The following is a 44,384-nucleotide window of genomic DNA, read 5'->3' on the forward strand; positions in this document are numbered from 1 at the left end:
GCCCAGCCCGGCCAGCCGCGCTCGGCGCGCATCGCGGGGTCGAGCCAGTCGGGCAGCTCGGGCAGTTTCGTCAGCGCCCCGGCGACGGCACGCGAGACCCTGCGCTGGGTCAGCCCCTCGGTCAGCGGATAGACCGGCTCGAAGGGCGCCAGACCCTCGGCCTCGGCCTCGGTGAGGATCAGGTCGGGATGGGCCATCTGCAGCCGCCCGTCATAGAACTCGACGCGGCCCGAGATCACGCGGCGGGCGCCCGAGGGCAGCGCGCGCGCCAGCCAGTCGGCCCTGGCGTGGAAGAACACCAGCTCGAACCAGGTGCCGCCCCCCTGCACCTGCACGCGGTAGGGCGCGGACTTGCGCCGCGGCGGGACGTGCTGGCCGACGGTGGCCAGCACCGTGACGGTCTCGCCGGAATCGACGCCGATCAGGCTGTCGCGCAGACGCCGGTCGACCACGCCGTTGGGCAGGTGAAAGATCAGGTCGACGATCCGCGTGATGCCCAGCCGCGCGAAGGTCTCGGCGGTGCGGGCGCCGACGCCCGGCAGGCCGGTCAGGTCGGCGAAGAGCGGGAACAGGATCTCGGGGCGCGGCATCGGCGGAGGATGCGCGGGGCCGTCCGGCCGATCAAGCGCCGATCAGCTTGAGCCAGGCCTCCTCGTCGATCACCTCGACGCCGTGCTTCTCGGCCTCGCGCAGCTTCGAGCCGGCGCCGGGGCCGGCAATCACCAGATCGGTGTTGCCCGAGACCGAGCCCGAGACCCTGGCGCCGAGCGATTCGGCCCGCGCCTTGGCCTCGGCGCGCGTCATGCGCTCGAGCGTGCCGGTGAACACCACGGTCTTGCCGGCGACCGGGCTGGAGGTGGCGGCTGGCGCCTCGGCCGCGTCAGGCGTGACATGGGCCGTGAGGTGGTCGAGCGCACGGCGGTTGTGCGCATCGGCGAAGAACGCGATCACCGCCTCGGCCATGACCTCGCCCACCCCGTCGATGGAGAGCAGGTGCTCGCGCGCGGCCTCGTCCTCGGCCGCCTTCATCATGGTCTCGGCGAAGCTCTCCCAGGTGCCGAAGGTGCGCGCGAGCATGCGCGCGGTGGTGTCGCCCACATGGCGGATGCCGAGCGCGAAGATGAAGCGCGCGAGCGGCACCCGGCGGCGTTGGCGGATGGCCCGGAACAGGTTCTCGACGGACTTCCCGTTCGTCGGCCGGCCCTTGTCGTCGCGCCGGTAGAGGTCGATCTCGCCCTTCTCCTGGCGGGCCTCCAGCGTGAAGATGTCGGCGGGCTCGTTGATCAGCCCGTCGGCGTGGAAGGCCTCGATCTGCTTGGTGCCCAGCCCGTCGATGTCCAAGGCCCCGCGCGAGACGAAATGCTTGAGCCGCTCGACCACCTGCGCCGGGCAGGTCAGCCCGCCGGTGCAGCGGCGCACCGCCTCGCCCGCCTCGCGCACCGCCGGGCTGCCGCAGGCGGGGCACGTGATCGGGAACGCGTAAGGTTTTGCGTGTCGCGGCCGCTTGTCGAGGTCGACGTCGAGCACCTTGGGGATCACGTCGCCGGCGCGGTAGACGATCACGGTGTCGCCGATGCGCAGGTCCCTGCCCTCGCGGATCGGGTTGCCCTGTGCGTCGCGGCCGGCGATGTAGTCCTCGTTGTGCAGCGTGGCGTTGGAGACGACGACGCCGCCGACGGTCACGGGCCTGAGCCGCGCGATCGGCGACAGCGCGCCGGTGCGCCCGACATTGATCTGGATGTCCTCGAGCACCGTCCAGGCGCGCTCGGCGGGGAACTTGTGCGCGATGGCCCAGCGCGGCGCGCGGCTGACATAGCCCAGGCGCTCCTGCAGGTCGAGCCGGTCGACCTTGTAGACCATGCCGTCGATGTCGTAGCCGAGCTCGGCGCGGCCCTTCTCGACCTCGCGGTAATGCGCGACCAGCGCCGCGCCCGAGTCGCAGCGGCGCGTGAGCGGGTTGACCGGTACGCCCCAGCCCTCGATGGCGGCGAGCACCCCCGACTGCGTCTCGGCCGGCATCGCAGAGACCTCGCCCCAGCCCCAGGCGAAGAACCTGAGCGGCCGCCTGGCCGTGACCTGCGGATCGAGCTGGCGCAACGAGCCGGCGGCGGCGTTGCGCGGGTTGGCGAAGACCTTGTCGCCGCGCGCCTCCTGCCGGGCGTTGAGATCGGCGAAATCGTCATGGCGCAGGTAGACCTCGCCACGGACCTCGAAGACCTCCGGCGCCGCGCCCTTCAGCCGGTTGGGGATTTCCTCGATGGTGATGGCGTTTGCGATGACATTCTCACCCTCGTAGCCGTCGCCACGCGTGGCCGCCTCGACCAGCACCCCGTTCTCGTAGCGCAGCGAGAGGGAAAGCCCGTCCATCTTCGGTTCCGACGTGAATTCAATGACTTCTTCCTTCAAATTAAGAAATCGCCTTATCCTTTGGATGAAATCCTCGATTTCCTCTTCCGAAAATGCGTTTCCCAGCGTCAGCATCGGCACCCGGTGGCGCACCTTGCGGAATCCCTCCGACGGGGGCGCGCCGACCCGCCGGGTCGGGCTGTCGGCGTGCGCGAGCTCGGGGAAGGCGGCCTCGAGCGCGGCGAGCCGGCGCTTCAGCGCGTCGTACTCGGCGTCGGAGACCAGCGGCGCGTCCTCGGTGAAATAGGCGCTGTTGTGCTTGTCGAGCTCGGCGCTCAGCCGGGCGATCTCGGCGGTCGCCTCCTCGCTCGAGAGGTCCCGCGGCGGCTGGTCCGCCATGTCATGCCTCGTCCTGGAGCGCCTCGGCGCGCGTCTTGCCGGTGACCTCGAGCGCCAGCGCCGCGCTCATGAAGCGGTCGAGCGCGCCATCCAGCACGCCTTGCGTGTCCGAGGTCTCGACGCCGGTGCGCAGGTCCTTCACCATCTGGTAGGGCTGCAGCACATAGGAGCGGATCTGGTGGCCCCAGCCGATGTCGGCCTTGCCGGCCTCGAGCTCCTCCTGCTTCTCCCGCCGCTTCTTCATCTCCAGGTCGTAGAGCCGCGCACGCAGGGCGGCCATGGCGTTGGCGCGGTTCTGGTGCTGCGACTTCTCCGACGAGGTCACCACGATGCCGGTCGGGATATGCGTCATGCGCACGGCCGAATCGGTCTTGTTGACGTGCTGGCCGCCGGCGCCCGACGAGCGGTAGGTGTCGACCCGGATGTCGCCCGGATTGATGTCGATCTCGATGGTGTCGTCGATCACCGGATAGACCCAGACCGAGGAGAACGAGGTGTGCCGCCGCGCCTGGCTGTCGAAGGGCGAGATGCGCACCAGCCGGTGCACGCCGGACTCGGTCTTCAGCCAGCCATAGGCGCTGTCGCCCCTGACCTGGTAGGTCACCGACTTGATGCCGGCCTCCTCGCCCGGGGTCTCGGCCATCAGCTCGACCTTGTAGCCGCGCTGCTCGGCCCAGCGCACATACATGCGCGCCAGCATCGCCGCCCAGTCGCAGCTCTCCGTGCCCCCTGCCCCGGCGTGGATTTCGAGATAGGCGTCGTTGCCGTCGACCTCGCCTGAGAGCAGCGCCTCGATCTCCCTCTGCGCCGCCTCGTCGCGCAGGCGGGCCAGCGCCTGCTCGGCCTCGGCGACGATCTCCTCGTCGCCCTCGGCCTCGCCCAGCTCGATCAGCTCGACGTTGTCCTTGAGCGCGCCGGCGAGCGCCTTGTAGCCGGCGATGGCGTCGTCGAGCTTCTGGCGCTCGCGCATGATCTTCTGGGCGTGCGCCGGGTCGTCCCACAGCCTGGGGTCCTCGGCGCGGGCGTTCAGCTCCTCCAGCCGGTGCTCGGCCGTGTCCCAGCCCAGCCGCTGGCGCAGAAGCTCCAGCGACTTCTCGGTCTCCTCGACGACGGCTTGCGCTTCGGCCTTCATGCCCGCTCCGCGATCGCTCCCGCACGCCGCCTAGATATAGGCGGCGCGGGGCGAGGTAAAGCGGCGCCGGGGCCGGTGCTAGCGCACCTCGAGCGGCCTGTCGGAATAGACGCGTCCGGTGCGCGTGTTGAGGAAGCGCACGCGGTAGGTCCCGCGCCGGTCGGGGGCGCGCAGCACGGCCGAGCGGGTGTCTCCACCGGCCGAGGGCGCCGCCGAGGCCAGCACCGCGCCGGTCTTGGGATCGACGACCTCGAAGGCCTGCCCCGGCTCCAGCGTGCCGTACCACATGGCCTTGAATGTCTGGCCCGGCGGCACGCGCATCGGCAGGCCCATCCAGCTGCTCGACGGCCCGACCATGACGCTCAGCGCGCGCAGCACCGCGCCGCGGCCGTCCACATAGCGCAGCAGGTATCTCCCGGGCTGGGCCGGGGCGTGGATCACCGTGGCGTTCCAGCCCGAGGGCTTGCCCTTGAGCGCGGCCTGCGACACTACCTTGCCGCTCGACGGATCGACGATCTGCAGCCTATCGCCCCGGCCTGCCGGGCCCTGCCAGCGCACCTTGCCGGGAACCCCGGCGCTGAAACGCTCGGGCACCGACAGCACGATCGGCACCGCCGCCACGTCCAGGCTCCTGCGCGCCAGAATCGCGCCCGAGGCCGACATGTAGCGCAGCTCGTAGCTGCCCGGGACCCTGGGCGCCGTGATCGGCACGCTGGTGCCGCGCACCTCGCCGCCGGCCAGCATGCTGCCGCGGCCGCCCTGCGTGACCGGTCCCCAGATCTCGAGCCGTCCGCCGGGCGCGGCCCCGGCGATGACTACGTTCACATGCGCCCCCGGATCGACGGTCGACGGCGCCTCGATGGTTGCCGCGGCGGCCTCGACGATCGGGGCCTGGGCACGCGGCACCTGCATGGCCCCCCCGAGCGCCGGCACGAACGCGGCGCCCGCGAGGCAGGCGACAAAGACGGCTGAGCGGTACATGGCGAACTCCCTTTTGCGGGCGAATGCGCAACGGCATTGTAGCTCAACGGCTGCTGAAACGCATGATGGCGCGATCGGGTTCCGGCCCCGCGGGCCGCTCCCGAGGACTCCCCCCCCCGGGGATTGCAGCCGGGAGCCGGCACAGGAAACCGCCCGCCGGCTCCAGGCCGGGGAGAAGAGACCGCTGACCGTAGATGGGCCGCCGGCCCGCTCAGTAAATGCCGCCGGTGGTCACGCCGACGCTGCCCTGGCTCGGGGGCGTCGGCGCGCGAATGTCGCCCTGGCCCGAGGACGGGGGCTGCTGGATCACCGGCTGGCTGCCGGGCGGCTGGCTGCTGGCGTTGATGTCGGTGATGTCATTGCTGCTCACGCCCGCGAACAGCGATTCGTCGCCGGTCAGGGCCACCACGGTGTCATAGACGGCGGGCTCGGTGCCGGCGCGGAAGATCTCGTCGATCACGTTGGGGCCGGAGGCATCGTCGGGCAGGCGCTCGCCGGTCTTCTCGTCGATCTTGGCCATGACGATCGAGCCGTCGGGTGGCTTGCGGAACTGGCCCGGGCTGCGGTCCTTCATGGCTGCGACGATGAACTCCTTGAACACCGGTCCGCACAGCGTTCCGCCATAGGCGTGCCGGCCCATCGGGGTGGGGGTGTCATAGCCGATGAAGCAGCCGGCCACCATGTCCGGCGTATAGCCGATGAACCAGGCGTCGCGGGCATCGTTGGTGGTGCCGGTCTTGCCCGCGACGGGGAAGCCCAGATCGCCGACTGTCTGCGCCGCGGTGCCGCGCTTGACCACCCCCTCCATCATCGAGACGATCTGGTAGGCGGTCACCGGGTCCATGATCTGCACCCGCTTGTCATAGAGCTGCGGCAGGTCGCCCGGCACGTACTGGGCCGCCTTGCAGCCCACGCATTTGCGCGGATCGTGCGAATAGAGCGTGTGGCCATAGCGGTCCTGCACGCGGTCCACCACGGTGGGGCGCACCTTCTTGCCGCCATTGGCGAACGTGGCGTAGGCGCCGACCAGGTCGTAGAGCGTGGTCTCGCCCGCGCCCAGCGCATAGGACAGGTGATAGGGCATGTTCTTGTAGACGCCGAAGCGCTCGGCATAGTTCGCCACCCGGTCCATGCCGATCGCCTGCGCGATGCGCACGGTCATCAGGTTGCGCGACAGCTCGAGCCCGCGCCGCATCGGCGTGGGGCCGAGGTAGTGGTGCTCGGCGTTCTGCGGCCGCCACGGCTGCTGGCCCGGCTGGCGCACCACCACGGGGGCGTCGAGCACGATGGTCGCCGGCGTGTAGCCGGCATCCAGGGCCGCCGCATAGACGAACGGCTTGAAGGCCGAGCCGGGCTGGCGCTTGGCCTGGGTGGCGCGGTTGAACACGCTGGCGTCATAGGAGAAGCCGCCCTGCATGGCGAGCACGCGGCCCGAAAACGGGTCCATCGCCATGAAGGCGCCCTGCACCTTGGGGATCTGCTCCAGCCGCCAGGACTTGCCGTCCTGGCCATGCGCGACATAGACCACGTCGCCCGGCTGCCACAGGTCCGAGGCGCCGTGCGGCGTCGACTTGGTGCCGCCATGCTCGACCGCCTTGATCCAGCCCCGCTCGGCCGCGTAGCTCAGCCGCCCCGTGGTGTCGCCGCCGGCCTGCTCGATGCCGACCTTGGCCCCCTTGCCGTCGACGCTGAGCACCACGGCGGGGTGCCAGCCGTTGATGTCGCGCGGCACGTCCGTGCCCGCGAGCAGCTTCTGCCAGTCCGGCGCGCCGCCTTGCGCGATCTTCTCGATCCGCGCCTGGGGGCCGTGGTAGACGCCCCTGCCGCGGTCGTAGTGCTCGAGTCCGTGGCGCAGCGCCTGCCGGGCCAGCTTCTGCAGCTCCGGGTCGAGGGTCGAGCGGATGGTCAGCCCGCCCTCGTAGAGCTTCTTCTCGCCCAGCTCGTCGATCATCTGGCGCCGCACCTCGCCGCTGAAGTAGCTGGGCTTGGCCTCGGCCAGCATCGGCGGCGGCGCCTTGCCGATGATGGTGTCGAGCGGACTGGCCTCGGCGGCCTTGGCCTGGGCGCGCGTCAGATAGCCGTTCTCGGCCATCTGCTCCAGCACGTAGTTGCGCCGCGCCACGGCCGCATCGTGGTCGCGGATGGGATTGAGGTACGAGGGCTCCTTCGGCAGGGCCGCCAGATAGGCCGCCTCGGCCGGCGTCAGCGCCTGAAGCGACTTGCCGAAATAGGTCTGCGCCGCCGCGGCGACGCCATAGGTGTTCTGCCCCAGGAAGATCTCGTTGAGATAAAGCTCGAGCACCTTGCTCTTCGGCATGGCCTTGGAGATGCGCACCGCGAGGATCGCCTCCTTGACCTTGCGCTCGACGCTGCGCTCGTTGCCGACCAGGAAGTTCTTCATCACCTGCTGGGTGATGGTCGAGGCCCCCGACAGCCGCACGTTGTGGCCCTCGAGATGCCCGATCGCATAACGCCCCACCGCCTTGAGGATGCCGACCGCGTCGATGCCCGGATGGGTGTAGAAGTGCTTGTCCTCGGCCGAGATGAAGGCATCCTTGACCAGCTTCGGCACTTCCTCGATCGGCACGAAGATCCGCTTCTGGTGGTAGTACTGGGCGATCACCGTGCCGGTATCGTCATAGACCCGGCTGATCAGCGGCGGGCTGTAGTCGGCCAGTTCGGCCGTGTTCGGCAGGTTGCGGTCGTAGACATAGACCACCGCCGCGATGCCGCCGATGGCGAACATGAAGCTGTTGGCGGCAAAGCTGAAGAGGGTGCCGAGGAATTTGAGCATGTCGTCGAGTCTGTCTTCCTTGCGCCGCCCCGCCGGGCGTCCCGCTTGCCAACGCGGCCGGCCGCTGCTCGGTTCCGTTGCGCGCCGCCTCGCTGCCGGCGCATGGCCTTGCGGCGGGCTCGTGACCGGGCGGTTTAGTCGATTCCCGGGCGGGGCGCCACCACTACGCGCGGGCGCGGGCGGTCAAAACAGGTGGGCAAATCCGCGCAGGCGGAAAGTTACCAAATCCGCGCAGGCGGAAAGTTACCACGTGCGGCCCGCAGGCGAAATTCCGTTTGTCACGATGCCGCCGTTTCATTATATGCTCGCGGTGGGCCAAGCGGCCCGGACCTTCTCAGGACGGCCCTGAGGATACACCCAAAGCCGGGTTCGGTGCGTCTCACCGGCTCCGGCGCGGCATGAATTGCGCGCAGGTCGTTGCGCGGGCGGCCGGAGAGGGCGAAGATCGGACCAGGATCCGTGCCGCGCGCACGGATGAGAAATTCACCGCGCCAGCGAGCTGGCGCCCGGACGAACGGAGCGATGCTGGACCCGCGCGCCGAGACCCCAGGCCAAGACAGGCCAGGCCAACACAGGCCAGGCCATAAAAGGCCAGGCCAAGACAGGCACGACGACGGTGACGCCGTCGCCGTCCCGGCCGGGATCGCGCGCCCGCGTCCGCTAGCCCAACAGGAAAGAAGCCAGCCCCCGGCGCCCAGGGCCCAGGCCCCGCGCACCGCAGGCTGGCGCAGGGATTCATGGCAAAGAAAATGCTCATCGACGCCACCCACCCCGAGGAGACCCGGGTGGTCGTGGTCGACGGAAACAAGGTTGACGACTTCGACTTCGAATCGGTTGCCAAGCGCCAGCTCTCGGGCAACATCTATCTCGCCAAGGTAACGCGGGTCGAGCCGTCGCTGCAGGCGGCGTTCGTCGACTATGGCGGCAACCGCCACGGCTTCCTGGCCTTCGCCGAAATCCACCCCGATTACTACCAGATCCCGGTCGCCGACCGCGAGGCGCTGATCGCCGAGGAGGCCGCCGAGCAGGAGCGCTCGGAGGCCGGCGAGGCGCGCCGCGACGCCGACGCGTCCAAAGGCAAGGAAAAGCCGCGCCGCGGCCGGCGCCGCAAGGGCGCCAAGTCCGGGCCGGAGGAGGATGCGGCCGCCGGCGGCAGCGAGGACGGATTCGGGACCGACGCGGTGCCGGAGGCCTCCGCGCCCGCCGATGCGTCCCAGACCGCCGATGCGTCCCAGACCGGCGATGCGTCCCAGACCGCCGACCCGGCCGAGACGCCCGCCTCGGGTCGCGGCCGCAGGCGGCGCGGGCGCAAGGCCGACAAGCACAAGTCGAGCGGGCTCGAGGTGATCGAGCTGGGCGAGGAGTCCGGCGGCGCCTCCGAGGTCCACGGGCTCGAGATCGCCGACGTCCCCGAGGACGGCGGCGAGACCGGCTCGGGCGGGTCGGGCTCGGGCGGGTCGGGCTCGGGCGGGTCGGGCGGCTCGCGCACGCCGCCCAGGTCGATGGCCGAGAAGACCGGGCTGGACGATGCCGAGACCGTCTCGGAGGACGTGGGCGCCGCTGCCGGCCAGGAGACCGGCGACGCCGGCGAGGGCGACTCGGGCAAGGGCGACTCGGGCACCGGCGACTCGGGCAGCGGCGACTCAGGCACCGGCGGCTCGGGCAAGCGTCGGACTCGGGCCTCCGCCAAGGGCTCGGGCCGCGGCCGCAAGCGCGGGCGACAGTCGCGCCGCGAGGCCGGCGAGGCCGAGACCGGCGACGGCTCCGACGCCGGCCAGGGCCTGGAGACCATCGAGGCGCTGGAGCCCGACGAGCCGCACGAGGACGCCGCCCGCGCCCGCGCCCAGCTGCGCCGGCGCTACCGCATCCAGGACGTGATCAAGGTGCGCCAGATCATGCTGGTGCAGGTGGTCAAGGAGGAGCGCGGCACCAAGGGCGCGGCGCTGACCACCTACCTGTCTCTGCCCGGCCGCTACTGCGTCTTGATGCCCAACACCGCGCGCGGCGGCGGCATCAGCCGCAAGATCACCAACGCCGCCGACCGCAAGCGGCTGCGCGGCATCGTCGACTCGATGGACGTGCCCGCCGGCATGGGCCTGATCGTGCGCACCGCCGGGGCCGAGCGAACCAAGGCCGAGGTCAAGCGCGACTTCGAATTCCTGCTCAGGCAGTGGGAGCAGATCCGCGAGCTGACGCTGCAGTCCATCGCGCCGACGCTGATCTACGAGGAAGGCTCGCTGATCAAGCGCTCGATCCGCGACCTCTACTCGAAGGACATCGACGCCATCCTGGTCGAGGGCGAGGGCGGCTACCGCGAGGCCAAGGACTACATGAAGATGCTGATGCCGAGCCACGCCCGGCACGTGCAGCAGTACGCCGACCGCATCCCGCTGTTCATCCGCTACCAGGTCGAGAGCTATCTCTCGGGCATGTTCAACCCGGTCGTGCAGCTGCGCTCGGGCGGCTACATCGTGATCGGCCAGACCGAGGCGCTGGTGGCCATCGACGTGAACTCGGGGCGATCCACGCGCGAGAGCTCGATCGAGGACACGGCGCTCAAGACCAATCTCGAGGCGGCCGACGAGGTCGCCCGGCAGCTTAGGCTGCGCGACCTCGCCGGGCTGATCGTGATCGACTTCATCGACATGGACGAATCGCGCAACAACCGCGCGGTCGAGAAGCGGCTCAAGGACAAGCTCAAGGTCGACCGGGCGCGCCTGCAGATCGGCCGCATCTCGCCCTTCGGGCTGCTCGAGATGTCGCGCCAGCGGCTCCGGCCGGGCATGGTGGAGATCTCCACCCAGCCCTGCCCGCACTGCCACGGCCAGGGCTCGATCCGCTCCGACGAGAGCCTGGCGCTGACCATCCTGCGCGAGGTCGAGGAGGAGGGCGTGCGCGGGCGCGCCGCCGAGGTGCACGTCGCGGCCCCGGTCGAGATCGCCAACTTCATCATCAACGCCAAGCGGCACCACCTCGCCCAGATCGAGGAGCGCTACGGTCTGGGCGTCACGGTGGCCGCCGACCCGATGCTGCGCAGCCCCGAATACAAGATCGAGCTGTCCAAGCACCGCACGCGCGAGCCCGAGGGCGCAGGGCAGGTCGTCACCGCCGAGTCCGCCGTCGCCTCCGGCACGGTCGAGACGCCGCGGGCCGAGGCGAGCCCGCCCGAGGAGCGCGAGGGCGAGGGTCGCTCGCGCCGTCGCCGCGGCAAGCGCGGCGGACGGCCCCGCCGCGGCGGCCGCGACGGCGAGCGGGCAGACGACCACGACAGGGACGAGCACGCCGCCAGCGCCGAGGCGGGCAAGCCGGCGGAGCCGCCCCCCGCCACTGAGGCGGCCGCACCCGAGAGCGCACCCGACACGGCACCCGACCCCCCGCCCGAGGGCGAGCGCCGCGGGCGCAGGCGCCGCCGCGGACGCGGACGGCGCGACGAGGAGTCCGGCGCCGAAGCCGGCGCGGGCGAGTCCGGCGCGCCGAATGCCGAGAGGCCGACCGAGACGCCGACCGAGGGGCCGGTCGAACACGCCGCCCAACAGCCCGTCGCGGAGCAAAGCGGCACGGAGGCATCCGTGCAGCCCGAGCCAGTGCCCGAGAGCCCTGCCCCGCCCGCCGAGCCCCGACCCGCGGCGGCGCAGGCGCCCGCTGAAGGCGCGACGGCGACGAGCGCGGAGCCCCCCGAAAGCGCCCCCGAAGCCGCTGCGGAGCCCGCTGCCGAGGCGGCACCGACTCCGGCGGAGTCAGAGCCCGAGAAGGATCGGCCGAAGCGGCGCGGCTGGTGGCAGTGGCGCTGAGGCGCCGACGACCACATTAGCCGCGCCCTTCGGGCAGGGTTCGTTTTCCATGGTCTGAACTCCGCGCCCGGTGACGCGCCCGGTCGCGGCCCCGGTCACGCGCCCGGTCGCCTGCCCGGTCGCCTGCCCGGTCGCCTGCCCGGAACGTCGGCGCCGGCGCCGCGCGGATCATGCGCCCGCACGGCGCCGGAAGAGGCTCAGGCGCCGCCGCCGAGGAACGCCTCGAGCCGGCGCACCCCTTCGGCGATTCGTGCCGGCGGCTGGGCGAAGGAGAAGCGCAGCGTGGCATGGCCGCGCTCGGGGTCGAAGTCGAGCCCCGGCGTCGCCGCCACGCCGCCCTCGGCCAGCAGGCGCGCGCAGAACTCGCGGCTGTCATTGGCCAGCCGGCCGACGCCCGCATAGGCATAGAAGGCCCCGTCCGCCGGGGCGATGTCGGTGAAGCCCAGCCGCGGCAGCGCCTCTATGAGCAGCGCCCGGTTCTGGCGATAGCCGGCCAGGTGCCCCGCGACCTCGGCCTCGCCGTCCTCCGACAGCGCGGCCAGCGCCGCCAGCTGGCTGACATGGGCGGGGCAGATGAACAGGTTCTGCGCCAGGTTCTGGATCGGCCGCACCAGCCGCCCGGGTACCACCATCCAGCCGATGCGCCAGCCGGTCATGGCGTAGTATTTCGAGAAGCTGTTGATCACGATCACGTCATCCGTCAGCTCCAGCGCCGAGACCGCCGGGGCGTCGTAGGTCAGCCCGTGATAGATCTCGTCCGAGATCAGCGCCGTGCCCCGCGCCGCGCAATACTCGGCGAGCGCCACGAGCGCGGCGCGGTCGAGCATGGCGCCGGTCGGGTTGGCCGGGCTCGCCACCAGGAGCCCGTCGAGCCGCCCCGCGACCCGCTCCAGACCCTCGGGCGTCGGCTGGTAGCGGGTGGCCAGCTCGGCCGCCAGCCGCACGGGCTCCAGCCCCAGCGCGCCCAGGATATTGCGATAGCACGGATAGCCGGGGTCGGCGATCGCCACCCGCCCGCCGGCGTCGAACAGCGTCAGGAAGGCCAGCACGAAGCCGGCCGAGGAGCCGGCGGTGACCACCACGCGCCCGGGATCGAACTCGAGGCCATAGCGGCGCCGGTAGAGCGCCGCGATCGCCCGCCTCAACGGCGGGATCCCCAGCCCGCTAGTGTAGCCCAGCGTCGCGCCCCGGGCCAGCGCCGCCGCGACCGCCTCGCGCGCGGCGCCGGGCGCACCGTGGGCCGGCTCGCCGACCTCCATGTGCACGAGGTCGCGCCCCGCCGCCTCGATCTCCTGCGCCTCGCTCAGCACATCCATGGCGATGAAGGGCGCGGTGTGGCTGCGGCTTGAAATCTTCACGGCGAGTTTCCTTATCTGCCTCTCGCGCGGGCGGATGGGTTCTGTTATGCCTGCCGCGTCTGCCAGCGGCAACCGCGCCGGCGCCAGACGGGAGTGACACTCTTGAAACGATTGCCGGGATACCTCGCGGCAGGCTTCATGGCCCTGCTCGTCGGGCTCCTGCCGGGGCCGGCGGCAGCGTTCAACCTGATCCGCGATGCCGAGATCGAGCGCACGCTAAGCCGCATGACGCGCCCGATCTTCCAGGCCGCGGGCCTGGACCCGAAAAGCATCCACATCTACATCGTGGACAATCCCGAGCTGAACGCCTTCGTCGCCGGCGGCAACAACATCTTCGTCAATTCCGGGCTGCTGATGACGCTCAAGACGCCCGAGGAGCTTCTCGGCGTCCTCGCTCACGAGACCGGCCACATCGCCAACGGGGACGAGGCGCAGCGCGCCCTCGCGATGCGCGGCGCGCGCGGCCCGGCGCTGCTGGGAATCCTGGCCGGCATCGCCGCTGCGGTTGCGGGCGGACCGGCCGCGGGGATGGCTCTGTCCGCGGGCAGCCAGTCGGTGCTGATACGCAACATGCTGGCGCATACCCGCGCCCAGGAGGCCACCGCCGACCAGGCGGCGGTCAAGTACCTGGTGCGCGCCGGCATCGACCCCGCGGGGCTGCGCAAGGTGATGCAGCGCTTCCGCGGCGAGGAAGTGCTCAGCATCGGCCAGGTCGACCCCTACATCCAGACCCACCCGCTCTCGACCGAGCGCATGGAGCTGATCGACCGCGAGGTCACCCAGGCGGACGCCACGCACACCTTCAAGCCCGACCCCGAGCGCGAATACTGGCACGGCCGCATGCGCGCCAAGCTGCGCGGCTTTCTCCAGAACCCCGAGCGTGTGCTCCGGAGCCTCGCCGACAAGCCCCCGACCGAGGACACGCTCTATGCCAAGGCCGTGGCGCTCTACCGCAAGCCCGACCTCAAGGCGGCGCTTGCCACGATCGACAAGCTGATCGCCATGCGCCCGCACGACCCGTTCTACAACGAGCTCAAGGGCCAGATCCTGTTCGAGACCGGCCACGCCGCCGAGGCCGTGCCGCTCTACCGCAAGGCGGTCAGCTACGCCCCCAAGCAGCCGCTGATCCAGGACGGGCTGGGCCGGGCCCTGCTGGCGCTGAACCAGCCCGCCGCCGACGCCGAGGCGCTGAAGGTGCTCAAGCAGGCGCGGGCCAGCGACCTGGGCGACCCCGCGGCCCTGCGCGACCTGGCCACCGCCTACTCGCGCGCCGGGCAGGACGGCATGGCCGCCCTGGCCACGGCCGAGCGTTACGCCATGACCGGCCACAAGAAGGATGCCGTGGTGATCGCCAAGCGCGCCGCGGCGGTGCTGCCCCGGGGCTCGCCCGGCTGGCTCCGGGCACAGGATATCCTGGCGCTCGACCCCGGCAAGGACAAGAGCGACTGAGCCGCGCCCGCAAGCATTTGAAAAGGAGAGCTTTTGCCATGTCACGTCTGATCGCCGTCCTCGCGCTCGGCCTCGCGCTGGCCGCGCCAGTGCTTCCCGCCGCGGCGCAGCAACAGTCGCAGCCCGCCCCCGCCAATGTGAGCCCGGCCGAGCGCGAGGCGATCAGGGCCGAGGTGCGCGCCTATCTGGTCCAGCACCCGGAGGTGATCGTCCAGGCGATCCACATCCTCGAGGCCCGCCGCCAGGCCGACCGGCAGAAGGCCGACGCCAGGCTGGTGGCCCGGCACAGCCAGGCCCTGTTCCACGACCCGGGCGACTGGGTCGGCGGCAACCCGAAGGGCGACGTCACCCTGGTCGAGTTCTTCGATTACCGCTGCGCCTACTGCAAGAAGGCGCACCCGGAGGTGCAGGCCCTGCTCAAGAAGGATCCCGACGTCCGCTACGTGGCCAAGGAATTCCCGATCCTGGGGCCCGACTCGGTGGCCGCCTCGCGCATGGCGCTGGCAGCGCTCGAGATCGACCGCTCGAAATACGGCGCGCTGAACGACGCGCTGCTCAGCTTCGGCGGCCAGCTGACCGAGGCGGCCGCCTACAGGATCGCGGGCAACCTCGGCTACGACACCGCGGCGCTGAGGAAGCGCGCCGCCAGCGCCGAGATCAAGGCCAGGATCGAGGCCAACTACAAGCTCGCGGACGCCCTCGACATCAACGGCACGCCCGGCTTCGTGCTCGGCGACCGGATCATCCGCGGCTACATCCCGCTTGACCGGATGGCCTCCGAGATCGCGAAGCTCCGCCAGGCGAAGCACTGACCCCCCGACAGGCTCTTTGCGCCCGTCGCACGATTCACCTATAAACCGTGTCAAGCATCCGGCGCGGGCTGGCCGCCCGCCCGACGCCGGTGGTAACGAGAGGGTCGGGCGCCGCCGGACGGGGAAGACATGAACAAGAACGTCGAGCAGGATGTCGCCTTCATTCGGGCGCTCGCCGAGCTACTGCGCGAGTCCGAGCTGAGCGAGATCGAGGTCACGCGCGAATACGGCTCGGACGACGAGCTGAAGGTGCGCCTGTCGCGCAGCACGGCGGCCGCGCCGGTCGCGTTTCACCCGCCCCCTCCCGCGCCACACCCCGCCCCGCCGCCCGCCGCCGCGCCGGCCCCCGCGCGCGAGCCCGAGGCAGCGCCGGAACCGGCGGGTCCGGACCTGTCCAAGGCGGTCACCTCGCCGATGGTCGGCACCGTCTACCTGTCCTCCGAGCCCGGCGCCGAGGCCTTCGTGAAGGTCGGCGACACGGTGGCCGAGGGCCAGACGCTGCTGATCATCGAGGCGATGAAGACGATGAACCAGATCCCCAGCCCGCGCGCCGGAACGGTGCGGCAGATCCTGGTCGCCAATGCCGAGCCGGTCGAGTTCGGCCATCCCCTGCTGATCCTAGACTGAGCCGCGGAGCCCGACGTGTTCCAGAAGATCCTGATCGCCAACCGCGGCGAGATCGCGCTGCGAATCCACCGCGCCGCCAAGGACATGGGCATCTCCACGGTGGCGGTGCACTCCACCGCCGATTCCCAGGCCATGCATGTGCGCCTCGCCGACGAGAGCGTGTGCATCGGCCCGCCCGCGAGCGCCCAGAGCTACCTGAACCAGCCGGCGATCCTGACCGCCTGCGAGATCAGCGGCGCCGAGGCGGTGCATCCGGGCTACGGCTTCCTGGCCGAGAACTCGGGCTTTGCCCGCATCGTCGAGGAGCACGGGCTCACCTTCATCGGCCCGACCTCCGAGCACATCCGCCTGATGGGCGACAAGGTGGTGGCCAAGGACACCATCAAGCGGCTGGGCGTGCCCTGCGTGCCCGGCTCGGACGGCGAGGTGCCCAGCGTCGACGAGGCGCTGAAGGTGGCGCGCGACATCGGCTACCCGGTGCTGGTCAAGGCCGCGGCCGGGGGCGGCGGGCGCGGCATGAAGGTGGCCAAGACCGAGCGCGACCTGCCGCATGCCTTCTCGCAGGCCCGCGCCGAGTCCAAGGCCGCCTTCGGCAACGACGCGGTCTATCTCGAGAAGTACCTCACGCTGCCGCGCCACATCGAGGTGCAGGTGATCGGCGACACCCACGGCAACGCCGTGCATCTGGGCGAACGCGACTGCTCGCTGCAGCGCCGCCACCAGAAGGTGCTCGAGGAGTGCCCCTCGCCGGTGATCGACGAGGAGACCCGCCAGCGCATCGGCGGCATCTGCGCCACGGCGATCCGCGACATGGGCTATCGCGGGCTGGGCACCATCGAGTTCCTCTACGAGAACGGCGAGTTCTACTTCATCGAGATGAACACCCGCATCCAGGTCGAGCACCCGGTGACCGAGATGGTCTACGCCGTCGACCTGGTGCGCGAACAGATCCGCATCGCCGCGGGCGAGAAGCTCTCCTTCCGCCAGGAGGACCTCAAGCCCATCGGCCACGCCATCGAATGCCGCATCAACGCCGAGCGCGTGCCCTCCTTCGCGCCCTGCCCCGGCATGGTGAAGGCCTACCACGCGCCCGGCGGCTTCGGCATTCGCATGGAGTCGGCGCTCTATTCCGGCTACGCCGTGCCACCCTACTACGACAGCCTGATCGGCAAGCTAGTCTCGTTCGGCGAAAGCCGCGCCGCCTGCATCACCCGGCTCAAGCGCGCGCTGGGCGAACTGGTGGTGGACGGCATCGACACCACCACGCCGCTGTTCCACGCGCTGCTCGACGACCCCGACGTGCAGGCGGGCCGCTACAACATCCACTGGCTGGAGGGCTGGCTGTCGAGGGAGCTGGAATAGCCCGCCCATAGCCCGCCCCCGGCGGCCGGGCATCGCCGCGGCGGTCAGAAAAAGTTCACGAATTAAACCGAGCCTGAAGCCATCCCGTCGACGACGGTGCCCCGCCCCTCTGCTATCCTGAGGCCATGAAGGATTCAGAATCACCCCGCCTGGTCCTGACCCCCAGCCTGGTGCTGCGCGCCTACGCCGCCGGGGTCTTTCCGATGGCCGAGAGCGCCGGCAGCGACGAGGTGTTCTGGGTCGATCCGCGGCGGCGCGGCATCATCCCGCTCGACGGCTTTCACCTCACGCGCTCGTTCCGCCGCCGGCTGAAGCGCCGCGACTACGAGGTGCGCGTCGACACCGCCTTCGAGCAGGTGCTCGAGGGCTGCGCCGACCGGCCCGAGACCTGGATCAACGGTCTCATCCGCGATCTCTACACCGGCCTACACCGCATGGGCTGCGGCCACTCGATCGAGGTCTGGATGGGCGGCCGGCTGGCCGGCGGGCTCTACGGCGTGCGGCTGGGTGCCGCCTTCTTCGGCGAGAGCATGTACAGCCGCGTCCCCGACGCCTCGAAGATCGCGCTGGCCTATCTGGTCGCGCGGCTCAATGCGGGCGGCTTCGCGCTGCTCGACACCCAGTTCACCACCGCCCATCTCGAGCGTCTGGGCGCGCGCACGGTGCCGCGGGCGCGCTATCACCGGCTGCTCGACGATGCCGTCTCGCGCCCGGCCGACTTCTACCGGCTGGCCGAGGACGCCTCGGTCGACGCGGTGGTGCAGCTGATCACCCAGACGTCGTAGCGCGGGTCGTCCATGGCCGAGAGCGAAGGGCTCTCGGCGAACATCCAGCCCGAGAACTCCGGGCCCGTGCCGACCTTTCGCGTGTCCCAGATCTGCAGGAAGGCGATGGTGCCGTGCTCGGAGTTGTCCTGCGGCGCGCGGCAGGCATCGAGCCGGATGCGCAGGCGCTCGACCTTGATCTCCTGGCCGGCGGCAACCTCGACGGTGCGGGTCTCGCCGGTCATCTTGTCCAGCTCGCGCAGCTTCGCGCCCGGCATCAGCACCGTGTCGACGCGAGGGATCGGCTGCGGCTGGGCCGGCGCCTCGGGCGTGGTGAAGGGGGCGGGCTTGAACCGGCTGCCCTGCGCGGCGGTGCCCTGCCCCGGCTGCGCGCCCGCACCGGGCCCCGTCGCCGGCTGCGTGCTCGCCTCGGTGCCCGGCCCGGTCGCCGGCTGGGCGCCGGTGTCGGCGCCCTGCGCACCGTTGCCCTGGCCCTGCTGCGGCGCCGCGCCGCCCGGCGAGGCCGGCGTCAGGGGCGCCAGCGGCTTGATCTCGATCGAGGCCCCCGGCGCGGTCTGGAACTCGGGCTGCTGCGCCCCGGCCGAGGGGGCACAGGCCAGCGCCAGCGCCACCAGCGCCAGGGCCGCACCGCCCCCGGTCCGGCGCGCCGCGCCACGGCGGGCCAGGCCCGGCGCAGGCAGGCCCGGCGCAGGCAGGCCCGGCGCAGGCAGACCCGGCGCAGGCAGACCCGGCGCAGGCAGACCCGGCGCAGGCAGACCCGGCACACGCGTCATTTCGTGCCCGCCTGGGCGCCGCCGTGGATGAACTTGCCGATCAGGTCGCCCACGTTCACCGAGCCCTGCGTGTAGGTGATCTCGCCGCCGGGTTTCAACATCTTATCCGACCCGCCCGGCTCGATCGCCACATAGGGCTCGCCCAAGAGGCTGGCCGAGGTGATCTTCGCCGCCGAGTCCTCGGGCAGCTTCACGCGGTGCTGGATCGTCATGGTGAGCTTGGCGTAATAGGTCTTGGGATCCAGCCCCATCTGCGCGACGCTGCCCACCTTGACCCCGGCGATGCGCACGTCGCTGCCCACGTTGATGCCCTCGGCCTTCTGGAACTTGGCCAGCACGGGATAGCCGCCGCCGCCGACACCCACATCCGTGGTGTTCGACGCATAGACGAGGAAGCCCCCCGCCGCCGCCAGCACCAGGGCGCCGATCAGCGTCTCGGCCGCGCTGCCCGCCATCAATGCTGCTCCGGTTGCCAGGCTTCGTAGTCGCCGGCGACGCGCGGGCGCTCGGTCCCGGTCACCACGCTGCCGGGCGGGTGAAAGGCCGCCGCCGTGCCGGTCAGGTTTTGCAGATGCCCCTTCTCCCAGGGCTTGCGCGGCAGGGGCGCCTGGCTCGGCGCCTCCTCGAAGGTGCGGTGCAGCCAGCCGTGCCAGTCGGCCGAGATGCGGCTGGCCTCGGCCTCACCGTTGTAGATCACCCAGCGGTGCTTGCCGTCGGCGGTCTGGTAGAACTGGTTGCCCTGGTCGTCCTCGCCCACCTTCTGGCCCTTGCGCGCAGTCCAGACGCTGGTGCCGACGGTGGTGCCGTTCCACCAGGTGAAGATGTGCTTCAGCACCCTGACGAGATCTGCCATTCGACTCACTCCCTTCGCGCCGCGCGGGACTATGGCGGACACGGCGCCCCGCGTCCAGACCGGGCGCCTTATGGCGGCGGCAGGTCGCCCCCGGCGCGCGCCGCGTGGAAGGCCCGCGCGAAGGCCTCCAGCCGGCCTCCGGCGATCGCCGCGCGCAGGCCCGCCATCAGCTCCTGGAAATAGTGCAGGTTGTGCCAGGTCATGAGCATCGACGAGATGATCTCGCCGGCGCGGCAGACATGGTGCAGATAGGCGCGGGAATATGCGCGGCAGGCCGGGCAGGCGCAGTCGGGGTCGAGCGGGCGCGGGTCCGCCGCATGCCGGGCGTTGCGGATGTTGACCACGCCGCGCCGCGTGAAGGCCTGCCCGGTGCGGCCCGAGCGCGTCGGCAGCACGCAGTCGAACATGTCCACCCCGCGCATCACCGCGCCGACGATGTCGTCGGGCTTGCCCACGCCCATGAGATAGCGCGGGCGGTCCTGTGGCAGCAGGTCGGCCGCGTAGTCCAGCACCTCGAACATCAGCGCCTGCCCCTCGCCCACGGCCAGCCCGCCGATGGCATAGCCGTCGAAGCCGATCTCTTCAAGTGCCGCGGAAGACTCCTCGCGCAAATCCCTGAAAACACTTCCCTGCTGGATGCCGAACAGCATGTGCCCCGGCCGCGCGCCGAAGGCCTCGCGTGAGCGCCGCGCCCAGCGCATCGACAGGCGCATGGACTGCGCCGCCTCCGCCTCCTCGACCGGCCAGCGGGTGCATTCGTCGAAGGCCACGACGATGTCCGAGCCCAGCAGGCGCTGGATCTCCATCGAGGACTCGGGCGTCAGCATGTGCTCGGAGCCGTCGATATGGCTGCGAAAGCGCACGCCCTCCTCGGTCATGCGCCTCAGATCCGCCAGCGACATCACCTGGAAGCCGCCCGAATCCGTCAGGATCGGCCGCGGCCAGTTCATGAAGCGGTGCAGCCCGCCCAGGGCCGCGATGCGCTCGGCGCCCGGGCGCAGCATCAGGTGGTAGGTATTGCCCAGCACAATCTCGGCCCCGGTCGCCGCCACGCTGTCGGGCAGCATGGCCTTGACCGAGGCCGCGGTGCCCACCGGCATGAAGGCCGGCGTGCGGATCTCGCCCCTGGGCAGCACGATCCGCCCGGTGCGCGCCGCCCCGTCGCGGGCATCGATATGAAACAGGCCGCTCATCAGCTTTCTCTGGACGAAATTGCCGAGCGTTTCTATATGGTATTTGCGAGAAGCCAAGGCATCTAGTCGGGATCCAGCGCATGAACTACCAGAGCGGCCCCACGACCGCGGAGCCGAGCGACGAGCCCGCCGCGACAGGCGAGCCGATCATCCGGCCCTCCAGCACCGACCACGCGCTCTACGAGCCGGTGGTCGAGGCGCTGCGCACGGTCTACGACCCCGAGATCCCGGTCAACATCTACGACCTCGGCCTGGTCTACTATATCGGCATCGACGCCGAGGGCGCGATCGAGATCGACATGACGCTGACCGCCCCGGGCTGCCCGGTCGCCGGCGAGATGCCCGGCTGGGTGGCCGATGCGGTCGAGGCCCTTCCCGGCGTCAAGCAGGTGGACGTGCGCCTGGTGTGGGACCCGCCCTGGGGCATGGAGATGCTGTCCGAGGAGGCGCGGCTCGAGCTCGGGCTCATCTGACGCGCCCTTGAGAAATCGCCGTCGCCATCTTATTTTTCGCGTCCAAGGATAACGCGAGGCAACATCCATGTTCGGCATTCCGGGCAAGCCCCCTGTCACCCTGACCCCCGCCGCCCAGCGCCAGGTCGAGCGGCTGATGGCCGACGGCTCGGTCAAGGGCCTGCGCCTGGGCGTGAAGAAGGGCGGCTGCGCCGGCATGGAATACACCATGGAGAAGGCCACCGAGGTCGGCGAGCACGACGAGGTGGTCGAGCAGGGCGAGGCCCGCGTGCTGATCGCGCCGATGGCGCAGATGTTCCTGTTCGGCACCGAGATCGACTATCGCAGCTCGCTGATCGAGTCGGGTTTCGTGTTCAACAACCCCAACGTCTCCGAATCCTGCGGCTGCGGCGAGTCGATCAAGTTCAAGGACGCCGTGTAAGTGGGCGTAAGCCCTGAGTTTTCCGCACATCTCCACGACCTGTTCGGCGGCCTCGGCCCGATCCGCACGCAACGCATGTTCGGCGGCGCCGGCGTCTGGCTGGGCGAGGCCATGTTCGCCATCGTGGTCGACGACACGCTCTACATGAAGGCCGATCCCGACCTCGCCCGCGCCTATGCCGAGGCCGGCTCCGAGCCCTTCAGCTACGCCACCCGCGACGGCGCGCGCACGCTCACGGGCTTCATGCGCCTGCCCGACTCGGCGCTTGACGACGCCGACGAGGCGCTCGCCTGGGCGCACCGCTCGCTCGAGCCCGCCCGGGCCGCCGCGGCCGCGAAGGCCGCCAGACGGGGCCGGAAATCCGCGCGAAAGCCGAAGCTTTAGGGCGACCGCATGCGCGCCGAGGGGCGTCCAAAAACACCTGTTTCCATTTATACCGCGTTTTCAATGGCTTATATTGCGTCCAAATTTGGACGCCTGAATCGCGCCCGCTTGCGTTGTACGTCGGTCAGGGCGAAGCTGGACGCCAGTCCGACCCAAGGGAGCCACCAAGGGAGCCACCAAGGGAGCCGCCATAGGAGCCGCCATGGGAACCGCCATGACCCGCCGCAAGATCGCCGCCGGAAACTGGAAGATGCACGGGGCCCGGGCCGACCTCGCCGAGCTCGAGGCCCTGATCGCGGCCACCAAGGGCGCCGCCGCCGAGGTCATCGTCTGCCCCCCCGCCACCCTGCTCGCCCGCTTCGCCGAGCGCGCCAGGGGAAGCCATGTCGCGATCGGCGGGCAGGACTGCCACCCCGAGCCCAAGGGCGCCCACACCGGCGACATCGCCGCCGAGATGCTGGCCGACGCCGGCGCCGCCTGCGTCATCGTCGGCCATTCCGAGCGCCGCGCCGACCACCACGAGCCCGACGCGCTGATCTGCGCCAAGGCCGAGGCCGCCTGGCGCGCCGGGCTTATCGCCATCGTTTGCGTCGGCGAGACCGAGACCGAGCGCGACGCCGGCCGCGCCCGCGACATCGTCGGGCTCCAGCTCGAGCACTCGGTGCCGCACCTCGCCGAGGCATCCAGCCTGATCGTCGCCTACGAGCCGGTCTGGGCCATCGGCACCGGCCGCACGCCCACGCCCGACGACATCGCCACCATGCATGGATTCATCCGCGACGCGCTCAGGACCCGCTTCGGCCCGCCCATGGCCGAGGCCACACGCGTCCTCTACGGCGGCTCGGTCAAGCCGGGCAACGCGGCCGAGATCTTCTCCATCACCGATGTCGACGGCGGCCTGGTAGGCGGCGCCAGCCTCAAGGCGACCGATTTCGCCCAGATCGTCGCCGCGGCGAACTGAGCGCCCGCACCGCCCCGCCGGGGCCTGAGGGGCTACGCGCCCGCGGCGCGCTCCGGCTCGGCGAAGCCCCTGCCTTCCGCCGCCAGCCGCTCGATCAGCGGCGCCGGCGTCAGAACCGCGCCGTGCCCGGCCTCGGCGTGCCGGCCCAGCTTCTCCAGCACCCTGCCAAGCCCGCTCTGCTCGGCCCAGAACATCGGGCCGCCGCGCCAGGCCGGGAAGCCATAGCCGTGCACGTAGACCACGTCGATGTCCGAGGCCCTGAGCGCGATCCCCTCCTCGAGCACGCGCGCGCCCTCGTTCACCAGCGCCAGCAGGCAGCGCTCGACGATCTCCGCGGAGTCGATCTTGCGCCGCTCGCCGTGCCGCTTCAGCCTCTCCTCGTTGACGATGCCCGTCACCACCGCATCGGGGACCGGCGCACGGCTGCCGTTGCGATAGCGATAGTAGCCGGCCCCGGTCTTCTGGCCGAAGCGCCCCAGCTCGCACAGCCGGTCGGCGATGGGCTGGCTCTCGCCGGTGGCCTGCCGGATGCGCCAGCTCACGTCCAGCCCGGCCAGGTCGCTCATCTGGAACGGCCCCATGGCCAGCCCGAAATCGTAGAGCGCCTTGTCCACCTGCTGCGGCAGCGCACCCTCGTAGAGCAGCGCGAAGGCCTGGTCGAAATAGGCGTGCAGCATGCGGTTGCCGATGAAGCCGCGGCAGACCCCGGCCAGCACCGGCACCTTGCCGATCCGGCGCGCCAGCGCGAAGCAGGTCGCCAGCACGTCCTTGCTGGTCTTCTTGCCGCGCACCACTTCGAGCAGCCGCATGACGTTGGCCGGGCTGAAGAAGTGCAGCCCCACCACGTCGCCCGCCCGCCCCTTGGCGGCGGCGGCGATGGCGTTGACGTCCAGCGTCGAGGTGTTGGTGGCCAGGATCGCGCCCTTCCGCGCCGCCGTGCCCAGCCCGGCGAACACCTGCTTCTTCAGCTCCATGTCCTCGAACACGGCCTCGATCGCCAGGTCGGCCTCGCCGAGGGCGTCGAAGTCCAGCGTCGGCGTCACCAGGCCGATCCGCGCCGCCGCCTCGTCGGGCGCCAGCCGCCCCTTGGTCGCGGCCTTGTCGTAGACCTTGCGGATGCCGGCCATGCCGCGCTCGAGCGCAGCCTCGTCCGCCTCGATCAGCGTTACCGGCAGGCCGGCATTGGCGAAAGTCATGGCGATGCCACGGCCCATGGTGCCGGCGCCGATCACCGCGACCCGGCCGATCCCGCGGCGCGGCGTGTCCCCGGGCACGTCGGGGATCTTCGCCGCCTCGCGCTCGGCGAAGAACAGGTGGCGCAGCGCCTTTGACTGGTCCGAGGCCATCAGCTCCTCGAACAGCTCGCGCTCGCGGCGCATACCGGCGGCGAAATCCATCTCGGTCGCCGCCTGGATCGCGGCGATGCAGTGTTGCGGCGCCATCATGCCCCGGCGCGCGTGCGCATAGTGCTCGCGTGCCGCCTGGAACACCTCCGGCCGGCGCGCCGCCTCCAGCACCAGATGGTCGCGGTCGCGCGTGCGCACCAGCGCGCGGCCCTCGGCGACGATCTGCGCGGCGAAGCGCAGCGCCGCATCCTTGAGGTCTCCCTCGACCACGGCGCTCAGAATGCCCAGCTCACGCGCCTGGCGCGCCCCGATCGGCTCGCCGGTGCAGATCATCTCGATCGCCTTCTCGATGCCGACCAGCCGCGGCAGCCGCTGCGTGCCGCCGGCGCCGGGCAGGATGCCCAGCTTCACCTCGGGCAGGCCGAGCCGGGCATCCGAGGTCGCGATCCGGAAGTGGCACGCCAGTGCCGTCTCCAGCCCCCCGCCCAGCGCCGTGCCGTGGATCGCGGCGACGATCGGCTTGTCGCTGGCCATCATCACCTCGTGCACGTCGCGCAATGATGGCGATTTGGGCGGCTTGCCGAACTCGGTGATGTCGGCCCCGGCGAAGAAGGTCCGTCCGGCGCACAGGATCACGATGGCGGTCACGTCGTTGTCGGCCAGGGCGCGCTCGACGCCTTCCTTCAGACCGGCCCGCACCACCTGGCCGAGGGCGTTGACGGGCGGATTGTCCGCGGTCAGCACCGCCACGCCGTCCTCGCGCGCATAGCGCACGGCCTCGGTCATCTGGATTCTCCCCCATTGGCGTCCGGTCCGCGACCGGCTGCCCTCGAGTTGAAGTCTCGACTCATCGACCACCCTGCGCAACCGCTTTGGTATGCCAAACGCCAGTCCGCGCCCGTTTGCACGACGGAATTCGGAACTCTGGCCCCATGCTCGGCACCGGTATCGGCACCGGTCGCCAGGGTCGGGTGCGACGCCGCGCATCGGCACCGCGCCCGGCGCCGGCCCTGACTGCGGTGTCTCACCGTGGCAGGTATGCGCACGCCGTGGCGGGCTCAAGCCCAACGGGGCCGGCCCGCCCGCGCCCGGACCCCGGCCTCACGCAAGCGTGACCTTCGCACCGCAGCGGCCGCCGCCGCACCCGCCGGCGGCGCCATTCGGGCCCCGGCCGGCGGCCGCCTCCTCGGCAGCTCGCCGTACACGCCCTCCGTCGCGGTGCGCGCGGGCAAATAGCGGCGCTCGCCGAGGCGGAGATCCTCGAAACAGCGCGGCTCGCGCAAACGCACCCGCCGGCGGGTCGATCTCGGCCGCGGTCACGCCCGCCTGCGGGGGGCGCGGCGATTTTTCTCACTCTGCCCATTCTAGAATCCCCTCGTCTCGGATAGACTGCCCCTGTCGCGATGGCCACGGCAACGGTCGCGATCGGTCGAGTAAAGCCGCACCTTCGAGCCTTATGTGCGCCAGCCGGAACGGCGCCGCGGCGACGTGGCCGAACGGTCATCGCAATTCCGGGTCCTCGACTCGGACTGCTTCGCGGAGGACACGCCAATGATGATCTACCCCTACATCGCGCTCCAGAAAGGACGCTGCGTCAACCTGCTGCGCGGGCGCATCGACGAGCCCGTGGTCTATGACGTGGACCCGCTCGAGACCGCGGTGGGCTTTGCCCGCGACGGCGCCGAATGGATCCACGTGGTCGACCTCGACGCCGTGGCCGGCAAGGGCTCGAACGAGGAGCTGATTCGCGACATCATCCGCAAATCCGGCGCCTCGGTGCAGGTCGCCGGCGGCGTGCGCAGCCCCGAGCAGGCACGCGCCTGGGCCGATGCCGGCGCGGGCCGCGTCGTCGTCTCGACCCTGGCGGTGACCTCGCCGCAGTTCGTGCGCGAGATCTCCTACGCGCTGCCCGACCAGATCGTCATCTCGGTCGATGTCTGGCAGGGCCGCGTCATGATCCGGGGCTGGCGCGAGCAGACCGCCTACTCCGCGCTCGACTTCGTGCACTGGTTCGACGGCTGGCCGCTGTCGCAGATCATCGTCACCGACATCGACCGCGATCTGCAGCTGCCCGAGTCCAGCCTGGCGCTGGTCACCAAGGTAGCGGCGGAGACCACGACCCCGGTGATCGCTTCGGGGCTGGCGCGCACGCTCGACGACATCGCCGAGCTCAAGTACCTCTACAACATCTCCGGCGCCATCGTCGGGCGCGCGCTCTACGAGGGCAGCTTCACGCTGAGCGAGGCGATCGAGGTCGCCAAGCCGACGCCCGAGCCGATCGCCGAGTTCGTCTGAGCCGTGCCGGCGCGCCCGACCGGGGCGCGCCGCACCGATCCGCCCGGACCGGCCCGCTCGATTCATCGCACTGAGGATATCCACGCCCGCCCGCGGGCCGCAAAGGCCCCGGCGTCTTGCCCTGGCAGCAGCGCGCCCGCACCCTCGCCTGCGTGAGGGCACTGGACGCATGACGGACTTTCGCGACTCGCCGCTGCGCGCGCTCGTGCGCGCCTGGCACGCGGCGCCCGCGGTGCTGCGCGGCATCGTGCTGATGTGCACGGCCAGCCTGTTCTTCGCAATCATGCAGGTGCTGGTGCGCTATGTCTCGCGCCGGCTGCCGCCGTTCGAGATCGCCTTCTTCCGCAACGTCTTCGGCTTCATCATCTTCGTGCCGCTGCTGGTCTCGGGCGGGCCCGGCTTCCTGCGCACCCGGCGGCTCGGGCTGCACGTCGTGCGCGGGCTCTTGAATGTCGGCGCCATGCTGATGGTGTTCACCGCGCTGTCGCTCACCCCGGTGGCGCGGGTGATGGCGCTGTCGTTCACCGCGCCGCTGTTCGCCGCGCTGCTGAGCGTGCTGTTCCTGGGCGAGCGTTTCCGGGCGCGGCGCTGGATGGCGCTCATGCTCGGCTTCGCGGGCATGCTGATCATCCTGCGCCCGGGCGTGGTGCCGGTCGACCCGGGCTCGCTCATGGTGGTCTGTGCCGCCTCGCTGTGGGCGGTGGCGATGATCGTGATCAAGATCCTCTCGCGCACCGAGTCGAGCTTCGCCATCACCGCCTACATGAACATCTTCCTCAGCATCTTCTCGCTGGCGCCGGCGCTGTGGGTGTGGCAAACGCCGGCGGGGCAGGTCTGGATCTGGCTGGTCACCATCGGGGTGAGCGGCACCGTGGCGCAGCTCCTGCTCAGCCAGGCGCTGAAGGAGGCCGAGCCCACGGCCGTGCTGCCGTTCGATTTCCTCAAGCTGGTCTGGGCCACGCTGCTCGGCCTGTGGGTGTTCGGCGAGCTGCCCGACCTGTGGACCTATGTCGGCGCCGCGGTGATCTTCGCCAGCGGCTTCTACATCGTGCTGCGCGAGCATCATGAGCGCCGCCAGGTCGCCGCCATGGCCGGGCAGCCCCGCGGCACCGGCCTCGCCGGGGCCCTGCCCGCCGCCGGATCCGCGCGGGGCCGCGAGCCGCATCGCGAGGCGGGCGACCGTCGCGCACCGGCCCTGCACGGCGACGAAAGGGGCGACGGGGTGTCGGCGCGCGGGCGCCAGGGCCCTCAATAGGATTTCGGCAGTCCCGGCGCCCGCTCGGCGATGTGGCACAGGATAAGCTGCTGGCTCACCGGCGCGAGCCGGTTGATCCAGACCTCGCGTGACAGCCGCTCGACATGGTACTCGCGGGCATAGCCCGTGCCGCCATGGGTCAGCACGGCGCGCTCGCAGGCATGGTAGCCGGCCTCGGCGCCCATATACTCGGCGGCGTTGGCCTCGGCGCCGCAAGGCGCGCCGGCCTCGCGGATCGCCTGCCGGTCGTCCGTCAGCCTGCCTGGGATCGCGCCCGGGATCGTGCCTGGGATCGCGCCCCGGATCGTGCCCGAACTCATGCCCGCTCCTCCCGCCAGCGGCCGGTCTTGAGCTCCTCGATCAGCCAGAACTGTGCCATGCCCATCAGCATGGCGACAATCGCCACGCCGAACCCGGTCATGTAGCCGCCGGTGGTCTCATAGAGCCACCCCGCCAGCCAGGCCCCGAACGCGCCCCCCAGCCCCAGCCCGATCATGATCGCCCCGAACACCGCCCCCACCTGCCCGGGGAACAGCCGCGCCACCAGCGACGAGACGATCGGCCCGCGCGAGCCCAGCCCCCCGCCGAAGCCGATCAGGAACAGGGCCAGCAGCGCGACGTTCGGCCCCGTGACCCCCAAGGCCGCCAGCGAGGTCACGCCGATGATCGAGCCCGTGAAGGTCACCGTGGCGATGGCGCGCCGGCCGAAGCGGTCGGCCAGCCAGCCGGCGCTGACGATGCCGATCAGCGCCACGAAGCTGGTCAGCCCGAAGATGAAGCTCGCCAGCAGCGGGCCATAGCCCGCCGAGCCCAGATAGACCACCGCCTGCACCTGGATCATGTAGGTCGACATCGAGGCCGAGAAGAACACCAGGAACATGCCCCAGAACGCGGGCCGCGTGAGGTATTTCCACTTCAGCTCGAACGGCGTCGCCCGGGGCGACAGCTTGACCACCGCCCCTTGCCCGATGCGCCTCCAGGGCAGCAGCATGATCACCGCCGCGAGGCTGAGCATGCCGATGCCGAAGCTGCGGTAGGCCCAGCGCCAGCCGCCGGCGTCGATCAGGAGCCGCGCCAGCGGCGCCAGCACCATCGACCCGGCCGCGAGCCCGGCATAGGCGACGCCAGTGGCCAGCCCCAGCCTGCGGTCGAACCAGCGCGCCAGCACGCCCGTGGCCGGCGTCATGCCGGTCGCCGCCGCGCCGATGCCGACCAGCACGCCCAGGCCCAGATAGCCCTGCCACAGCGCCTGCATATGGCTGGCGATCAGGAAGCCCAGCCCATAGCACACCAGCCCGCCGACATAGACCACCCGGCCGCCCAGCCGGTCGAAGGTCATGCCGATCAGCGGGCCGCCGGCGCCGATGCCGATCATGAACACCGAGTAGATCGAGGAGATCTGCCCGCGGCTCCAGTGGAACTGGTTGAGGAACTCGCCATAGAACACGGCGAAGGTCTCGCCCAGGCCCCGCGCCAGCGCGTTCAAAAGGAAGCACAGCGCCACCACCGCGGCGGCGGCGGCCGTGAACTCGCGCTCGGCTTGCTCCTGTCCCGCCATGCCGCCCTAGTGGACCCCCGGCACGTCGGGCAGCGGCCGGTCCGGGCTGAAGCCCGCCGGCGTCACGCGGCGCCCCCCGTGCCGCCCGCCAGCACCTTGCCGGGGTTGAGGATTCCCGCCGGGTCGAAGGCCCGCTTCAGCCGGCGCATCAGCTCGAGCTCCACCGGCGACTTGTAGTGCGCCAGCTCGGCCATGCGCAGCCGCCCCACCCCGTGCTCGGCGGTGATCGAGCCGCCCAGCGCGGCGGCGACGTCGTGCACGATGCGGTTGATGCGCGCGGTCTCGGCCTCCCAGCGTGCGGCCTCCCAGCCCTCGGGCTCGATCGGGTTGTAATGCAGGTTGCCGTCGCCGACATGGCCGAAGGTCAGCACCACGTGGCCGGGATAGGCGGCCTGCATCGCCGCGTCGGCCCGGGCGATGAACTCGGGGATGCGCGAGACCGGCACCGAGATGTCGTGCTTGATGCCGTGGCCGGCGGCGCGCTGCACCTCGGCCTGGGCCTCGCGCACCTCCCACAGCGCCTCGGCCTGCGCCTCCGAGGCGGCGACCACCGCATCGGTGACCAGCCCTTCCTCCATCGCCTCGGCCAGCGCCGCCTCCAGCGGCTCGCGCAGCGCCCCCGGCGCCTCCTGCCCGGTCACGTCCATCAGCACCCGCCAGGGCCGCGTGCCGTGCATCGGGTCGCCCAGGCCCAGCGTGCGCGTGGCCAGCAGGTAGCAGTTCAGGTGCACCAGCTCGAAGGCCGAAACCGCCTCGCCCAGCCGGCTGCGCATGTGCGCCAGCAGCCTGACCGCCGCGTCGGGACCGGTCACCTCGGCCAGCGCCGTCTGGCGATCCCGCGGCAGCGGGAACAGCCGCAGCACGGCGGCCGTGATGATGCCCAGCGTGCCCTCGGCGCCGATGAAGCACTGCTTGAGGTCATAGCCGGCGCTGTCCTTGCGCAGCCCGCGCAGCCCGTCCCAGACCTCGCCCTCGCCGGTCACCACCTCCAGCCCCAGCACCAGCGCCCGCGCGTTGCCGTAGCGCACCACGTGGATGCCCCCGGCATTGGTCGAGAGATTGCCGCCGATCTGGCAGCTGCCGCGTGCCGCCAGCGACAGCGGGAACAGCCGGTCCACCGCCTCCGCCGCACGGCGCACCTCGTCGAGCACCACCCCGGCCTCGACCGTGATGGTGTCGTTGAGCGGGTCCACCTCGCGGATCCGGTTCAGGCGGCCCAGCGACAGCACCACCTCCGCGCCGGTGGCGTGCGGCAGCCCCGCCCCGGTCAGCCCGGTGTTGCCGCCCTGCGGCACGATCGGCGTGCGCGTCTGGGCGCAGATGCGCACCAGCTCGGCCACCCTGGCCGTCGAATCCGGCCTCAGCACCAGCGGCGTGCACCCCGCCTCGCCGTCGCGAAAGGGGGTGACGTAGGGCGCCACGTCGCCCGGCTGGTCGAGCCAGCCGCGCGGCCCGGCCACCCGCTTCAGGCGCTCGATGACCTCTGTCGCGATCATATCTTGGCGAACTTGCGCATAGCCTCGCTGAAGCTCAGCCCGGCGTCGAGCTGGCGCCGCGCCGCGTCGTCGTCGGCGGCATAGCGCCCGGCCAGCTCGGCCACCTCGGCGGCGCGCGCCGCCGGGATGCAAACCACGCCGGTGCCGTCGGCCACGATCACGTCGCCCGCGTCGACCCGCACGCCGGCGCAGGTCACGGTGACGCCGATCGCCTCGACCCGGATGCGCGTGCGCCCGGTGGTCGGGACCATGTGGCGCGCAAAGGCAGCGAAGCCCGCCTCGCAGATCTCCTCGCGGTCGCGGATGCCGCCGTCCACCACCAGCCCGGCGATGCCCTTGAGATGCGCGGCATAGGCCGCCGTGCCGCCCCAGGTCGAGACCGGCGCGCCGCCATTGGCCACCACCACCACGTCGCCCGGCCCCGCGGCGTCGATCATCTCGCCCACCTTGAAGTCCGCGGCGGGGAACGCCCCGCGCGGCCCGGTCATCTCCATGACCGTCACGGCGCGCCCGGCACAGCGCATCCCCGGCCCCGCGGGCTCAAGGCCCGCGATCACGCCGTCGATGCCGAACTCCTCCAGCGCGTTCGACAGCGTCGGCGTATTGAGCCGCCCGAGCGCGGCCAGCACGTCGTCGGTTACCCTCATCTCTCCTCCCCCAGCGCGGCCGCGATCACCGCCTCCAGCTCCGCCTCGTTCCAGGCCTTGGGCCCGGTCGCCGGGCTTGCCATCGCCGGGCGCGAGACCAGCCGCACGCGCCGGCCCACGAGCCCTTCCAGCCGCCGGTCGAGCCAGCCGAAACAGCCCATGTTCTCGGGCTCCTCCTGCGCCCAGACCAGCTCGGCCCCCGGGTAGGGCGCCAGAGCATCGGCCAGTGCCGCCTGGTCGAGCGGGTAGAGCTGCTCCAGCCGCACCAGCGCCAGGTCCTCGGCGCCGCGCTCCCTGCGCGCGGCGTGCAAAAGGTAGAACAGCTTGCCGGTGCACAGCACCACGCGGTGCGCGCCCGCGCGGGCCTCGCCGATCACGGTGCGAAAACCCGTCCCCGGCCCCATCTCGTCGAGCCGCGAGACGCAGGCGCCGTGGCGCAACAGCGCCTTCGGCGTCAGCACCACCAGCGGCTTGTGCAGCGGGCCTGCCAGCTGCCGCCTCAGCGCGTGGAAGAAGTTGGCCGGCGTCGAGGCGTTTACCAGCCGCATGTTGCCACGCGCACAAGCCGCCAGCAGCCGCTCGGGCCGCCCGGTGGCGTGGTCCGGCCCGGCGCCGTCCAGCCCGTGCGGCAGCAGGATCACCAGCCCGCTGTGCAGCAACCAGCGGGTCTCTCCGGGCGCCACCATCTGGTCGAACACGCCCTGCGCCACGTTCAGGAACTCGCCGAACTGCGCCTCCCAGATGCCCAGCCGCCCGGGCGAGGCGGTGCTCAGCCCGTACTCGAAGGCCAGCACGGCGTTCTCGATCAGCGGCGAGTTCGCCACCTCGGCCCGGCCCCCCAGCCCGTCCAGCACCATGTGCCGCGCGCCGGTCTCCTGGTCGATCAGCGCCAGGTGGCGCTGCGTGAAGGCGCCGCGCACGCTGTCCTGCCCGACCAGCCGCACGCCCCGCCCCTCGTCCAGCACACTCGCCAGCGCCAGCGCCTCGGCGCTCGCCCAGTCGATGCCGGCGCCGGCCTCGATGGCCTCGCCCCGCGCCTCGAGGAACCGCACCACCCTGGGATGTGCGGCAAAACCCTCGGGCAGCCGCGTCAGATGCGCCCCGAGCGCCCGCAGCCGGCCCGTCTCGACCCCGGTCTCGACCGGCGCGCACAGCGCCGCCTCGACGTCGCGGGCGAGCCCCCGCGGCGGCGCCTCGGGCCCGTTCGGCGCCCAGTCCTTCGCCGCAGAGAAGGCGGCGTCCAGCTCGGCCGCGAAGCCGCCCACCTCCGCCTCCGCCCCGATCGCCCGCGCATACCGCGCGGAAAGCGCCGGCATGGCGTCGACGGCCTTGTAGAGCAGCGGCTGGGTGAAGCGCGGCTCGTCGATCTCGTTGTGGCCCTTGCGCCGGTAGGCGACCAGCCGGACCACGATGTCGGCGCCGAACTCGGCGCGATAGGCCGCCGCCACCTGGCCCGCGCGCAGCACCGCGTCCGCCTCGTCGCCGTTGACGTGGAGGACCGGCGCCTCGATCAGCTTGGCGATGTCGGGCGGCGTGCGCGCGGTGCGGCCCTCGCCGGGCGCGGTGGTAAAGCCGATCTGGTTGTCGAGCACCAGATGCACGGTGCCGCCCACATGCCACGGCCCCAGCCCCGAGAGCTGCAGCACCTCGGCATTGATCCCCTGCCCGGCGAAGGCGGCATCGGTGTGCAGGATCAGCGGCAGCACGCTCCGCGCGCCCGTAGCCTCGACGGCGGCGCGGGCGCGGCCCTGCATCATCGGCCCGACCAGTGACAGGTGCGAGGGATGCGGCGCCACCCACAGCGCCACCTCGCGCCCCTCGACCTCCAGCGCGCCGTCGAAGCCCAGGTGATAGGGCACGTCCGACTGCGCCCCCACGTCGAAGGCCATGTCCGGCGCGCCCTGCGCCTCGGCCACCAGCCGCACCAGTGGCTTGGCGAAATTCAGCGCCATCTGGGTGAACCGGCCCCGGTGCATGCCCGCGACCTCAACCCGCCGCGCTCCCAGCGCAACGGAACCGCGCATCGCCGCGTCGGTCAGCACCACGAAGCCCTCGGCGCCCGCCAGCCCGAAGGTCTTGACCCCGGGCATGCGCCGCCCGAACGTCGCCTCCAGCTGCTCGGCCCGCGCGATCAGCGCCAGCGCCCCGGTGCGCTCGGCGTCCCCGGGCGCCCAGGGCTCCTCGGCCCGCGCCGCCAGCCAGTCGCGCCGCGCGCGATCGAGCACATGGCCGATCTCCCAGCCGATGGCGCCGCAATAGGCCGCGCGCAGCGGCGCCGCGTCCGTGGCCGCCAGGCCCCAGGCCGCGGGGTCCAGCTCGGCCGGCGCCCGCGGCGCCGCCAGCCCCAGCGGGTCCAGCCGCGCCGCCAGCCAGCCCAGGCGCCGGTAGGCCTCGGCCATGCCGGCCCGCGCGCCCGCCTCGGTCCGCGCGCCGAACAGCGCCTCCAGCGCGCCGGGGTCTCCCGCTCCCAGGGCCTCGGTGTCGCGCATCCTCGCCTCGTCCTTGTCAAGCCGGGCCGCGGCCATATCATAGGCCGCGACACCGCGGTTTCACATCTTCCGCCACCCGCCCGCAAGGGCGCCGGCATCAACCCGCTGATAAAGGACGCGCGATGACCGCCTTCGCGCCCATGACCGTGGACGAGATCGCCGCCGCCGTCCCCGACGGCGCGCTGCTCGGCGTCCCGGCCGACTATTCCGGTGTGCCCATGGCCGCGACCCGGGCGCTGGTGGCGCGCGGCGCACGGGCCTTGCGGCTCTATTGCCTGCCCTACTCCACGCTGCAGGCCGACATCCTGATCGGGGCGGGCTGCGCCGACCAGATCGAGGCCGCGGCGGTGACGCTCGGCGAATACGGCCTCGCGCCGCGCTTCACGGCGGCCGCCGAGGCCGGCACGCTGACCATCCGCGACGCCACCTGCCCCGCGCTGCACGCCCAGCTCCAGGCCACCGAGCGCGCCGTGCCCTTCATGCCGCTTCGGGGCGTGATCGGCTCGGACCTGCTCCGTCACCGCCCGGACTGGCGGGTGATCGACAGCCCCTTCGGCAACGCCCCCGACCCGGTGCTGGTGCTGCCCGCGGTAAAGCTCGACGTGGCCCTGTTCCACGCCCCCTGCGCGGATCGCGACGGCAACGTATTCATCGGCCGCCGCAAGGAATTGGCGACGATGGTTCATGCAGCGTCTCAGGTCCTGGTGACCGTCGAGCAGATCGTCGAGCACAGCCTCTATGCCTCCGAGGCCAGCGCCGCCGGCGCGCTGCCGGCCTTCTATGTCGACGGCATCGCCGTGGCCCCCAATGGCGCCTGGCCCTGCGGGCTGACCGACCAGTACCCGCCCGACGGCGCCGCGCTGGCCGCCTATGCCCGGGCCGCGCGCAGCGAGGACGGCTTCCGCGCCTGGCTCGACGGCTTCATCGCCGAGCCCGCGGCATGAGCCACGCCCGCGAGGAGTTGTTGATCGTCACGCTCGCCGACATGCTGCGCGGCGACCGCCACGTCGCCGTGGGCGCGGCCTCGCCGATCCCCGGGGCCGCGGCGCTGCTGGCGCAGGCCGAGGCACCCGCCCGCATGCATGTCTCGATCCTGCACGCGCGGCAGTACAACCCCTTCACCGACGGGGCGCGCGAGCTGTTCGACGCCGCCGCGCAGGGCCGCGTCGACACCTTCTTCCTCGGCGGCGTGCAGATCGACGGGCAGGCCAACATCAACCTGGTTGGCCTCGGCGACTATCCGAACCTGAAGAAACGCTTCCCCGGCTCGTTCGGCTCGGCGCTGATGTATTTCGCCGTGCCCCGCGTGATCCTGTTTCGCGAGGAGCACAGCCCCCGCACGCTGGTCGAGACGGTGGACTTCGTCTCCGCGCCCGGCACCAGCGCGCCCGGCGTGTGGCGCCCCGGCGGCCCCAAGGCCTTGGTCACCAACCGCGCCGTGTTCTCCTTCGACCCCGCCCGCGCCCGCTTCCGGCTCGAGTCCGTGCACCCGGGCGAAACCGCGGCCTCGGTCGCGCAAGCCACCGGCTTCGCCTTCGACACGGCGCCGGATCTGCGCGAAACCCCGGCCCCCGCGCCCGACCGCCTCGCGCGGCTGCGCGGGGAGGTTGCGCCGAAAGTGGCACAGTTCTATCCCCGCTTCGCGGCGAAGCTGTGGAGCCTCGCCGCCTGAGCAAGGGAGAAGCCGAATGGGCGCGCTCGACGGCGTCAGGATCATCGACCTCACCCGCATCCTGGGCGGCCCCTACGGCACCCAGTGGCTGGCCGACCATGGCGCCGACGTGATCAAGATCGAGCCGCCCCAGGGCGACGACACCCGCGCCTGGGGCCCGCCCTTCGACGCGGCCGCCGGCGCCTCCTCCTACTTCCTGGGCGTCAACGCCAACAAGCGCGGCGCCGCGCTCGACCTGCGCATGGAGGAGGGCCGCGAGGCGCTGCTCAGGCTGCTCGCGACCGCCGACGTGCTGGTCGAGAACTACAAGCCCGGCAGCATGGAGAAATGGGGCCTGGGCTATCACGAGACGCTGGCCCCGCGCTTTCCGCGCCTGATCCACTGCCGCATCTCGGGCTTTGGCGCCGATGGCCCGCATGGCGGCCTGCCGGGCTACGACGCCATCGTGCAGGCCCAGGGCGGGGTGATGAGCGTGAACGGCCCCGAGGGCGGCCCGCCCACGCGCATCGGCATCCCGCTGGTCGATATCGGCACCGGCGTCGCGGCGGCGCTCGGCATCGCCATGGCGCTCTACGAGCGCACCGTCTCGGGGCGCGGCCAGTATCTCGACATGACGCTCTACGACACCGCCGTCTCGATGCTGTTCCCGCACGCGGCCAACTACTTCCTGTCGGGCGAGCACCCGCAGATCACCGGCAACACGCACCCCAACCTCTCGCCCTACGACGCGTTCCCCACGCGCACCTGCCAGGTCTTCATCGCCGGCGGCAACGACACCCAGTTCCGCCGCATCTGCGACCTGATCGGCCGGCCCGAGCTGGTCGAGGACCCGCGCTTCGTCGACAACGCCGCGCGGCTCGCCAACAAGCACGCGCTGCGCGCCGAGTTCGCGCCCGCCATGATGGACTGGGACGGCGAGGAGCTGGCGCGCGCGCTGATGCAGGCCGGCGCCCCCGCAGGCCCGGTGCTCGAGACGCACGAGGTGGTCGCCCACCCGCACACCCTGCACCGCGCCATGACGGTGGAAAACGACGGCTACCGGGCGCTGGGCAACCCGATCAAGATGAGCCGCACCGCGCCCGCGCCCGCCCGCCTCAAGCCGCCGCGCTTCGGCCAGCACACCCGCGAGGTGCTGGCCGAGGCCGGCTATGACGCGGCCGCGATCGAGCGCCTGATCGAGACCGGCGCCGCCCTCGACAAGACCCCGAAGAAGCGCTGAGAACCGACCCCGCGCCGTGGCCCGGGCCCGGCCAGCCTGCGCGCTGGCCCCATCGGCCCCGGACCCGATCCGGGGCCTCCCCTTCGGCAACCGCCGCAGCCCCTACGCCAGCCATAGGCCCCGGACCCGATCCGGGGCCTCGCTTTCGGCGACCGCATGACACGCCCTGCCCCCGGACCCGATCCGGGGCCTCGCTTTCGGGCCGCGTCTTCGCAGGAGGTCCCGGGTCAGGCCCGGGACCCATCCGCAGACCAGGCCAAACCCGGCGACATCCGTGCCCGCCCTGCGTCCCGGCTCGGCGCCGACCGCCGCGGCCTTTACGGTACCCATCGGCCCCGGACCCGATCCGGGGTATGGCAATATCCGGCAAAAAATATCTCGGGCCGGCTCGCACGCGATGGTGCGGGCCTTCTCACACCAGCGGCGGGCTGGTGGCGCTCCAGCCGGACAGCCTGACAGTCACGATCGTCTTGCCGGTGATCAGCGGACGTTCCTCCGCTTCATGGCGAAGGACAGGTCGTGGCCCAGCCTGGACTTTCTTGCCGGTCCGGCGAACGACCGGAATGAGCCCAAAGCGGCCCTTGGGCTAGATCGGCAGATGGCCGCCTCGTGCCATGAGCAGACCGATCCCAATTTTAGGTGAGCCGGTCTGATTGGCTTGGTATTACGTTGGCGCGACTTTTCCCTAAACGAAAGGGCCACCGCGTATGACGCGGTGGCCCTTCCTGTCGTTCTTGCCGCGGTGCGCTTCAGCCAGTGTGACCCGCTCCAGGCTCTTCGCGAACGCTATGAATGCCAGTCATAGGACTCCCCTCCAGTCCAAGAGCCCTAGCTCATCAGAGCGCCTTGAACTCGCCGGTGACGACGACTTCCACCTTGACGCCTTCCAGTTGGCTCGGAATGGGATGATTGACACTACGGATGGCGCCCTTGGTGTAGACTTGGATCACTGGGGTGCCGTCGCGATCGGCGCCAAGGCCGGTGCCGACCACGTCGGGGTTGGTCATGAGGTCATCGCGGTGCCGATCGAGAACGCCCGCGGCAACGTCAAGACCCCTGACGGAGAAATGAGGTCCACCGGTACCGCTCGGCTTGTTACCGGAATGGCCACCCGCGCCACCGCCACCGCCACCGCTTGTGACGCCGGTATCGGCGCAATTGACTTTGGAAGAGTCACATCTAACCATATTGACCCCTAATTCGCTCAGCACCGCGTCGATCGGGTTGGCGATCGCGATGCCGTTTCGCGAGCCGGCAAAGAGCAGGCCAACTGCATCGGGCATGGTCCCGTTGGTTGGCCGCGTGACCGCCAGCGAGCCGGAATCCCCCGCCTTGATGAACGCGCCGTGGTCGCCGGAGATCAGGATCTGGTTGACGAATTGCGCGGTTCCATAGTCGTAGCTGACTTTAATGTTGGCATCGATGGCGCCGACCACGCCGGTTGTCAGGCCGGTCGTCCGACCGCTCTTTTGGACGGCCGTGCCAACCAATCCGCTCGTCGGGACCGTATATCCCGAAAGGCCGCCGATTTCGAGAATTCGGCCATTCTCATCGATGCAGGCGCCGTTGCTACTTTGGTCATAGCCAGTACTCGTACACTTAGACGCGACCGAAGCAATCGCTGCGTCGACGTCATTCGTGCCTGTAGGTGAGAAATCGAGCGGCACCCAGTCGCTGAGTTGGCCAACCTTGTACTTGGTGTAGTCCGTGCCCGGGGGCGAGCACGAGTTAGGGTCGCCGTTCTCGTCCAGCAGCCCAGGCTGAATAATCCAATCCCCGACACTCGCCCTGGGATGGCCTGTCGAGCTCTCCCCCGCCAGTACGTGGTTGTTACTCAGGACGTAGAGACTGTTGCCGATTTCGACCAGCGAGCCCAGGGTGCCGGCATAGCAGTAAAGCGAACCATTGACGTTCAGAAAGGCTATGCCGCTTCCCGAGACGCCGAGGAAACTCGGGCGCGTCTGAAAAGCCGTATGATCGGGACCCTTGGCTGCGGCTCCAGAGCCGAAAGAAAGGAGGGTCGCGCCGAGCACGCCCAGACACAAGGTCCTGAACGACCACTTTAACATGAACGCCTCCATTGTTTTCGCGTGCATCGGCCGGCACGGATACCGCGGCGGCCGTCAGGGTGCCTTCGCCAAGATCAAAAACGACCATTGCGCCTGGCTGGACATTCCGGGGGACACCCCTGCTCCGAATCGTACTATAAAAATAGCCGCATTTGCTCTTTCTGTAAAAAAAAAGCACAACCATTTCTAAAGGCAGGACTTAATCTCACCCACGATGGCGGGCCCCCGATTGGAACAGCCCCATTGCGGTGGTCCACCCAATGTGACGATCTTGTCTCGTATTCAGGGGGACCGGGAAATGGCTGGCAAGAGAGGCAAGCCTGAGCAGGCCCGAAGGTCCGCATCGGGTCAGAACCGGTCATCCGAGCCATTTGCTCGCATGACCGCTTGGTCCGCACGGCAGTCCATGGAGGTTCGCCGAACACCCCCGGAGTTTTTTATGCGGATATCACTATACCCGCGGACCCGATCCGGGGCCTCACCCGCGCCGATCGCCGCGGCCCTTGCGGTACCCATGGGCCCCGGACCCGATCCGCGGCCTCCCCCTCGGCGACCGCCGCACGACGCATGACACGCCCGGGCCCCGGACCCGATCCGGGGCCTCGCTTTCGGGCCGCGTCTTCGCGCGAGGTCCCGGCGCAAGGCCGCAACCCGTCCAAAGGCCCGTTCAAACCCGGCGACACCCGTGCCCGCACGGCGTCCCGGCTCGGCGCCGATCGCCTCAGTCGGCCAGCTTGCGCGCCTGGCCCAGCCAGTCGTCGCGGAAGCAGCGCCCCTTGATCGAGGTCAGCTTGGCGTCGACCGCGGCCAGCTCCTGCTCGCTCAGCGCGGCGAGCTGCGCGAAGCTGTGGATGCCCTGCGCCTCGAGCTGGCGCGCCAGCCCGGGCCCGATCCCCTTGATCCGCGTCAGATCGTCGGCACGCGCCTCGGCCGGCGCGGACTTGGCCGCCTTGCGCTGAGGCGCCGCCGCGGCTTCGGCCGCCGCGACCGCCTCGTGCGCCGAGGCGGCCACCGCCTGCGTCACCTCCTGCGCCTCCTCGACCGAGGCCGAGACCGCCCGGGTCATCTCCCCGGCCGCCGTCAGGGCCGCCGCCCCGGCCGCCTCCAGCGGCGCGCGGCCGATCGCCCCGGCGCGCTCGCTCACCCGCGCCGCGATCGCGCCGGCCTTCGGGTCGGTCTTGCCCGCCAGCTCGGCAAAGCGCCACTCGACGCCGAAGAACGGCGCCACCGGCCACATGCTCAGCCAGAACCGGAAGGCCGAGGTCATCGTCCTCGTCCAGGGGTCCATGGTCCAGGGGTCCAGGGCCCAGGGCTCGAAGCCCGCGGCGTGTTTTTCGGCCATTGCTCGCTCCTCGTGCTTGCAGGTTGGTGCTGGCAGGTTTCCGGCGCGACTCTAGCCCACCTGATTGTGCAGTGCAACATCCGCTCCGTTTGACAGCCGCACCGGGGCGCCCTAAGGCGCCGGGCATGGCACAGGCCCCAGGGGAGAGCCCCTTGCACACCGAGCGTTTTGCCCCCAGCCCGACCGGCGAGCTGCATCTCGGCCACGCCTTCTCGGCGGTGCTCGGCTGGCGCGCCGCGCGCGCCGCGGGCGGGCGCTTCCTCGTGCGCATGGAGGACCTCGACCGCTCGCGCGTGCGCCCGGGTTTCGCCGACGCGATCCTCGCCGACCTCGCCTGGCTCGGCCTCGACTGGGACGGACCGGTGCTCGAGCAGTCCGACCGGCTCGACGCCTACCGCACCGCGCTCGCCGACCTCGCCCGGCGCGGGCTGACCTATGCCTGCACCTGCTCGCGCCGCGACATCGCCGAGGCCGCCCGGGCCCCGCAGGAGGGCGCCACCCCGGGCCCCGACGGCCCGGTCTACCCCGGCACCTGCCGCGGCCGGGCGCACCGCCCGGGCGTACCCGCCGCCACCCGGCTCGACCTGGCTGCGGCCATCGCTGCCCTGGGCGGCCCCGCCGCCGTCGCCGCCCTCGCCTTCACCGAGCTCGACTCCGGCCCGGCCGGCGAGACCGGCACCATCCGCCTCGACCCGGCGGCGCTGGTCGAGGGCACCGGCGACATCGTGCTCGCCCGGCGCGACGGCACGCCCGCCTACCACCTCGCGGTGGTGGTCGACGACGCCTTCCAGGGCGTCACCCATGTCACGCGCGGGCGCGACCTATTCGCCTCCACGCCGGTGCAGCGCCTCCTGCAGGCGCTCCTCGGCCTCGGCGTGCCGCGCTACCGCCACCACCGCCTGATCCGCGACGCACAGGGGCGCCGCCTGGCCAAGCGCGACCACGCGCATTCGCTGGCGCGCCTGCGCGGGGCGGGCCGGCGCCCCGACGACCTGCTGAGGAGCCTCGGTCTCGACCCGGCCGGAGCCGTGGGAAACCCGATCTAGGTAATCAGCCGCGACAGCGCGTGGCCCAGCCGCTCGCCGACGCCGGCGCCGCCAGCCACCGCCGTGCCGCCATGCCCGGCCCCGGCCGCCTTGCCCATCGCGTCGGTCACCACCGCGCAGGGCACGCGCTGGCTCGTGAGCCAGTCCGTCACCGCGCCCACGATGCCGTTGCCGGCGCGTGCGTCCAGCACCGCGGCCGCGAACCGCTCCGCCGCCGCCAGCCGGTCCGCCTCGGCCAGCGTCCGCGCCGGCCCGACGACCCGGTAGCCGGCGCGCTCGACGACCCGCCCCAGCCCCTGGCCCGCCAGCTCGTCGCCGGCCACTACCAGCACGCCCGGGCGATCCTCGGCCGATCCCACGAGCGAGCCGTTCTCGGCCACGCCGACATCGCGCGAGGACACCGATCCTTCCAACAGCGCCGCCTCGTTCACCGCCGCATGCGCCTGCAGGCCGAGGTTCATCAGCGCCCCCACCGCCGCCGATCGCGACGGCATGCGGTGCTCGAAGCGCCATTCCTCGACCAGCCGCACCTCGTCGATGGTCAGCATCACCTGCAGACGCTCGGCGCGTTTTGCCGACATTCATCTATCTCCTACTCAAAGTCGGCAGCCCCGGTTCTGCCGGAATCAGCTTTTCTGTGTCCCTGCCCGTAACATAGGGCATGCCGCGTCCGGGTGCGAGACGGCACGCGCGCCGCATATCGGCCGCGGGGCCCGGTAAAGTCGCAGTCCCGCGAACCGCAGCTCTCTGCTAACGTTGGTCCTGCGAATCCGGCCCGCCCGGCCGATCCACGCCAGACCCCGAGGAGCACGTTCCATGCTCGCCCGCGCCCGCCGCCGCCTGATCTCGGACCGCATCTTCGGCTGGGCGCGCGAGGCGCTGCCGCGCATGTCCGAGACCGAGGAGGAGGCGCTCAAGGCCGGCGAGGTGTGGTGGGACGCCGAGCTGTTCTCGGGCCGGCCCGACCTCGGCCACCTGCTCGAGGTGCCCGCGCCCCGGCTCACCGACAAGGAGCGCGCCTTCATCGAGGGCCCGCTGGCCGAGCTGATGGAGATGCTCGACGACTGGGAGATCCAGTGGCAGCGCCGCGACCTGCCGCCCCAGGCCTGGGAGTTCCTCAGGAAGAACCGCTTCTTCGGCATGATCATCCCCGAGGAGTACGGCGGCCTGGGCTTCACCGCCTGGGCGCATTCCGAGGTGGTCAAGCGCCTGTCCACGCGCAGCCTGACCGCGGCGGTCACCGTGATGGTGCCCAACTCGCTCGGCCCCGGCGAGCTGCTCTTGCAGTTCGGCACCGGCGAGCAGCGCACCCGCCACCTGCCCCGCCTTGCCGACGGCTCCGAGATCCCCTGCTTCGGCCTGACCAGCGCCGAGGCCGGCTCCGACGCCGCCGCCATGGTCGACCGCGCCGTGGTGGTCGAGGAGGAGGTGGACGGCGAGCGCGTGCTGGGGCTGCGCGCCTCCTGGTCCAAGCGCTACATCACGCTCGGCCCGGTCGCCTCCTTGCTCGGCGTGGCGCTCAGGCTGTTCGACCCCGACCGCCTGCTCGGCGGCGAGGAAGAATTGGGCATCACGCTCATCCTCGTGCCCTCGGACACGCCGGGCGTGACCACCGGGCGGCGCCACATCCCGGCGATGCAGTGGTTCCAGAACGGCCCCATCGAGGGCGACGACGTCTTCCTGCCGATCGACGAGGCGATCATCGGCGGGCGCGCCCGCGCCGGCCAGGGCTGGCGCATGCTGATGAGCGCGCTGGCCGCGGGCCGCGGCATCTCGCTTCCCTCGCTGTCCACGGCGGCCGCCTGCGCCTCGGCGCACGCGACCGGCGCCTATGCCCGCGTGCGCGAGCAGTTCGGCATCCCGATCGGCAAGTTCGAGGGCGTGCAGCAGAAGCTCGCCCAGATCGCCGGCGTCGCCTACCGGCTCGAGGCCACGCGCCGGCTGACCTGCTCGGGTCTCGACCAGGGCCGCCGGCTGTCGGTGATCTCGGCCATCGTCAAGGCCGGCTCGACCAACGAGATGCGCGAGGCGGTCTCGGCGGCCATGGACATCCATGCCGGCAAGGCGATCATCGACGGGCCGCTGAACTATCTCGGCAACTTCTGGCGCGCCGTGCCCGTGGGCATCACGGTCGAGGGCGCGAACCTGCTCACGCGCAACCTGATCATCTTCGGCCAGGGCGCGATTCGCTGCCACCCGCACCTGCTGGCCGAGATGGAGGCGCTGTCCGAGCCCGACGAGGAGGCCGCCCGCGCCGCCTTCGATCAGGCGCTGGCCGGCCACATGGTGCATCTCCTCGCCACCCAGGGCCGCGCGCTGTGGCACAACTGGACCGCCGGGCACCTCGCGCACGTTCCGGTGCACGGCCCGGCGCGCCGCCACGCCCGGGCGCTGATGCGCTATGCCGCCGGCTTCGCCTATGTGGGCGAGATGGCGCTCCTGACGCTGGGCGGTGCGCTCAAGCGCCGCGAGATGCTCTCGGCGCGGCTGGGCGACGTGCTCTCAGAGCTCTACATGGTCTCGGCCGTGATCAAGCGCTTCGAGGACGACGGCCGCCCCGAGGAGGACCGCCCGCTGCTCGACTGGTGCTGCGCCCAGAGCTTCGCGCTGATCGAGAAGCGCCTCGCCGGGGTCCTGCGCAACTTCCCCGCCCGCCCGGTCTCCTGGCTCGGCGCGCTCACGCTCGGCCCGTTCCGCGGCCGCAAGGGCCCGGGCGACCGGCTGGCGCGCGAGGTGGCCCAGCTCATCACCGAGCCCACCGCCACCCGCGACCGGCTCACCGAGGGCGTGCATCGCGGCGCCGGCGACGACGGCATGGCCCGGCTCGAGCGCGCCTTCGACCTCGTGGTCGCCGGCGAGCCGGTGCGCCGCCGCCTACGCGAGGCCGGCCTCGACGACCCGGCCGAGGCGCTCGCGCGCGGCGTCATCACCCAGGACGAGGCCGACCGGCTGGCCCAGATGGCCGAGGCCGTCGACCGCGCCATCGAGGTCGACTCCTTCGCGCCCGAGGAAATCGTCCCCGCCAAGGCCGCGCCCGCCAAGGCCGCGCCCGCCAA

General features: G+C 71.3%; 35 protein-coding genes and 1 pseudogene. 17 read left to right on the plus strand and 19 right to left on the minus strand.

Features of this window, described 5'->3' with window-relative positions:
- From AC32QD_RS06770 to AC32QD_RS06790, 5 genes and pseudogenes are all read right to left on the minus strand, one after another.
- A pseudogene (locus AC32QD_RS06770) lies at positions 1-590 on the minus strand (ATP-dependent DNA helicase RecG); the annotation flags it as partial.
- 31 nt (positions 591-621) lie between these two features.
- On the minus strand, positions 622-2,745 hold the full coding sequence (ligA, locus tag AC32QD_RS06775) for an NAD-dependent DNA ligase LigA (protein ID WP_492009727.1): 2,124 nt from the start codon (positions 2,743-2,745) through the stop codon (positions 622-624).
- A gap of 1 nt (position 2,746) precedes the next feature.
- Positions 2,747-3,877: a peptide chain release factor 2 gene (prfB, locus tag AC32QD_RS06780; protein WP_492009728.1), complete on the minus strand. Its 1,131-nt coding sequence runs from the start codon at positions 3,875-3,877 to the stop codon at positions 2,747-2,749.
- A 78-nt stretch (positions 3,878-3,955) separates the two neighbouring features.
- Positions 3,956-4,858 (minus strand): hypothetical protein, encoded by a 903-nt coding sequence (locus tag AC32QD_RS06785; RefSeq protein WP_492009729.1) that lies wholly within the window; start codon positions 4,856-4,858, stop codon positions 3,956-3,958.
- Positions 4,859-5,069: 211 nt separating this feature from the next.
- On the minus strand, positions 5,070-7,652 hold the full coding sequence (locus AC32QD_RS06790; protein ID WP_492009730.1) for a penicillin-binding protein 1A: 2,583 nt from the start codon (positions 7,650-7,652) through the stop codon (positions 5,070-5,072).
- Positions 7,653-8,389: 737 nt separating this feature from the next.
- Between AC32QD_RS06790 and AC32QD_RS06795 the strand changes: the two genes are divergently transcribed.
- On the plus strand, positions 8,390-11,443 hold the full coding sequence (locus AC32QD_RS06795) for an Rne/Rng family ribonuclease (RefSeq protein WP_492009731.1): 3,054 nt from the start codon (positions 8,390-8,392) through the stop codon (positions 11,441-11,443).
- A 197-nt stretch (positions 11,444-11,640) separates the two neighbouring features.
- Here AC32QD_RS06795 and AC32QD_RS06800 read toward each other — a convergent pair whose 3' ends face one another.
- Positions 11,641-12,801, minus strand: a complete 1,161-nt coding sequence (locus AC32QD_RS06800; RefSeq protein WP_492009732.1) for a pyridoxal phosphate-dependent aminotransferase — start codon at positions 12,799-12,801, stop codon at positions 11,641-11,643.
- 138 nt (positions 12,802-12,939) lie between these two features.
- Between AC32QD_RS06800 and AC32QD_RS06805 the strand changes: the two genes are divergently transcribed.
- The 5 genes from AC32QD_RS06805 to aat all read left to right on the plus strand — a co-directional run bounded on the left by AC32QD_RS06805 (position 12,940) and on the right by aat (position 17,836).
- Positions 12,940-14,250: a M48 family metalloprotease gene (locus AC32QD_RS06805; protein ID WP_492009733.1), complete on the plus strand. Its 1,311-nt coding sequence runs from the start codon at positions 12,940-12,942 to the stop codon at positions 14,248-14,250.
- Positions 14,251-14,288: 38 nt separating this feature from the next.
- Positions 14,289-15,062, plus strand: coding sequence for a DsbA family protein (locus AC32QD_RS06810; RefSeq protein WP_492009734.1), 774 nt, complete (start codon positions 14,289-14,291; stop codon positions 15,060-15,062).
- A 129-nt stretch (positions 15,063-15,191) separates the two neighbouring features.
- Complete coding sequence (accB, locus tag AC32QD_RS06815) at positions 15,192-15,689, plus strand: acetyl-CoA carboxylase biotin carboxyl carrier protein (RefSeq protein WP_492009735.1); 498 nt, start codon at positions 15,192-15,194, stop codon at positions 15,687-15,689.
- Between the two features lie 15 nt (positions 15,690-15,704).
- Entirely contained in the window at positions 15,705-17,051 is a 1,347-nt protein-coding gene (gene accC / locus AC32QD_RS06820) for an acetyl-CoA carboxylase biotin carboxylase subunit (RefSeq protein ID WP_492009736.1), read from the plus strand.
- A 125-nt stretch (positions 17,052-17,176) separates the two neighbouring features.
- Positions 17,177-17,836, plus strand: a complete 660-nt coding sequence (aat, locus tag AC32QD_RS06825; RefSeq protein ID WP_492009737.1) for a leucyl/phenylalanyl-tRNA--protein transferase — start codon at positions 17,177-17,179, stop codon at positions 17,834-17,836.
- On the opposite strand, the gene AC32QD_RS06830 is transcribed toward aat, so the two are convergent.
- From AC32QD_RS06830 to tgt, 4 genes are all read right to left on the minus strand, one after another.
- Positions 17,773-18,609, minus strand: a complete 837-nt coding sequence (locus AC32QD_RS06830; protein ID WP_492009738.1) for a DUF2155 domain-containing protein — start codon at positions 18,607-18,609, stop codon at positions 17,773-17,775. The genes aat and AC32QD_RS06830 overlap by 64 nt on opposite strands.
- Positions 18,606-19,064 carry an outer membrane lipid asymmetry maintenance protein MlaD gene (gene mlaD / locus AC32QD_RS06835; protein WP_492009739.1) on the minus strand — a complete coding sequence of 153 codons (459 nt, stop codon included), beginning with the start codon at positions 19,062-19,064 and terminating at the stop codon, positions 18,606-18,608. Before mlaD ends, AC32QD_RS06830 begins: the two co-directional genes overlap by 4 nt.
- Positions 19,064-19,462 carry an NADH:ubiquinone oxidoreductase subunit NDUFA12 gene (locus AC32QD_RS06840; protein ID WP_492009740.1) on the minus strand — a complete coding sequence of 133 codons (399 nt, stop codon included), beginning with the start codon at positions 19,460-19,462 and terminating at the stop codon, positions 19,064-19,066. The genes mlaD and AC32QD_RS06840 overlap by 1 nt, the downstream gene beginning before the upstream one ends.
- 68 nt (positions 19,463-19,530) lie before the next feature.
- On the minus strand, positions 19,531-20,655 hold the full coding sequence (gene tgt / locus AC32QD_RS06845) for a tRNA guanosine(34) transglycosylase Tgt (RefSeq protein WP_492009741.1): 1,125 nt from the start codon (positions 20,653-20,655) through the stop codon (positions 19,531-19,533).
- An 80-nt stretch (positions 20,656-20,735) separates the two neighbouring features.
- Between tgt and AC32QD_RS06850 the strand changes: the two genes are divergently transcribed.
- The 4 genes from AC32QD_RS06850 to tpiA all read left to right on the plus strand — a co-directional run bounded on the left by AC32QD_RS06850 (position 20,736) and on the right by tpiA (position 22,894).
- Positions 20,736-21,128 (plus strand): SUF system Fe-S cluster assembly protein, encoded by a 393-nt coding sequence (locus tag AC32QD_RS06850; RefSeq protein ID WP_492009742.1) that lies wholly within the window; start codon positions 20,736-20,738, stop codon positions 21,126-21,128.
- Positions 21,129-21,195: 67 nt separating this feature from the next.
- Positions 21,196-21,549: a HesB/IscA family protein gene (locus tag AC32QD_RS06855; protein ID WP_492009743.1), complete on the plus strand. Its 354-nt coding sequence runs from the start codon at positions 21,196-21,198 to the stop codon at positions 21,547-21,549.
- Entirely contained in the window at positions 21,550-21,933 is a 384-nt protein-coding gene (locus AC32QD_RS06860; protein ID WP_492009744.1) for a TfoX/Sxy family protein, read from the plus strand.
- Between the two features lie 202 nt (positions 21,934-22,135).
- On the plus strand, positions 22,136-22,894 hold the full coding sequence (tpiA, locus tag AC32QD_RS06865) for a triose-phosphate isomerase (protein ID WP_492009745.1): 759 nt from the start codon (positions 22,136-22,138) through the stop codon (positions 22,892-22,894).
- Positions 22,895-22,926: 32 nt separating this feature from the next.
- Here tpiA and AC32QD_RS06870 read toward each other — a convergent pair whose 3' ends face one another.
- Positions 22,927-25,026 (minus strand): 3-hydroxyacyl-CoA dehydrogenase NAD-binding domain-containing protein, encoded by a 2,100-nt coding sequence (locus AC32QD_RS06870; RefSeq protein ID WP_492009746.1) that lies wholly within the window; start codon positions 25,024-25,026, stop codon positions 22,927-22,929.
- A 765-nt stretch (positions 25,027-25,791) separates the two neighbouring features.
- Between AC32QD_RS06870 and AC32QD_RS06875 the strand changes: the two genes are divergently transcribed.
- Positions 25,792-26,535, plus strand: a complete 744-nt coding sequence (locus AC32QD_RS06875; protein WP_492009747.1) for a 1-(5-phosphoribosyl)-5-[(5-phosphoribosylamino)methylideneamino]imidazole-4-carboxamide isomerase — start codon at positions 25,792-25,794, stop codon at positions 26,533-26,535.
- Between the two features lie 169 nt (positions 26,536-26,704).
- Positions 26,705-27,790, plus strand: coding sequence for a DMT family transporter (locus tag AC32QD_RS06880; RefSeq protein WP_492009748.1), 1,086 nt, complete (start codon positions 26,705-26,707; stop codon positions 27,788-27,790).
- Here the strand turns inward: AC32QD_RS06880 and AC32QD_RS06885 are convergent.
- From AC32QD_RS06885 to AC32QD_RS06905, 5 genes are all read right to left on the minus strand, one after another.
- Entirely contained in the window at positions 27,784-28,110 is a 327-nt protein-coding gene (locus AC32QD_RS06885) for an acyl-CoA dehydrogenase family protein (protein WP_492009749.1), read from the minus strand. The two genes, AC32QD_RS06880 and AC32QD_RS06885, sit on opposite strands and share 7 nt — an antisense overlap.
- Positions 28,107-29,348: an MFS transporter gene (locus tag AC32QD_RS06890; RefSeq protein ID WP_492009750.1), complete on the minus strand. Its 1,242-nt coding sequence runs from the start codon at positions 29,346-29,348 to the stop codon at positions 28,107-28,109. Before AC32QD_RS06890 ends, AC32QD_RS06885 begins: the two co-directional genes overlap by 4 nt.
- Before the next feature lie 62 nt (positions 29,349-29,410).
- Positions 29,411-30,844, minus strand: coding sequence for an FAD-binding oxidoreductase (locus AC32QD_RS06895; protein WP_492009751.1), 1,434 nt, complete (start codon positions 30,842-30,844; stop codon positions 29,411-29,413).
- Entirely contained in the window at positions 30,841-31,491 is a 651-nt protein-coding gene (locus tag AC32QD_RS06900) for an RraA family protein (protein ID WP_492009752.1), read from the minus strand. The genes AC32QD_RS06895 and AC32QD_RS06900 overlap by 4 nt, the downstream gene beginning before the upstream one ends.
- Positions 31,488-33,980, minus strand: coding sequence for a 2-oxoglutarate dehydrogenase E1 component (locus tag AC32QD_RS06905; protein WP_492009753.1), 2,493 nt, complete (start codon positions 33,978-33,980; stop codon positions 31,488-31,490). Before AC32QD_RS06905 ends, AC32QD_RS06900 begins: the two co-directional genes overlap by 4 nt.
- A gap of 122 nt (positions 33,981-34,102) precedes the next feature.
- Between AC32QD_RS06905 and AC32QD_RS06910 the strand changes: the two genes are divergently transcribed.
- From AC32QD_RS06910 to AC32QD_RS06920, 3 genes are read left to right on the plus strand one after another with little or no spacing between them, the layout of a single operon-like run.
- Entirely contained in the window at positions 34,103-34,924 is an 822-nt protein-coding gene (locus tag AC32QD_RS06910; protein WP_492009754.1) for a CoA transferase subunit A, read from the plus strand.
- On the plus strand, positions 34,921-35,652 hold the full coding sequence (locus AC32QD_RS06915) for a CoA-transferase (protein WP_492009755.1): 732 nt from the start codon (positions 34,921-34,923) through the stop codon (positions 35,650-35,652). Before AC32QD_RS06910 ends, AC32QD_RS06915 begins: the two co-directional genes overlap by 4 nt.
- A gap of 16 nt (positions 35,653-35,668) precedes the next feature.
- Positions 35,669-36,871 carry a CaiB/BaiF CoA transferase family protein gene (locus tag AC32QD_RS06920; protein WP_492009756.1) on the plus strand — a complete coding sequence of 401 codons (1,203 nt, stop codon included), beginning with the start codon at positions 35,669-35,671 and terminating at the stop codon, positions 36,869-36,871.
- A gap of 836 nt (positions 36,872-37,707) precedes the next feature.
- Here the strand turns inward: AC32QD_RS06920 and AC32QD_RS06925 are convergent.
- Positions 37,708-38,952, minus strand: a complete 1,245-nt coding sequence (locus tag AC32QD_RS06925) for a Nal1-like putative serine protease (protein WP_492009757.1) — start codon at positions 38,950-38,952, stop codon at positions 37,708-37,710.
- A gap of 709 nt (positions 38,953-39,661) precedes the next feature.
- Positions 39,662-40,282 (minus strand): helix-hairpin-helix domain-containing protein, encoded by a 621-nt coding sequence (locus AC32QD_RS06930; RefSeq protein WP_492009758.1) that lies wholly within the window; start codon positions 40,280-40,282, stop codon positions 39,662-39,664.
- A 125-nt stretch (positions 40,283-40,407) separates the two neighbouring features.
- Between AC32QD_RS06930 and gluQRS the strand changes: the two genes are divergently transcribed.
- A complete protein-coding gene (gluQRS, locus tag AC32QD_RS06935) occupies positions 40,408-41,328 on the plus strand; it encodes a tRNA glutamyl-Q(34) synthetase GluQRS (protein WP_492009759.1) in 921 nt (306 codons plus the stop codon).
- Here gluQRS and AC32QD_RS06940 read toward each other — a convergent pair.
- Positions 41,325-41,909, minus strand: a complete 585-nt coding sequence (locus tag AC32QD_RS06940; RefSeq protein WP_492009760.1) for a response regulator — start codon at positions 41,907-41,909, stop codon at positions 41,325-41,327. The two genes, gluQRS and AC32QD_RS06940, sit on opposite strands and share 4 nt — an antisense overlap.
- 235 nt (positions 41,910-42,144) lie before the next feature.
- Here AC32QD_RS06940 and AC32QD_RS06945 point away from each other — a divergent pair.
- Positions 42,145-44,384: acyl-CoA dehydrogenase (locus AC32QD_RS06945; RefSeq protein ID WP_492009761.1), on the plus strand; the 2,240-nt coding region annotated here is incomplete at its 3' end.

The sequence above is a fragment of the Thermohalobaculum sp. genome (assembly GCF_058622915.1).

Excerpts from the sequence above, each read along its gene's own strand:
- ligA (WP_492009727.1), bottom strand. The coding sequence starts at position 2,745 with ATGGCGGACCAGCCGCCGCGGGACCTCTCGAGCGAGGAGGCGACCGCC.
- prfB (WP_492009728.1), bottom strand. The coding sequence starts at position 3,877 with ATGAAGGCCGAAGCGCAAGCCGTCGTCGAGGAGACCGAGAAGTCGCTG.
- AC32QD_RS06785 (WP_492009729.1), bottom strand. The coding sequence starts at position 4,858 with ATGTACCGCTCAGCCGTCTTTGTCGCCTGCCTCGCGGGCGCCGCGTTC.
- AC32QD_RS06790 (WP_492009730.1), bottom strand. The coding sequence starts at position 7,652 with ATGCTCAAATTCCTCGGCACCCTCTTCAGCTTTGCCGCCAACAGCTTC.
- AC32QD_RS06795 (WP_492009731.1), top strand. The coding sequence starts at position 8,390 with ATGGCAAAGAAAATGCTCATCGACGCCACCCACCCCGAGGAGACCCGG.
- AC32QD_RS06805 (WP_492009733.1), top strand. The coding sequence starts at position 12,940 with ATGGCCCTGCTCGTCGGGCTCCTGCCGGGGCCGGCGGCAGCGTTCAAC.
- AC32QD_RS06810 (WP_492009734.1), top strand. The coding sequence starts at position 14,289 with ATGTCACGTCTGATCGCCGTCCTCGCGCTCGGCCTCGCGCTGGCCGCG.
- accB (WP_492009735.1), top strand. The coding sequence starts at position 15,192 with ATGAACAAGAACGTCGAGCAGGATGTCGCCTTCATTCGGGCGCTCGCC.
- aat (WP_492009737.1), top strand. The coding sequence starts at position 17,177 with ATGAAGGATTCAGAATCACCCCGCCTGGTCCTGACCCCCAGCCTGGTG.
- AC32QD_RS06830 (WP_492009738.1), bottom strand. The coding sequence starts at position 18,609 with ATGACGCGTGTGCCGGGTCTGCCTGCGCCGGGTCTGCCTGCGCCGGGT.
- mlaD (WP_492009739.1), bottom strand. The coding sequence starts at position 19,064 with ATGGCGGGCAGCGCGGCCGAGACGCTGATCGGCGCCCTGGTGCTGGCG.
- AC32QD_RS06840 (WP_492009740.1), bottom strand. The coding sequence starts at position 19,462 with ATGGCAGATCTCGTCAGGGTGCTGAAGCACATCTTCACCTGGTGGAAC.
- tgt (WP_492009741.1), bottom strand. The coding sequence starts at position 20,655 with ATGAGCGGCCTGTTTCATATCGATGCCCGCGACGGGGCGGCGCGCACC.
- AC32QD_RS06850 (WP_492009742.1), top strand. The coding sequence starts at position 20,736 with ATGAACTACCAGAGCGGCCCCACGACCGCGGAGCCGAGCGACGAGCCC.
- AC32QD_RS06855 (WP_492009743.1), top strand. The coding sequence starts at position 21,196 with ATGTTCGGCATTCCGGGCAAGCCCCCTGTCACCCTGACCCCCGCCGCC.
- tpiA (WP_492009745.1), top strand. The coding sequence starts at position 22,136 with ATGGGAACCGCCATGACCCGCCGCAAGATCGCCGCCGGAAACTGGAAG.
- AC32QD_RS06870 (WP_492009746.1), bottom strand. The coding sequence starts at position 25,026 with ATGACCGAGGCCGTGCGCTATGCGCGCGAGGACGGCGTGGCGGTGCTG.
- AC32QD_RS06875 (WP_492009747.1), top strand. The coding sequence starts at position 25,792 with ATGATGATCTACCCCTACATCGCGCTCCAGAAAGGACGCTGCGTCAAC.
- AC32QD_RS06880 (WP_492009748.1), top strand. The coding sequence starts at position 26,705 with ATGACGGACTTTCGCGACTCGCCGCTGCGCGCGCTCGTGCGCGCCTGG.
- AC32QD_RS06885 (WP_492009749.1), bottom strand. The coding sequence starts at position 28,110 with ATGAGTTCGGGCACGATCCGGGGCGCGATCCCAGGCACGATCCCGGGC.
- AC32QD_RS06890 (WP_492009750.1), bottom strand. The coding sequence starts at position 29,348 with ATGGCGGGACAGGAGCAAGCCGAGCGCGAGTTCACGGCCGCCGCCGCC.
- AC32QD_RS06895 (WP_492009751.1), bottom strand. The coding sequence starts at position 30,844 with ATGATCGCGACAGAGGTCATCGAGCGCCTGAAGCGGGTGGCCGGGCCG.
- AC32QD_RS06900 (WP_492009752.1), bottom strand. The coding sequence starts at position 31,491 with ATGAGGGTAACCGACGACGTGCTGGCCGCGCTCGGGCGGCTCAATACG.
- AC32QD_RS06905 (WP_492009753.1), bottom strand. The coding sequence starts at position 33,980 with ATGCGCGACACCGAGGCCCTGGGAGCGGGAGACCCCGGCGCGCTGGAG.
- AC32QD_RS06910 (WP_492009754.1), top strand. The coding sequence starts at position 34,103 with ATGACCGCCTTCGCGCCCATGACCGTGGACGAGATCGCCGCCGCCGTC.
- AC32QD_RS06915 (WP_492009755.1), top strand. The coding sequence starts at position 34,921 with ATGAGCCACGCCCGCGAGGAGTTGTTGATCGTCACGCTCGCCGACATG.
- AC32QD_RS06920 (WP_492009756.1), top strand. The coding sequence starts at position 35,669 with ATGGGCGCGCTCGACGGCGTCAGGATCATCGACCTCACCCGCATCCTG.
- AC32QD_RS06925 (WP_492009757.1), bottom strand. The coding sequence starts at position 38,952 with ATGGAGGCGTTCATGTTAAAGTGGTCGTTCAGGACCTTGTGTCTGGGC.
- AC32QD_RS06930 (WP_492009758.1), bottom strand. The coding sequence starts at position 40,282 with ATGGCCGAAAAACACGCCGCGGGCTTCGAGCCCTGGGCCCTGGACCCC.
- gluQRS (WP_492009759.1), top strand. The coding sequence starts at position 40,408 with ATGGCACAGGCCCCAGGGGAGAGCCCCTTGCACACCGAGCGTTTTGCC.
- AC32QD_RS06940 (WP_492009760.1), bottom strand. The coding sequence starts at position 41,909 with ATGTCGGCAAAACGCGCCGAGCGTCTGCAGGTGATGCTGACCATCGAC.